At 60.0% G+C, this 57,671-nt stretch carries 47 protein-coding genes and 1 pseudogene (2 of these 48 cut by a window edge); 30 read left to right on the top strand and 18 right to left on the bottom strand.

Features of this window, described 5'->3' with window-relative positions; all coding sequences use genetic code 11:
• On the bottom strand, window positions 1-608 hold the beginning of the coding sequence (xseA, locus tag CE491_RS19550) for an exodeoxyribonuclease VII large subunit (protein ID WP_199885180.1). It extends 772 nt beyond the left edge of the window; the window shows 608 of its 1,380 coding nt (coding positions 1-608); its start codon is at window positions 606-608; its stop codon lies off the left edge, out of view.
• Between the two features lie 196 nt (window positions 609-804).
• Between xseA and CE491_RS19545 the strand changes: the two genes are divergently transcribed.
• The 4 genes from CE491_RS19545 (at window position 805) to guaA (ending at window position 5,482) form a co-directional block, all read left to right on the top strand.
• A complete protein-coding gene (locus tag CE491_RS19545) occupies window positions 805-1,590 on the top strand; it encodes a sulfite exporter TauE/SafE family protein (protein ID WP_110949975.1) in 786 nt (261 codons plus the stop codon).
• A 70-nt stretch (window positions 1,591-1,660) separates the two neighbouring features.
• Window positions 1,661-2,209 (top strand): sugar ABC transporter ATPase, encoded by a 549-nt coding sequence (locus CE491_RS19540; protein WP_110949974.1) that lies wholly within the window; start codon window positions 1,661-1,663, stop codon window positions 2,207-2,209.
• A 125-nt stretch (window positions 2,210-2,334) separates the two neighbouring features.
• Entirely contained in the window at window positions 2,335-3,804 is a 1,470-nt protein-coding gene (gene guaB / locus CE491_RS19535) for an IMP dehydrogenase (protein ID WP_110949973.1), read from the top strand.
• A 100-nt stretch (window positions 3,805-3,904) separates the two neighbouring features.
• Window positions 3,905-5,482, top strand: a complete 1,578-nt coding sequence (guaA, locus tag CE491_RS19530; protein ID WP_110949972.1) for a glutamine-hydrolyzing GMP synthase — start codon at window positions 3,905-3,907, stop codon at window positions 5,480-5,482.
• A 413-nt stretch (window positions 5,483-5,895) separates the two neighbouring features.
• Here the strand turns inward: guaA and CE491_RS19525 are convergent, their stop codons facing one another.
• Complete coding sequence (locus CE491_RS19525; RefSeq protein WP_110949971.1) at window positions 5,896-7,401, bottom strand: hypothetical protein; 1,506 nt, start codon at window positions 7,399-7,401, stop codon at window positions 5,896-5,898.
• A gap of 47 nt (window positions 7,402-7,448) precedes the next feature.
• On the opposite strand from CE491_RS19525, the gene CE491_RS19520 reads away from it, so the two are divergent.
• On the top strand, window positions 7,449-7,670 hold the full coding sequence (locus tag CE491_RS19520; protein WP_110949970.1) for a hypothetical protein: 222 nt from the start codon (window positions 7,449-7,451) through the stop codon (window positions 7,668-7,670).
• Between the two features lie 557 nt (window positions 7,671-8,227).
• Here CE491_RS19520 and CE491_RS19505 read toward each other — a convergent pair.
• Window positions 8,228-8,419 (bottom strand): annotated as a pseudogene (locus CE491_RS19505) (IS3 family transposase); the annotation flags it as partial.
• 236 nt (window positions 8,420-8,655) lie between these two features.
• Between CE491_RS19505 and CE491_RS30335 the strand changes: the two are divergent.
• Window positions 8,656-8,793, top strand: a complete 138-nt coding sequence (locus CE491_RS30335) for a hypothetical protein (RefSeq protein ID WP_199885178.1) — start codon at window positions 8,656-8,658, stop codon at window positions 8,791-8,793.
• A gap of 226 nt (window positions 8,794-9,019) precedes the next feature.
• Here CE491_RS30335 and CE491_RS19495 read toward each other — a convergent pair whose 3' ends face one another.
• Window positions 9,020-11,950: a membrane-targeted effector domain-containing toxin gene (locus CE491_RS19495; protein WP_199885177.1), complete on the bottom strand. Its 2,931-nt coding sequence runs from the start codon at window positions 11,948-11,950 to the stop codon at window positions 9,020-9,022.
• A 188-nt stretch (window positions 11,951-12,138) separates the two neighbouring features.
• Here CE491_RS19495 and CE491_RS19490 point away from each other — a divergent pair, with 188 nt between their 5' ends.
• Window positions 12,139-13,512 (top strand): multicopper oxidase family protein, encoded by a 1,374-nt coding sequence (locus tag CE491_RS19490; RefSeq protein WP_110949967.1) that lies wholly within the window; start codon window positions 12,139-12,141, stop codon window positions 13,510-13,512.
• Window positions 13,512-13,994 (top strand): tRNA adenosine(34) deaminase TadA, encoded by a 483-nt coding sequence (tadA, locus tag CE491_RS19485; protein ID WP_110949966.1) that lies wholly within the window; start codon window positions 13,512-13,514, stop codon window positions 13,992-13,994. The genes CE491_RS19490 and tadA overlap by 1 nt, the downstream gene beginning before the upstream one ends.
• A 106-nt stretch (window positions 13,995-14,100) precedes the next feature.
• Here the strand turns inward: tadA and mltF are convergent, their stop codons facing one another.
• Window positions 14,101-15,561: a membrane-bound lytic murein transglycosylase MltF gene (gene mltF, locus CE491_RS19480; protein ID WP_110949965.1), complete on the bottom strand. Its 1,461-nt coding sequence runs from the start codon at window positions 15,559-15,561 to the stop codon at window positions 14,101-14,103.
• 213 nt (window positions 15,562-15,774) lie between these two features.
• Between mltF and purL the strand changes: the two genes are divergently transcribed.
• Both purL and CE491_RS19470 read left to right on the top strand, forming a co-directional pair.
• Window positions 15,775-19,674: a phosphoribosylformylglycinamidine synthase gene (purL, locus tag CE491_RS19475; protein WP_110949964.1), complete on the top strand. Its 3,900-nt coding sequence runs from the start codon at window positions 15,775-15,777 to the stop codon at window positions 19,672-19,674.
• 5 nt (window positions 19,675-19,679) lie between these two features.
• Window positions 19,680-19,991, top strand: a complete 312-nt coding sequence (locus CE491_RS19470) for a Nif3-like dinuclear metal center hexameric protein (protein WP_110949963.1) — start codon at window positions 19,680-19,682, stop codon at window positions 19,989-19,991.
• Window positions 19,992-20,101: 110 nt separating this feature from the next.
• Here CE491_RS19470 and CE491_RS19465 read toward each other — a convergent pair whose 3' ends face one another.
• From CE491_RS19465 to CE491_RS19435, 7 genes are all read right to left on the bottom strand, one after another.
• A complete protein-coding gene (locus CE491_RS19465; RefSeq protein WP_407681353.1) occupies window positions 20,102-21,745 on the bottom strand; it encodes a PTS transporter subunit EIIC in 1,644 nt (547 codons plus the stop codon).
• A gap of 99 nt (window positions 21,746-21,844) precedes the next feature.
• Window positions 21,845-24,382, bottom strand: coding sequence for a phosphoenolpyruvate--protein phosphotransferase (gene ptsP / locus CE491_RS19460; protein ID WP_110949961.1), 2,538 nt, complete (start codon window positions 24,380-24,382; stop codon window positions 21,845-21,847).
• A gap of 39 nt (window positions 24,383-24,421) precedes the next feature.
• On the bottom strand, window positions 24,422-25,444 hold the full coding sequence (locus CE491_RS19455; RefSeq protein WP_110949960.1) for an SIS domain-containing protein: 1,023 nt from the start codon (window positions 25,442-25,444) through the stop codon (window positions 24,422-24,424).
• Window positions 25,425-26,531 carry an N-acetylglucosamine-6-phosphate deacetylase gene (gene nagA, locus CE491_RS19450; protein ID WP_110949959.1) on the bottom strand — a complete coding sequence of 369 codons (1,107 nt, stop codon included), beginning with the start codon at window positions 26,529-26,531 and terminating at the stop codon, window positions 25,425-25,427. Before nagA ends, CE491_RS19455 begins: the two co-directional genes overlap by 20 nt.
• An 89-nt stretch (window positions 26,532-26,620) precedes the next feature.
• Window positions 26,621-27,352 carry a GntR family transcriptional regulator gene (locus CE491_RS19445; RefSeq protein WP_110949958.1) on the bottom strand — a complete coding sequence of 244 codons (732 nt, stop codon included), beginning with the start codon at window positions 27,350-27,352 and terminating at the stop codon, window positions 26,621-26,623.
• Between the two features lie 390 nt (window positions 27,353-27,742).
• Window positions 27,743-28,306, bottom strand: coding sequence for a L,D-transpeptidase family protein (locus CE491_RS19440; RefSeq protein WP_110949957.1), 564 nt, complete (start codon window positions 28,304-28,306; stop codon window positions 27,743-27,745).
• A 28-nt stretch (window positions 28,307-28,334) separates the two neighbouring features.
• On the bottom strand, window positions 28,335-28,907 hold the full coding sequence (locus tag CE491_RS19435) for an NUDIX hydrolase (protein ID WP_110949956.1): 573 nt from the start codon (window positions 28,905-28,907) through the stop codon (window positions 28,335-28,337).
• Window positions 28,908-29,054: 147 nt separating this feature from the next.
• Between CE491_RS19435 and CE491_RS19430 the strand changes: the two genes are divergently transcribed.
• The 4 genes from CE491_RS19430 (at window position 29,055) to purT (ending at window position 32,111) form a co-directional block, all read left to right on the top strand.
• Window positions 29,055-29,663, top strand: a complete 609-nt coding sequence (locus CE491_RS19430) for a CoA pyrophosphatase (protein WP_110949955.1) — start codon at window positions 29,055-29,057, stop codon at window positions 29,661-29,663.
• A 73-nt stretch (window positions 29,664-29,736) separates the two neighbouring features.
• Window positions 29,737-30,261: a gamma carbonic anhydrase family protein gene (locus tag CE491_RS19425; protein WP_110949954.1), complete on the top strand. Its 525-nt coding sequence runs from the start codon at window positions 29,737-29,739 to the stop codon at window positions 30,259-30,261.
• On the top strand, window positions 30,261-30,500 hold the full coding sequence (locus CE491_RS19420) for a DUF1289 domain-containing protein (protein WP_110949953.1): 240 nt from the start codon (window positions 30,261-30,263) through the stop codon (window positions 30,498-30,500). Before CE491_RS19425 ends, CE491_RS19420 begins: the two co-directional genes overlap by 1 nt.
• A gap of 429 nt (window positions 30,501-30,929) precedes the next feature.
• The gene (purT, locus tag CE491_RS19415) at window positions 30,930-32,111 is read left to right on the top strand and encodes a formate-dependent phosphoribosylglycinamide formyltransferase (RefSeq protein ID WP_110949952.1); all 1,182 of its coding nucleotides are present in this window, start codon (window positions 30,930-30,932) and stop codon (window positions 32,109-32,111) included.
• 79 nt (window positions 32,112-32,190) lie between these two features.
• On the opposite strand, the gene CE491_RS19410 is transcribed toward purT, so the two are convergent.
• The 3 genes from CE491_RS19410 to CE491_RS19395 all read right to left on the bottom strand — a co-directional run bounded on the left by CE491_RS19410 (window position 32,191) and on the right by CE491_RS19395 (window position 36,021).
• Window positions 32,191-33,513, bottom strand: coding sequence for an MFS transporter (locus tag CE491_RS19410; protein WP_110949951.1), 1,323 nt, complete (start codon window positions 33,511-33,513; stop codon window positions 32,191-32,193).
• 444 nt (window positions 33,514-33,957) lie between these two features.
• Complete coding sequence (locus CE491_RS19400) at window positions 33,958-35,196, bottom strand: CNNM domain-containing protein (RefSeq protein ID WP_110949949.1); 1,239 nt, start codon at window positions 35,194-35,196, stop codon at window positions 33,958-33,960.
• 12 nt (window positions 35,197-35,208) lie between these two features.
• The gene (locus tag CE491_RS19395) at window positions 35,209-36,021 is read right to left on the bottom strand and encodes a cytochrome C assembly family protein (protein WP_110949948.1); all 813 of its coding nucleotides are present in this window, start codon (window positions 36,019-36,021) and stop codon (window positions 35,209-35,211) included.
• 250 nt (window positions 36,022-36,271) lie between these two features.
• On the opposite strand from CE491_RS19395, the gene ffh reads away from it, so the two are divergent.
• From ffh to CE491_RS19340, 11 genes are all read left to right on the top strand, one after another.
• The gene (gene ffh / locus CE491_RS19390; protein ID WP_110949947.1) at window positions 36,272-37,648 is read left to right on the top strand and encodes a signal recognition particle protein; all 1,377 of its coding nucleotides are present in this window, start codon (window positions 36,272-36,274) and stop codon (window positions 37,646-37,648) included.
• Window positions 37,649-37,894: 246 nt separating this feature from the next.
• On the top strand, window positions 37,895-38,146 hold the full coding sequence (gene rpsP / locus CE491_RS19385) for a 30S ribosomal protein S16 (protein ID WP_110949946.1): 252 nt from the start codon (window positions 37,895-37,897) through the stop codon (window positions 38,144-38,146).
• Window positions 38,147-38,151: 5 nt separating this feature from the next.
• The gene (gene rimM / locus CE491_RS19380; RefSeq protein ID WP_110949945.1) at window positions 38,152-38,688 is read left to right on the top strand and encodes a ribosome maturation factor RimM; all 537 of its coding nucleotides are present in this window, start codon (window positions 38,152-38,154) and stop codon (window positions 38,686-38,688) included.
• 3 nt (window positions 38,689-38,691) lie between these two features.
• Complete coding sequence (trmD, locus tag CE491_RS19375) at window positions 38,692-39,444, top strand: tRNA (guanosine(37)-N1)-methyltransferase TrmD (RefSeq protein ID WP_110949944.1); 753 nt, start codon at window positions 38,692-38,694, stop codon at window positions 39,442-39,444.
• A 43-nt stretch (window positions 39,445-39,487) separates the two neighbouring features.
• The gene (rplS, locus tag CE491_RS19370; protein ID WP_008018567.1) at window positions 39,488-39,838 is read left to right on the top strand and encodes a 50S ribosomal protein L19; all 351 of its coding nucleotides are present in this window, start codon (window positions 39,488-39,490) and stop codon (window positions 39,836-39,838) included.
• A gap of 297 nt (window positions 39,839-40,135) precedes the next feature.
• Window positions 40,136-41,032 (top strand): site-specific tyrosine recombinase XerD, encoded by an 897-nt coding sequence (gene xerD / locus CE491_RS19365; protein WP_110949943.1) that lies wholly within the window; start codon window positions 40,136-40,138, stop codon window positions 41,030-41,032.
• Window positions 41,033-41,200: 168 nt separating this feature from the next.
• Window positions 41,201-41,941, top strand: coding sequence for a bifunctional protein-disulfide isomerase/oxidoreductase DsbC (gene dsbC / locus CE491_RS19360; protein WP_110949942.1), 741 nt, complete (start codon window positions 41,201-41,203; stop codon window positions 41,939-41,941).
• Window positions 41,942-42,077: 136 nt separating this feature from the next.
• Entirely contained in the window at window positions 42,078-43,382 is a 1,305-nt protein-coding gene (locus tag CE491_RS19355) for a homoserine dehydrogenase (RefSeq protein WP_110949941.1), read from the top strand.
• A 149-nt stretch (window positions 43,383-43,531) separates the two neighbouring features.
• Window positions 43,532-44,941, top strand: a complete 1,410-nt coding sequence (gene thrC, locus CE491_RS19350) for a threonine synthase (protein WP_110949940.1) — start codon at window positions 43,532-43,534, stop codon at window positions 44,939-44,941.
• A gap of 136 nt (window positions 44,942-45,077) precedes the next feature.
• Window positions 45,078-48,686, top strand: a complete 3,609-nt coding sequence (locus tag CE491_RS19345) for an ATP-binding protein (RefSeq protein WP_234407633.1) — start codon at window positions 45,078-45,080, stop codon at window positions 48,684-48,686.
• Between the two features lie 85 nt (window positions 48,687-48,771).
• Window positions 48,772-50,025, top strand: a complete 1,254-nt coding sequence (locus CE491_RS19340; protein ID WP_110949938.1) for an EAL domain-containing response regulator — start codon at window positions 48,772-48,774, stop codon at window positions 50,023-50,025.
• Here the strand turns inward: CE491_RS19340 and CE491_RS19335 are convergent.
• Complete coding sequence (locus CE491_RS19335) at window positions 49,994-50,653, bottom strand: response regulator transcription factor (RefSeq protein WP_110949937.1); 660 nt, start codon at window positions 50,651-50,653, stop codon at window positions 49,994-49,996. The genes CE491_RS19340 and CE491_RS19335 overlap by 32 nt on opposite strands.
• A 100-nt stretch (window positions 50,654-50,753) precedes the next feature.
• On the opposite strand from CE491_RS19335, the gene CE491_RS19330 reads away from it, so the two are divergent.
• Together CE491_RS19330 and CE491_RS19325 are read left to right on the top strand one after the other, a co-directional pair.
• Window positions 50,754-50,942, top strand: coding sequence for a hypothetical protein (locus CE491_RS19330; protein WP_110949936.1), 189 nt, complete (start codon window positions 50,754-50,756; stop codon window positions 50,940-50,942).
• A 197-nt stretch (window positions 50,943-51,139) separates the two neighbouring features.
• Window positions 51,140-51,436 carry a DUF3509 domain-containing protein gene (locus tag CE491_RS19325; protein ID WP_110949935.1) on the top strand — a complete coding sequence of 99 codons (297 nt, stop codon included), beginning with the start codon at window positions 51,140-51,142 and terminating at the stop codon, window positions 51,434-51,436.
• A 162-nt stretch (window positions 51,437-51,598) separates the two neighbouring features.
• Here CE491_RS19325 and CE491_RS19320 read toward each other — a convergent pair whose 3' ends face one another.
• Window positions 51,599-52,492, bottom strand: a complete 894-nt coding sequence (locus CE491_RS19320) for a TIGR02285 family protein (protein WP_110949934.1) — start codon at window positions 52,490-52,492, stop codon at window positions 51,599-51,601.
• A 289-nt stretch (window positions 52,493-52,781) separates the two neighbouring features.
• Between CE491_RS19320 and CE491_RS19315 the strand changes: the two genes are divergently transcribed.
• The 3 genes from CE491_RS19315 to CE491_RS19305 all read left to right on the top strand — a co-directional run bounded on the left by CE491_RS19315 (window position 52,782) and on the right by CE491_RS19305 (window position 56,311).
• Window positions 52,782-53,324 carry a YaeQ family protein gene (locus tag CE491_RS19315; protein WP_110949933.1) on the top strand — a complete coding sequence of 181 codons (543 nt, stop codon included), beginning with the start codon at window positions 52,782-52,784 and terminating at the stop codon, window positions 53,322-53,324.
• A 62-nt stretch (window positions 53,325-53,386) separates the two neighbouring features.
• Window positions 53,387-55,102 (top strand): single-stranded-DNA-specific exonuclease RecJ, encoded by a 1,716-nt coding sequence (gene recJ / locus CE491_RS19310; RefSeq protein WP_110949932.1) that lies wholly within the window; start codon window positions 53,387-53,389, stop codon window positions 55,100-55,102.
• A 102-nt stretch (window positions 55,103-55,204) separates the two neighbouring features.
• The gene (locus CE491_RS19305) at window positions 55,205-56,311 is read left to right on the top strand and encodes an NADH:flavin oxidoreductase/NADH oxidase (protein ID WP_110949931.1); all 1,107 of its coding nucleotides are present in this window, start codon (window positions 55,205-55,207) and stop codon (window positions 56,309-56,311) included.
• 125 nt (window positions 56,312-56,436) lie between these two features.
• On the opposite strand, the gene CE491_RS19300 is transcribed toward CE491_RS19305, so the two are convergent.
• A protein-coding gene (locus CE491_RS19300) for a gamma-aminobutyraldehyde dehydrogenase (RefSeq protein ID WP_110949930.1) crosses the window boundary here: on the bottom strand, window positions 56,437-57,671 show its 3' portion. 190 nt of this gene lie beyond the right edge of the window; 1,235 of the gene's 1,425 nt are visible here — the last part of the coding sequence; its start codon lies beyond the right edge, outside the window; it ends in the stop codon at window positions 56,437-56,439.

The raw sequence follows: 57,671 nt of genomic DNA, 5'->3' as shown, positions 1-57,671 counted from the left end.
AAGCCGCGGGAGTCGGCCAGTTTCAGCGCGCGGACGATCTGATTGATCGCTTCGCGGCCCTGCACCGCAGTCGGGATCAGTGTCAGTTCGACCTGCGGCGCGCGGCGGCGGAACACGCTGATGATGTCGCGGATCACCGCGCCGGTGGGAGAACTGACGATGCCGATACGCTGTGGATGCAGCGGCAGTGGCACCTTGCGCTCGGCGCTGAACAGACCTTCGGCGTTGAGTTTGTCTTTCAGCGCGTCGAAGGCCAGACGCAGTGCGCCATCACCGGCGGGCTCAACGGTGTCGAGAATCAGCTGATAATCGCCACGCCCTTCGAACAGCGAGACCTTACCGCGCACCTTGACCGCCAGACCGTCCTTCAGCGCCTGGCGTACCCGCGCGGCGTTGCTGCGAAACAGTGCGCAACGCACCTGAGCGCCGGTGTCCTTGAGCGTGAAGTAAACGTGGCCGGATGCCGGGCGCGACAAGTTGGAAATCTCGCCCTCGACCCAGATGTTGGAGAACACATCCTCCAGCAGCACGCGGGCGCGGCCGTTGAGTTGGCTGACAGTGAGGACTTCCCGGTCAAGGCCGAGTCTTGCGAAGGGGTCTTTGATCATGGCGGGCATGATAAAGGCATTAGGGCACGGGTCACCACAGTTGATCGGCCGGATGCGCCAATTGGCATTGTAGGAGCGCGCTTGCCTGGGAGGGGGAAAATTCAGGCAAATGTCTGGTGACTGGCACAACGCAATCGCGGGCAAGCGTGCTCTTACAGTATTCTCCACCCCCCACTCAACGATTCATGGAAGAAAAATGCTCACCACCCTCGCCGAATTGTCGGGCGTTGTCGATTCGCTGGGGCTGACCCCAATGGACTGGCTGTTCATCGAAGGCGGGGTCATCGCGGCCTATCTGGTCTTCGCCATTGCCGGTTTCGGCACCGCTTTGGTCGCAGGCCCCATCCTGATCCACTTCATGCCCTTGTCACGGATCATTCCGCTACTGGTCATGCTGGATTTCCTGGCTGCATTCAGTCACTTGTTGCCTTCCCGGGAGTCGGTGGTGCGAGGCGAGCTGCTGCGCATGATTCCCTGCATGGCGGTCGGCTGTACGGTGGGTGTGCTGTTTCTGCTCAACCTCAAGTCCGATGTCCTTCTGTTAATGATGGGCCTGTTCCTGGTCGGCTATTCGCTCTACAGCCTGGCGGTGAAGGTGCGCCCGACGCAGCTGTCGGCACTCTGGTCGGTGCCGATGGGGACCATGGGCGGGCTATTCGGCGCCCTGTTCGGCAGCGGCGGCTTTTTATATGCGATCTACCTCAACGGTCGCCTGACCGACAAGACTCAGGCCCGCGCCACGCAGAACGCTCTCATCAGTTGCAGCACCATGGTGCGGCTGAGCCTGTTCGTGATCACCGGCGTCTATGCGCAGCTCTCGTTGCTGGTGTTGGCGGTCTGCTTGCTACCAGCGATGATCGTCGGCTCGTGGATTGGTCGGCGTCTGGTCATGCGTCTGTCCCGTGAAACGTTCGTGCGTCTAGTAACGTGGATGGTGCTGATCAGCGGCATCACGTTGATTGGTCGCTACTTGGCAGGCTGAACGCGATACTTGACCTCGTCGGCGGTGGTATTAAGCTGCCGCCCTCGATCACGCGTCAGACAGGCCCGACATGAACACGCAAAGCATCATCGTCCCGCAAATCTCCAGCTTTCCGGCCCATGAGGCGAAGGCGCGGGCGATCCTGCGCTGGCTGGTGAAGCTTGGCGTGGTCGAGCAAAACCTGACCACCTGCGGGCGCAGTTTCAATCGTATGGCCTACGCGATCGCTCCAGGTGCCCGACGCTTCGTCGAAAACCCTGATGCGTTGCCTTATGGCCAAGCGGTCAATGGCCTGGAAATCGTGCTCAAGCGCTGCATCTATACACCGCAGCAAGGCTTCAAGGAGGAGGCCGGGTGCCCCGAATGCCGCCGCGAGATCGGCGAAGCGCTGTTCGACAGTCTGGAAGAGTGGATGCCGGGTCATACCGACAACTTCATCTGCCCGGAATGTCGCCACGAAGACGACATCAATGGCTTCCTTTTTCTCGATCCATGCGGCTTTTCCAACCTGGGATTCATCTTCAACGACTGGCTGGATGCCGGCTTCAAGGCAAGCTTCGTGGAAGAGTTCGCCGAACGTCTGGATCGCCCGGTGTCCGTCGTCAAAGTCCGGCTATAAAAGCAGGACCTTGCCATAGAACGGTCGATCATTTCGATTAGCAAATAGGCTGATCTTTACATTGAGCAAGGGCGTCTGTCTGGGTATAATGGCGCGCTTCCATTTTCCCGCTCGGGAGCCCAGCGATGCTGCGTATCAGCCAAGAAGCCCTTACATTCGACGACATTCTCCTTGTGCCCGGTTATTCCGAGGTGCTTCCCAACGAAGTCAGTCTGAAAACCCGATTGACCCGTGGCATCGAACTGAACATCCCCCTCGTTTCCGCCGCTATGGACACCGTTACCGAAGCCCGTCTGGCCATCGCCATGGCTCAGGAAGGCGGCATCGGCATCATCCACAAGAACATGACCATCGAGCAGCAGGCTGCCGAAGTGCGCAAGGTCAAGAAGTTCGAAGCGGGTGTGGTCAAGGATCCGATCACCATCGAGGCTGACGCCACCGTTCGTGATCTGTTCGAACTTACACGTCAACACAACATTTCCGGCGTTCCGGTCCTGCACGACGGTGAACTCGTTGGCATCGTGACCTCTCGCGACGTTCGTTTCGAAAACCGTCTGGATGTACCTGTACGTGAAGTGATGACGCCCAAAGAGCGTCTGGTCACCGTTCGTGAAGGCGCCGACAAGTACGAAGTCCGCGATCTGTTGCACAAGCACCGACTGGAAAAAGTCCTGATCGTCGACGACAAGTTCGCGCTCAAGGGCATGATGACCGTCAAGGACATCGAGAAATCCAAGGCCTATCCGCTGGCCAGCAAGGACGATCAAGGTCGTTTGCGTGTTGGTGCTGCAGTCGGCACTGGCAAGGACACTGGCGAGCGCGTCAATGCTCTGGTCGCGGCGGGCGTTGACGTCATCGTCGTCGACACCGCGCACGGCCACTCCAAAGGTGTGATCGACCGCGTTCGCTGGGTCAAGCAGAACTTCCCTGACGTGCAGGTCATTGGCGGCAACATCGCCACCGGCGCTGCTGCACGCGCACTGGTCGAAGCTGGCGCTGACGGCGTCAAGGTCGGTATCGGCCCTGGCTCCATCTGCACCACCCGTATCGTCGCTGGCGTGGGCGTGCCGCAGATCAGCGCCATCGCCAACGTAGCTTCGGCACTGGAAGGCAGCGGCGTTCCGCTGATCGCCGACGGCGGCATTCGCTTCTCCGGTGACCTGTCCAAGGCCATCGTGGCGGGTGCCTATTGCGTGATGATGGGCTCGATGTTCGCCGGTACCGAAGAGGCGCCAGGCGAAATCGAACTGTTCCAGGGGCGCTCTTACAAGGCCTACCGTGGCATGGGTTCACTGGGTGCCATGTCCCAGGCGCAAGGCTCCTCGGACCGCTACTTCCAGGACTCGTCCGAAGGCGCCGAGAAACTGGTACCGGAAGGTATCGAAGGCCGCGTTGCCTACAAGGGCTCACTGGCTGCCATCATTCACCAGTTGATGGGTGGCCTGCGTTCCTCAATGGGCTACACCGGCAGCGCCCACATTCAGGAAATGCGTACCAAGCCTGAATTCGTGCGCATCACCGGCGCCGGCATGGCGGAATCCCACGTCCATGACGTGCAGATCACCAAGGAAGCGCCGAACTATCGCGTAGGTTGATCTGGAAAGCGCCTGATTGCCCAGGCGCTTCCCAAGAATTTTGTAGCGGGGCTGTTCCACACAGCCCCGTCTTGTTTCTGATTTTCGACGAGAATGACTCATGGCCCTCGACATTCACGCCCACCGCATCCTTATCCTGGACTTCGGTTCCCAGTACACCCAACTGATCGCCCGTCGCGTACGTGAGATCGGTGTGTATTGCGAGCTGCACCCGTTCGACATGGACGACGAAGCGATTCGCGAATTCGCTCCAAAAGGCGTCATCCTCGCCGGTGGCCCCGAGTCCGTGCACATCGCCGACAGCCCACGGTGTCCGCAGGCCGTATTCGACCTGGGCGTTCCGGTCTTCGGTATCTGCTACGGCATGCAAACCATGGCCGAGCAGTTGGGCGGCAAGGTCGAAGGTTCCGAGTTGCGTGAGTTCGGTTATGCCCGCGTCGATGTCGTCGGCAAGAGCCGCCTGCTCGATGGTATCGAAGACCATATCGATGCCGACGGCCTGTTCGGTCTGGACGTATGGATGAGCCACGGCGACAAGGTCACCAAATTGCCTGCCGAATTTCACGTCCTGGCCAGTACCCCTAGCTGCCCGATCGCCGGCATGGCCGACGACACCCGCGGCTATTACGGCGTGCAGTTCCACCCGGAAGTGACCCACACCAAACAGGGCGGTCGCATCCTGTCACGCTTCATCCTCGACATCTGTGGCTGTGAAGCGTTGTGGACGCCGTCGAAGATCGCTGAAGACGCCATCGCTCAGGTGCGTGCCCAGGTCGGTACCGACAACGTGCTGCTGGGCTTGTCCGGCGGTGTTGACTCTTCGGTGGTTGCTGCCCTGTTGCACAAAGCTATCGGCGATCAGTTGACCTGCGTCTTCGTCGACAATGGTCTGCTGCGTCTGCATGAAGGCGAGCAAGTAATGGCCATGTTCGCGGAGAACATGGGCGTCAAGGTGATCCGCGCCAATGCCGAGGCTCAGTTCCTCGACAACCTGGCCGGCGAAAGCGACCCGGAGAAGAAGCGCAAAATCATCGGCCGCACCTTCATCGACGTGTTCGATGCTGAGTCGAACAAGCTGCACAACATCAAATACCTGGCCCAGGGCACCATCTACCCTGACGTGATCGAGTCCGCTGGCGCCAAAAGCGGCAAGGCTCACGTGATCAAGTCGCACCACAACGTGGGCGGCCTGCCGGAAGAGATGAACCTGAAACTGGTCGAGCCATTGCGCGAACTGTTCAAGGACGAAGTCCGTCGTCTGGGCCTGGAACTGGGCCTGCCGTACGACATGGTCTACCGTCACCCGTTCCCAGGTCCGGGCCTGGGCGTTCGTATCCTCGGCGAAGTGAAGAAAGAGTACGCCGACCTGCTGCGTCGCGCCGACCACATCTTCATCGAAGAGCTGCGCAAAGCCGACTGGTACCACAAGGTCAGTCAGGCGTTCGTCGTGTTCCAGCCGGTCAAATCGGTTGGCGTGGTAGGTGATGGCCGTCGTTACGCCTGGGTCGTAGCACTGCGCGCCGTAGAAACCATCGACTTCATGACCGCGCGGTGGGCGCATCTGCCTTATGAACTGCTGGAAACCGTCAGCGGCCGCATCATCAACGAAATCGAAGGCATCTCCCGCGTGACTTATGACGTGTCGAGCAAGCCGCCTGCGACGATTGAGTGGGAGTAGGTTTTATTCTTAACCATTTGATTTTAAAGTAAATATTATAAAATATTTACGTGGGTTTCTACGTCATTAATGGCGTTGGTCGTGGTGCGCAGCGCAGGCATCTTCAGCCAGTTATACCGATACCATGTTCGATTGGTTGATGCCGACATGGTATCGAGGGTGCTTCGCAGTTCAGAGGATGTTACGGCTTTCGGGAGTTCAGATTTAGCGACAACACACGGCTCACGCTGTGCAAGCTATTTGCTCCCTGAAAGGGGAAATATTTGGTGCGAAATTCCTTCAGTGTTCTTCGAATAACCCTCCACGTAACCCGGGGCGATTCACGGAAACTTCTCGCGGCAGGTGCACGGTATCCTGATACACGCGCCGCGGAGTATGCGAGGCCAGCGGGTTCCTAGCCGGTCCCACAGTAGTCAGGCTCCCTCTGCGGTGTTTGCGGCAGTGTTCCCCCCTAAATTACGCATTGCAGTGGCGCTGCCACCAACTTGGGCTTCCAGGTCATCAGGTTGCGGCCTTGGCTGACGAATGCGCTGGCGAAGAGTGTTCACGCCGCTGAGGCCGTTCTGGATTTGCTCACTGAGATAGGTGCGAGTGGCGTTGACCCCATCCTTGACAGCCGCCTTTGGAGCGGCATGTTTGTTGTCGCTCAGCCATGCTTTGCCCTCATCTGACAGCTTGCTCGACAACGACGCAACAAAGGCCCATATACCGAAAGCGGTCGCCGTTCCGATGGTATTGACGGTTCCACCGACCGCCGACTTCACCGCCGCACCAGATACCAGGTTCGTGGCGTATTGCTGCGCGGCCCCGCGGGCTGCGAAGGTTGCCCCAAGTCCGATATATCCACCCCCAATGCTGTTGGCACTGGTGAGGGCCTTGCCGAAAGCGTCAAGACTATTGGACGTGGCGCCAAGCAACATATTGCCCAAGCGCTCACCACCGTGCCCGATGGCAGACAGTATGTTGCCGGTTTTCGCCGCCTTGTAGACACTGAGCCAATCTTCTTCCTCATCGAAATTGGCCTTGGGCTCGGCATCCTTCAGCCCAAACAGCAGCGCCTCGCCGCGTTCGTATCGTCCATTCTGAGCGCTGTGCTTGAGGTGCGCCGTAGCAAGACCAGCCACATAATTACCAAGGGGCACCGCAAACTTGTTGAAGGTCTCGACATGTTGCGAATTGTTGGTGGCAGTCAACACGAAGGACGTTACGTTTGTCGCCACCGCACGCATGAGATACGTTTGAATCTGGCGTGCGTCTTCCATGGCTTCCTGTAGCCTGCCAGGATGTTTCTCATTGAATGAATCAACCATGACGTCGTGTAATTTATCAACGGGCGCTTTCAGGAAGAATGAGTTGTCCTTCGCTTCCTGAAATATCCGCTGGAAGAACTCGTCAGGGAAATGAGCTTCCATACCTCCGACGCCTCCCTCCGCTGCAGCCTTGGTCACAGCGTTCTCTATCTCGCCGAACAGGTACTGCGTGGGCTTGCTGACGATTTCCGGCTTGGCGAATTGAGCCGCCACTACCCCGCTGAAGGGCAACCCACCCACGAGCGCAGTTCCGGTCGTGGCGTAACGATCCAAACGATGCGCGCTATCCATTGTCTTGCGAATGGCTGCTTCATCCTCACCCTCCCGCAACAGCCTGTCGGCACGACTGTCGGCAAGCGCCCTGATGCGGGCGTTATGCGTATGAACCGCCCGAACCTCGTCGGCTCCAGCTCCGTGGCTGGCCCGTTTCTCGTGATGCGCGAAGATCTCCCGCATATAGCCATGGACATTGGCGCGTTCTCTAAGATCTGTGATCTCCCTTACCTGTGTCGGCGCTTGAGATGGTTGTGAGCCCTGGGCTGCGCTGGACGCGTGAGCATCCCGGATCGGTTGCAGTTGTAAAGCAGGGGATCCGATTGAATTGACCATATCGTGCCTTCTTATCGTTGCCAGGTGGAGTGCTGCCTTGCACAGAAATGACCCAATTAATTGGGTGGTGCTTGATGTGTGGTCCTTCGGTCTACTTGGTTCCAACTCATTTTCAGGCCGAGATCCGAGACATTTTGAATGTCTACGGTGAAACCGCCAGGGGGCAAGCTGGTTCGCTGCTGGCCGACGTGGGGTGCAAGGCCAAGCTGACGGATGAGGAGTTTACTGCCTTTGACAGTTCGTTCGACCAGACGCCCTCCGGACAGTGACCTTTCAATGATCGTATCCAGATACGAATGTGATTTGAGAGCCGTTACGGCGTTCGCCTGAGGCGAGCGTGATTGAACGCATCGATGCACTACTGCTGCAGACGCCTTTTCTGTCATCAATGACTGATGCTGAGTTGGGCGCTGGCGCGACACTGATACCAATCGGCAAGCGGCGTACGATGCTATCGACAGCTCGGTGAATCTTGCCTCTCAGTGTGCTACCGTGAGAGCAGAAATTGATCAAGCCGTTTGGGGTACTAAAGTCATTAACCACAGGCTGAACACCTCTGGCGTATCCATAGTAGAGAGGCCTAAAGTTAAAGCCGTCAAGAAGCTGGACTTGGGTGACGACTCGGGTAGGCAGATCGTTTGTTCAGAAACCAAGCTCGTTCTTAGGACGCACAAGAAGACCTTTCAGAAATTGGCTGACATGTAATGGAATTGATCTTCTTTCCATTTGAACGTGTTATTGAGATAAATACTCAGATCTTGACTACCGAGCCCGGCATGAAGGGGGCTGAATCGCCCTGGGTTTCGTGGAGGCCGTTTCGTTTAAGTCAGGCTGCCATGGCCTGACCTGCTTGTTGCTGGTGGAAGTTTGCCTCAGCCTCTGCAGGCGGTATATACCCGATTGACCTCAGTAGGCGCTGATGGTTGTTCCAGTGCACCCAGTCCAGGGTCGCCATCTTAACCGCTTCTCGACTCTTCTAGGACTGACGGTAAATCAGCTCAGTCTTGTATAGCCTGTTGGCGCTGGCGCCGAATTGACCCAGTGGCCGATGCCACACTGACCCAACACCGATCGGTGAAAATTCCAGCACTGGTAATGTTCCCCAAGTTAGGAGCCTGGGTCAGTAAAGTTTCGGCAACTGGGTCAATCCTGCTCTGGCGATAACAAGCGATGGATCTTCGGCATCTTCGCTGCTTCCTGGCCGTAGCCGAAGGGGGGTGGTGAGCCGGTGCTGATAGAAATGACCGACGGGGGGTGACCCGCTGTGAAGCCCGGGACGTGGTGAAGGACAACATGCTCTATCTGGATCACGATATCAGCCACGCCTACCGCGTGCTGGAATCGAAAAAAGGGGAGGGCAAAGCCGGTGCCTTGGAAGGCGTACTTTCCTAAGCGATACAATCCCTCGGAGAGGAACTTCATCCTCATGGTATTTTTCATGGTTTTAAAATTAGAGGTGCCTTTAAAACCTGTAAATTACTGGCATGAAAGCGTCTATTGATAATTGAGTGGAATGATCATGAAACGCAGTTGAAGCCTCACCGAGACTTCAGCCATTCCCGTCCGAAGCCGGATGTCGCCTTTACAAGGCGCATTCGGCTTCGTCGTTTCGGGCGATCTACTTTAATCCTGTCAGTTTCAGGGCCGCCGACAGTTCGACGAGGTTGTCGAAGCGCCGGCCGCTTACCATCGGCCAGTCGGAGCGTTGAACATAGAGCTGGGCGCCATCCCTTCTGATGGGCGTGTAGGCGAGGAAGCCGTCGCGGTTGCGGTGGATGAGTTCGGGAGAGTCGCCTGTTTGCATAATGGTGAAGTCGCCCGGATGACGTAGCTGGGCGTCCAGCAAGCCCGGTGCTTCCACGAGGTGTGTTCTGCGTCCGATAACTGGCATCCGCAGCCTGAAGTCACTTTTGACTCGCCCGGCGGGTATGCCCACCGCGTTGTTCATGTCTTCTCCTGGGTCCGGATCGAAACCTGCTGCCTCGCCGGGATTGACGTCGATGATGCGTAGGCCGATGACACCCTCGAGTTCTGCCACACCGGCGACCTGATTGAAGGTGTTCGCGTGTGCATTGCCTACCAGCGCCACCCATTTGCCGCCGCCTAGCGCGGTCCGATCGGCGTTGATGACGGTAAAGGCGAAGTAGTTCATCATTTTTTCGCGCAGTGTGCCGTGGGGGTCGGGTATCCCGGCGACCCGGTAACTGGTCATGCAGTCGATAGCGCGTATGCGTAGGCGATACTTGTTGGCCGTTTTGACCAGATTGAGGAAGGTGTACCGCCCGGTCGTATCGGTATGGTGGCCCCAGTCCAGATACTGCAAGTACGCCTCGAGCTTGGGCGGCATGATCCCCGTCTTGGCGAAGGCGTCCAGATCGACCTGATGCAAATCGGTGAGTAGATGCTCCATATAGAGCGTCCTGACATTTTGCCTGGCCAGTTGCCCCATGTTGTCGATCAGAAATTGTTTGCTGGCTACGCAGTTGTGACTTTCACCGATCACCAGGCCGGGTGCGTTCTCGTAAAGTTGCTTGAGCGCCAATTTGGGCGGCGATTCGGAGGCTATCACGGGCATCGGCGGGCGCTCAGGGGTTTGCAGATGTGCATAAAAGGCATCTGCATCGCTGAGCAGGCGACGGCGCGTGGCGAAGAAAATCTCGAACGGATTGTCTGGATCGAGCGAAGCATAATCGCCGTCGAAAGGTTTGTTACTGGGGCTTTCGATCCGGGCGCGCAACGGTTCTCGCAGTTCCTGAGGCATGTCATAAGGACTTGGTGGCGCTGCGCTGACAGGCGCTACGGTATTGCCTCGTGCGGACAACTTGCGCACGGCACCGCCTCCACCGCGCAGGCCCTGGTTGATGGGTTCCCAGTTCCCGTCCGCGTTCAAGCGGACAGGCAGGTTGCGGTGGAACGAGAAGGGGTTCTGCGGATCGACAATGACCCAGCTATTGAGCTCATTGACATAGCGCACCTGATAGCCGATGCCGTCGATGAAGATAAGGGTCGTGCCGTGGCCAGTCTGGTACACATTGCGCATCCGGCCTGTGGTAGGCGGCTCGGGATAGTCCTCGCGTACTTCATTGGTTTCGAACGGCGCCAGCAGGTTGGCTGATTCATCGATGTACGTCAGCTCCGGCATCGTACGCTGCAGATCCGCGGATAAGGGAGCGGCGGGTGTTTCCAACGCAGGGTCAGAGAGGGCGACCGGCTCACTTTCCACTGCCATTTCGGCAATCTCCGGCGTCGTGTCCGGCATCAGAAACAGACCATCGAACAGCACATCGATGCCGCCGAGGATGGCGCCAACCACTCCGTTTTTGCGCTCTGCAGTGGTGTGGCCATGTATCGCCTGGTCGATGCTCAAACCGACGTCGGCCAATCCCGCGCCCACTGCTGCCAACGCGATCGGCCAGTCCAGCGCCGCCAGGGCACCGAAGGTCTGGCCAAATGCTCGCAGGTAGCCGAGCCACAGTTGCTTGCGCAGTTCGCTGTTGGAGTACAGGGCGAATTGCGCATCGGCCTCCATGCGCAGCCGGGCGGCGTCGCGCAGGTGGGTGAAGGGGTCACCGGCAATGGCGTGATCGTCCCGATTAACCACCGGATGAGCGTGCGGGCCCCAGTTGCTGAACATCAGGTCCAGTGCATGATTCAGCCCGATCTGCTGATCACCCTCCGAGTGGGTGCACAGAGCGAAATGTGACATGAACTGCGCTCGATTGTGGACCTCATTGCTATGGGTCATCAGCCACCATTGCAATTCGTCCGGGGTATCGAAAACGTGGAAGGCATCCACTTCACCGGGCACGTAGAGGAATTGCCGACCGCTGTCTTCGACGATTCGCAGGATGTCGCTGGCTTCATACCCGGCAATGTCCAGTTTCGCGACACGGACCCCGACTCCGAGCGGGGCTTCGGATTGCAGCATCGCCAGGGAGATCGGTTTACTCGAATCCAGACCCACAGCCGCCATGAGCGCCTTGAATTGCTCGGCGTTGAGGGTGCCGCTGCGACGATCCTCCACGGCCCTGGCGATGAAATTTGCCTTGGTCAGTGTCCTGAAATCGTCCGCGCGATCTCGCCAGAAGGCGTTCATCTTGGATGTGAATTCGCTCTTGAAGTCCAGCGCCCAGAACGCGTTCATCACTGTCTGCGGCAGCAGGCGAACTTCGTTGGTTTCGTCGAAGACCTCGGCGTCTGGGCCGGCGGTATAGAACCCGCTCATCGCTTGCAGGGAGTCGGCACTGTCCTGATCAGTTGCATTGAAGCGGTGCATCACCAGCTGCGGCAGGGTCAACGATGTAACCGGCTTGTCTATGTGCCGCCAGCCGTTGAAGGTTCGCGGACTGCTTTCGGTGACGTCGAAGCGATGCCAGTAAACGGCATCGGGTTCCAGACAGTCGAGCCGGTGCTGACGCAGGATTTCACGGGCGGCACCGCGCGCCAATTCGCGCAGGTCCGGACAGTTGGCCACCAGTTTCTTGGCGATGGCTTCAAGGGTTTTTCTGTCGGCAGTTGGATCGGGAATGTCCGCAGTAATGGAAGGCATGATTGTCGTCCTTGATAAATGAGTCCCGAGGTTCCCCATTCGCACCACTCAATTGGTACTAAATATGTACCGCACCCTGTGTTCGCTTATTTTTCCGCAAACGCAGGTGTATCGTATTCGCCCCTCGCAAATGCTCTCGTTCAGCACTTTGTTCTTCTTTTCCGGCTTTCACGAAGGTGCCTTGGCAGATGTCCTTTACCCGTCGACAAATTCTCGGAGGTCTGGCGGGTCTAGCCGTTGTTGGGCTGGGCGCGGGCGGCGCTTCGCGATACTGGCTGGGCAGGTCGGGGCCGGGGGAAGGGCACGACTACGAGCTGATTGCCGCGCCGCTGGATGTTGAACTGGTCGCTGGCCACCAGACGCCCGCCTGGGCCTTCGGTGGTTCGGCGCCGGGAACCGAATTGCGCGTACGCCAGGGTAAATGGCTGCGGGTGCGCTTCATCAATCATTTGCCGGTGGAGACCACCATCCATTGGCATGGCATTCGTCTGCCACTGGAGATGGACGGCGTGCCTTATGTATCGCAGTTGCCGGTCAAACCCGGCGAGTACTTCGACTATAGCTTCAGGGTGCCCGACGCTGGCAGCTACTGGTATCACCCTCATGTCAGCAGTAGCGAAGAGCTGGGGCGCGGGCTGGTCGGGCCGTTGATTGTCGAGGAGCGTGAGCCCACCGGTTTCCTGCATGAACGAGTGGTCAGTTTGAAGAGTTGGCATGTGGATGAGCAGGGCGCGTTCACAGAGTTCAGTGTGACTCGTGAGGCGGCTCGGGAGGGTACGGCTGGGCGGCTGTCCACGATCAATGGCGTACCGCAAGGGACAGTTGAATTGCCAGCCGGCCAGATCACCCGCGTGCGCATTCTCAACCTCGACAACACCGTGACCTACCGCCTGAATCTCCTGGGCGCGCAAGCGATGATCTATGCGTTGGATGGCAATCCGGTCAAACCGCGTCCATTGGGCAAGGATTACTGGCTGGGGCCAGGGATGCGGATTTGTCTGGCGATCAAGGCGCCCCCGGTTGGAGAAGAAATCTCGCTGCGCAATGGTCCTGTGCGACTGGGTACGTTTCGCTCGGTTGCCAATCACGACGCGTCCGGTGACTGGCCGCCGGAATTGCCCGCTAATCCGGTGGCCGAGCCGGATCTGGCCAATGCCGATAAGCTCAACTTCAATTTCGAGTGGGCCGGCGCGGTATCGGTCAATGTCGATAACGGCAAGCCGCCAAGCCTGTGGCAAATCAACGGCCAGGCTTGGGATGTCACCGATAAAACCTGCGCCGAAAGACCTATCGCCAGGCTCGAAAAGGGCAAGAGTTACATCTTCGAACTGAAGAACATGACGCAGTACCAGCACCCCATTCACTTGCACGGCATGAGCTTCAAGGTCATCGCTTCCAACCGCCAGAAAGTCATCCCGTATTTCACCGATACCTATCTGTTGGGCCGAAACGAGCGCGCACGCGTCGCGCTGGTAGCGGATAATCCCGGCGTGTGGATGTTCCACTGCCATGTGATCGATCACATGGAGACTGGTCTTATGGCAGCTATCGAGGTTTCGTAATGCGGCAGCCGCAAATCATTGATCGCAGCCGCGATCAGCATTTCATGCGTGAAGCCCTGGCGTTGGCCGCCGAAGGGGCGATGCTGGGCGAGGTGCCTGTGGGCGCTGTGGTGGTTCATGACGGTGTGATCATTGGCCGTGGCTACAACTGTCCCATCAGCGGTAGCGACCCCAGTGCCCATGCCGAAATGGTCGCCATTCGGGCGGCCGCCCAGGCGCTGAGCAACTATCGTCTGCCGGGCAGCACGCTGTACGTGACGCTGGAGCCGTGCAGCATGTGCGCGGGATTGATCGTGCACTCGCGTATCGGTCGGGTGGTATATGGTGCGACCGAGCCCAAGGCGGGAGTGGTGCAGAGTCAGGGCCAGTTTTTCACCCAGCCATTTCTCAATCATCGGGTGCTGTTCGAAGGCGGAGTGTTGGAAGAGGAGTGCGGGACGATGTTGAGTGAGTTTTTCAGGATGCGCAGGCTTAAAGGCTAGGAAAGACCTGTAGGAGCGCGCTTGCCCGCTAATGCTTTGTGTCAGATGTAGGATCGGGTTACAGACCCTCCGCAATCGCGGGCGAGCGCGCTCCTACAGAATGGTGCTACAGCGGCGCCTTGTCTTCCGGCGGCTTGGTCTTGTCCACACCCGGCACATGCAGCGCGCCCTCGGCTACCTGGCTGCCCTCAAGCTGCGGCTGGGTTACCCACGTAAGGATGTCGTAATAACGACGGATGTTGGCGACGAAGCTGACCGGCTCGCCACCCCGCGCATAGCCGTATCGCGTTTTGCTGTACCACTTCTTCTGCGACAGACGCGGCAGCATTTTCTTCACGTCCAGCCACTTGTTCGGGTTCAGGCCTTCGTTTTCCGCGAGCTTGCGGGCATCGTCGAGATGTCCGGTGCCGATGTTGTAGGAAGCCAGCGCAAGCCATGTGCGATCAGGCTCCTGGATCGTCTCATCGAGTTGATCCTTGACGTAGGCTAAGTACTTGGCGCCGCCCTGAATGCTCTGCTTGGCGTCCAGCCGGTTGGAAACCCCCATCGCCTGAGCCGTGCTCTGGGTGAGCATCATCAGACCGCGAACGCCGGTCTTGGAGGTCACACCCGGTTGCCACAACGACTCTTGGTAACCGATGGCGGCCAGCAGTCGCCAGTCCACCTGTTCTTCCTTGGCGGCGGACTGGAAGTGCTTTTCGTACTTTGGCAGCCGTTCCTGCAAATGCTGGGCGAAGGTGTACGCGCCGACATAGCCGAGAACGTCCACATGCCCGTAATAGCGGTCCTTGAGCCGCTGCAGCATGCCGTTCTTCTGCATTTTGTCGAGGAAGCTGTTGATCTCGTTGAGCAGGCTGTTGTCATCGCCAGGAGCCACGGCCCAACGCTGGTCACGACCATCGCCGAGGTCGAACGCCACGCGCACGTTGGGGAAATACACCTGATTCATCGCCAGCTCGTTGGAGTCCACCAGGGTCAGGTCGATCTGCCCCTCATCTACCATGCGCAGCAGGTCGACAACTTCGACCTGATCCGACTCTTCGTAATTGATGCCGGGGTATTTGACCTTCAACGCGGCTAACTGCTCGGCGTGGCTGCTGCCCTTGAGCACGAGAATGCGCTTGCCGACCAAATCGCCCGGATCGGTAGGCCGGGACTGGCCGTTGCGATAGATGACTTGCGGGGTGACTTCCAGATACGAATGGGAAAAACGCACCTGTTTGGCGCGGTTTTCGGTGCTGACCAGACCGGCTGCCGCCAGTACAGGGCCACCGGGTTTGTTCATTTGGTCGAACAGATCGTCGAGGTTGTCGGCCGTCTCGATCTTCAGTTCGACGCCCAGATCGTCGGCGAAACGCTTGACCAGCTCGTACTCGAAACCGGTTTCACCGTTGCGATCCTGGAAGTAGGTCGCCGGGCTGTTGCGGGTGACGACGCGCAGCACACCATCCTCCTTGACTCGTTCCAGTGTGTTGGGTTTTTCAACACAGGCGCTGAGCAGCAGGAAGATTCCGGTTGCGATGAGCCACTTGGCACAGCGTGGGCGGAAATCTGATGGGAAAAACATCGGTGCAGTATACGCAAAGCGCGCTAACCGCCATATCTCGACAGCGAGGGTCGCGTCTGATAGAGCAAGAGGTTTTATTACCTCTTACTGTAAGAAACTATCTCGCACCGACATTCGGGTGCGTCGCGGCCTTCGTTTCGGGTGCTCAAAGGGCGTGTTTAGGCTAGAATGCACGGCCTCAAAGCACACCCCCTTCCCGAGGCTGTCCCGACGATGTTGATCCTGCGTGGTGCTCCCGCCCTTTCCGCCTTCCGCCACAAGAAATTACTTGAGCAGCTGAACGATAAGGTTCCGGCTGTCAGTGGCCTGTACGCTGAATTCGCCCACTTCGCTGAGGTTACCGGCGTCCTGACCGAGGACGAGCAGCAAGTCCTTGCCCGACTGTTGAAATACGGCCCGAGCGTGCCGGTTCAGGAGCCTCGCGGTCGTCTGTTCCTGGTGTTGCCACGTTTCGGCACCATTTCGCCGTGGTCGAGCAAGGCCACCGATATCGCGCGTAACTGCAGCCTGACCAGGATCCAACGCATCGAGCGCGGTATTGCCTTTTATGTGGAAGGCCAGTTTAGCGACGCCGACGCGCAGCTCATTGCCGACAGCCTGCACGACCGCATGACTCAGCTGGTGCTGGGCGCGCTGGAAGAGGCCGCCGGTCTGTTCAGCCACGCCACGCCCAAGCCGCTTACTGCTGTCGACGTATTGGGTGGCGGTCGTGCCGCGCTGGAAAAAGCCAACGTCGAGCTTGGCCTGGCCCTGGCCGAAGACGAAATCGATTATCTGGTCGATGCGTTCATTGGCCTCAAGCGCAACCCGCACGACATCGAATTGATGATGTTCGCCCAGGCGAACTCCGAACACTGCCGTCACAAGATCTTCAACGCCAGTTGGGACATCGACGGCCAGAGCCAGGAAAAAAGCCTGTTCGGCATGATCAAGAACACCTATCAGATGCATAACGAGGGCGTTCTTTCTGCTTATAAGGACAACGCCTCGGTGATCGTCGGCAACGTCGCCGGCCGCTTCTTCCCGAACCCTGAAACCCGTCAGTACGGCGCGGTGCAGGAGCCGGTGCACATTCTGATGAAGGTCGAGACCCACAACCACCCGACGGCGATCGCTCCATTCCCGGGCGCATCCACCGGTTCCGGCGGCGAGATCCGCGACGAAGGCGCAACCGGCCGTGGCGCCAAGCCGAAAGCGGGCCTGACCGGCTTCACTGTTTCCAACCTGAACATTCCGGGTTTCGAACAGCCTTGGGAAAAGCCTTATGGCAAACCCGAGCGCATCGTTACCCCGTTGGACATCATGATCGAGGGCCCGCTGGGCGGCGCGGCGTTCAACAATGAATTCGGTCGTCCGGCCCTGACCGGCTATTTCCGTACGTTCGAGCAATCCATCAATACCCCTCACGGCGAAGAAGTCCGCGGATACCACAAGCCGATCATGCTGGCGGGCGGCATGGGCAATATCCGTGAAGAGCACGTGCAGAAGGGCGAAATTACCGTCGGCGCCAAGCTGATCGTGCTCGGTGGCCCGGCCATGCTGATCGGTCTGGGCGGTGGCGCGGCCTCGTCCATGGCCACTGGTACCAGCTCTGCCGATCTGGACTTCGCTTCGGTTCAGCGTGAAAACCCTGAAATGGAACGCCGTTGCCAGGAGGTCATCGACCGTTGCTGGCAGTTGGGTGACAAGAACCCGATCTCCTTCGTCCACGACGTCGGCGCGGGCGGGCTGTCCAACGCCTTCCCGGAACTGGTCAACGATGGCGGCCGCGGCGGTCGCTTCGAACTGCGCAACGTGCCGAACGACGAGCCAGGCATGGCGCCGCTGGAAATCTGGAGCAACGAGTCGCAGGAACGTTACGTCCTGGCCGTCAGCGCTCCTGATTTCGAGCGCTTCAAGGCCATCTGCGAACGTGAGCGCTGCCCGTTCGCGGTCGTCGGTGAAGCCACCGAAGAGCCGCAACTGACCGTCACCGACAGCCACTTCGGCAACAGTCCCGTGGACATGCCGCTCGAAGTGCTGCTGGGCAAGGCGCCGCGCATGCACCGTTCGGCCAGCCGCGAAGCGGAGCTTGGCGACGATTTTGACCCGAGCACGCTGGACCTGGAAGAAAGCGTACAGCGCGTGCTGCACCACCCGGCCGTTGCCAGCAAGAACTTCCTGATTACCATCGGCGACCGCAGCATTACCGGTCTGGTCAATCGCGATCAGATGGTTGGCCCGTGGCAAGTTCCGGTGGCTGACGTTGCCGTGACCGCCACCAGTTTCGACGTCTACACCGGTGAAGCGATGGCCATGGGCGAGCGCACGCCGCTGGCCCTGCTGGATGCACCGGCGTCCGGCCGCATGGCGATTGGCGAGACCCTGACCAACATCGCGGCCTCACGCATCGAGAAGATTTCCGACATCAAACTGTCGGCCAACTGGATGTCCGCTGCCGGTCACCCAGGTGAAGACGCGCGTCTGTACGACACCGTGAAAGCGGTGGGCATGGAGCTGTGCCCTGAGCTGGGCATCACCATTCCGGTGGGCAAGGACTCGATGTCCATGAAGACCCGCTGGAGCGATGAAGGCGCGGAAAAAACCGTCACTTCGCCGCTGTCGCTGATCGTCACCGGCTTCGCGCCGGTCACTGATATCCGCAGCACCCTGACCCCACAGCTGCGCATGGACAAGGGCATTACCGACCTGATCCTGATCGACCTCGGTCGTGGTCAGAACCGCATGGGTGCGTCGATCCTCGCGCAGACCCACGGCAAGCTTGGCAAAGCCGCGCCGGACGTCGATGACGCTGAAGACCTGAAGGCTTTTTTCGCCGTGATTCAGGGCCTCAACGCCGACGGCCATCTGCTGGCCTACCACGACCGTTCCGACGGCGGCCTGATGACCACCGTGCTGGAAATGGCCTTCGCCGGTCATTGCGGCCTGAACCTGGAACTGGACACCCTGACCGGCAAGCGTGAAAAAATCGCGGCCATCCTCTTCAACGAAGAGCTGGGTGCGGTGATTCAGGTGCGTCAGGACGCGACTCCGGTCGTCCTCGCACAGTTCAGCGCTGCGGGCCTGGGCGAAGACTGCGTGGCGGTGATCGGTCAGCCGCTCAACAACGGCGAAGTGACCATCAGCCTGAACGGCGAAGCGCTGTTCAAGGGCGACCGTCGTCTGCTGCAACGTCAATGGAGCGAAACGAGCTATCAGATCCAGCGTCTGCGCGACAACGCCGACTGCGCCGATCAGGAGTTCGACGCCCTGCTGGAAGAAGACAACCCGGGCCTGAGCGTCAAGCTGGGCTATGACGTCAACGAAGACATCGCCGCGCCTTATATCAAGAAAGGTGTGCGGCCCCAGGTCGCCGTTCTGCGCGAGCAGGGCGTGAACGGTCAGGTGGAAATGGCAGCAGCCTTCGACCGCGCCGGCTTCGCCTCGGTTGACGTCCACATGAGCGACATCCTCGCCGGTCGTGTGGACCTGAACGACTTCAAAGGCCTGGTCGCCTGCGGCGGCTTCTCCTACGGCGACGTGCTTGGCGCCGGTGAGGGCTGGGCCAAGTCCGCGCTGTTCAACAGCCGTGCCCGCGACGCATTCCAGGGCTTCTTCCAGCGTACCGACAGCTTCGCGCTCGGCGTTTGCAACGGTTGCCAGATGATGTCCAACCTCAGCGAACTGATTCCGGGCAGCGAATTCTGGCCGCACTTCGTGCGCAACCGCTCCGAGCAGTTCGAAGGGCGCGTGGCGATGGTCGAAATCCAGAAGTCGGCGTCGATCTTCCTGCAAGGCATGGCGGGCTCCCGTATGCCGATTGCCATCGCTCACGGCGAAGGTCATGCGGAATTCAAATCGCCTGAGGCGCTGCTGGAAAGCGATCTGTCCGGCACCGTGGCGATGCGCTTCGTCGACAACCACGGCAAGGTCACCGAGGCCTATCCGGCCAACCCGAACGGCTCGCCGCGTGGTATCACCGGCCTGACCACCCGCGACGGTCGCGTCACCATCATGATGCCGCACCCAGAGCGCGTATTCCGCGCTGTGGGCAACTCCTGGCGTCCGGATGAGTGGGCTGAAGATGGCGCTTGGATGCGGATGTTCCGCAATGCGCGGGTTTGGGTTAACTGATCGGGATGTACAAGCTCGCCTTCTTCGTTCCAGCCAGCCATGTGGAGCAGGTCAAGAGCGCATTGTTCGCCACCGGTGCGGGGCGAATTGGCGCTTATGACTGCTGCTCATGGCAGGTGCTCGGCCAAGGTCAGTTTCGCCCTTTGGACGGCAGTCAGCCGTTCATTGGGCAGGCGGGCGAGATCGAGTACGTCGAGGAATGGAAGGTCGAGTTGGTCGTCGCCGATGAGTTGATCAAGCAGGCGGTTGCTGCGCTGAAGATCAGCCACCCCTACGAAACACCGGCTTATGAAGTCTGGAAATTGGCGGATTTTTAAGCTTGCAATGTATCTTGTAGGAGCGCGCTTGCCCGCGATTGCGGTGTGTCAGTTACCCAATGCGTTACCGACAGATCGCAATCGCGGGAAGCGCGCATCCTAGAGGATGCTTAAGTCTTCCTCACCTCCATAAAACCCCGCAACGCCTCGCTCAACCCCTGAGCGCCATCCCCGACCAATACGTGCCATACCCCGTTGCCCAGGCTTCTAACCCCTTGCGATCCCAACGCTTCCAGCTGAACGGCCGCCAGCGATTGCCCATCCTTGAGCTGCACCCGCAGGCGTGTCATGGCCACGCACTCCACGTCCACCATGCCCTTGCCACCTAACGCCTTGAACCATTGCGCAGCTTGCGCGACATCCACAGGTTGGCGGGTTTCGGGCTCTGTCTGAACAGCGGCAACAGGCGATTTTGCCGCATGGGGCAGGGCATTGCGCAGCTCATCTGCGAGCCCGTCGGCCATTGGCCCGACCACCACCTGCAAACTCCCCGCATTACCCGGACGCACCACCGCCATCGCACCCAGCGCCTTCAGTTCAACGTCCAGTGCCTTGCTGCGATCGGCCAGTTGCAGACGCAGCCGGGTGGTACAAGCGTCTATCCCCAGCAGGTTTTCAGCGCCACCCAATGCCTGAATGTACGCGCCTGCTCGGTCACTTTGCGCAACGTGGGAGATGCTGACGGGGACCTGCTCACGTCCGGGCGTTCTGAGGTTGAAGCGCTTTATGCATTGGTCGAACACCACGTAATAAACCAGCGCGTAGGCCAGGCCCAGCGGGAACACCAGCCAGCCATTGGTGGACTTGCCCCAGCCCAGTGCCATGTCGATCGCGCCGCCGGAAAAGGTGAAGCCCAAATGAATGTTCAGCATGTTCGCCAGTGCCATGGAAAGCCCGGTCAACAGAGCGTGCAGCACATACAGCATCGGCGCGAGGAACATGAAGGCGAACTCGATGGGTTCGGTCACCCCCGTCAGCGCCGAGGTCAGCGCCATCGACAGCAGAATCCCGCCGATCAGCTTGCGTTGCTCCGGCAGCGCGTTGCGGTACATCGCAAGACACGCAGCGGGCAGGCCGAAGATCATCATCGGGAACATCCCGGTCATGAATTGGCCCGCATGAGGATCACCGGCGAAATAGCGCGCCAGATCGCCCGTGACCGCACGCCCGGTTTCCGGGTCGGTAAAGCTGCCGAAGACGAACCACACCAGGTTATTCAGGATGTGATGCAGCCCGGTGATGATCAGGATGCGGTTCATCACGCCAAAGAAGAACGCGCCGATGCTGCCGCTTTCCAGCATCAATTGGCCCAGCGTATTAATGCCTTGCTGAACCGGCGGCCAGATCAGGCCAAACAAAAGTCCCAGCACCACCGCCGACAACCCGGTCACGATCGGCACGAATCGTCGGCCGCCGAAGAACGCCAGATACTCCGGCAGGGCAATTTCCTTGAATCGGTTATACATCGCGCCGCCCAACAGCCCGGCGATGATGCCGGCGAGCATACCCATGTCGATGTGCGGGTCGAGCACCTTGAGCGTCGAGGTCATCACCAGATAACCAATCGCCCCCGCCAGCCCGGCGGTGCCATTGTTGTCGCGGGCAAAACCCACGGCGATACCGATGGCGAAGATCAGCGCCAGGTTACTGAAGATCGCGTTACCGGCCGAGTGGATGATGGCGACGTCCAGCAGATCGGTGTCGCCCAGACGCAGCAAGAGACCTGCAATCGGCAGAATCGCGATGGGCAGCATCAACGCCCGGCCCAGTCGCTGTAACCCTTCGATGAAGTGTTGGTACACGGCGTCTCTCCTTGGGGTTCTGGTTGTTTTCTTGTTCTTGAGGTCAGGGCCTCAGGCGTTCTGTACAGCAACAGCGCTGCGTGTCAGGGCTTGTGTCTGAAAGATGCTGCAGGCCGCGCGTACATCCTCGGCGCTGCTCAGCCCCAGCAGATGCTGAGCCAGGGCCTGACATTGGCGGGTGTCCAGTTCGCGCACCTGTGCCTTGATTTCAGCGACCTGGGGCGGACTCACCGACAATTCCCGTACACCCAGCCCGATCAAAGCGGCTGTCGCCAGAGGATCCGACGCCAGCGCGCCGCACACGCCCACCCAGCGGCCTTTGCTTTCGGCAGCGCTGCAAGTCATGGCGATCAGCCGCAACAGTGCGGGATGCAGAGCGTCAACGCGCGCGGCAAGTCCGGCATGGTCGCGATCCATCGCCAGGGTGTATTGCGACAGGTCGTTGGTGCCGATGGACAGAAAATCCGCGTGCTCGGCCAGTTGTCCGGCCAACAAGGCAGCGGAGGGTACTTCGACCATCACGCCCAGTTCAGGGCGTTCGCTGATGCCTGCTTCCTGAGCCAGCTCGTCGATCCGTGCCCGCACCGCCAGCAACTCGCCGACTTTTGTGATCATCGGCAACAGAATGCGGCATCGCGCCAGAGGCTTGACCCGCAGCAATGCGCGCAGTTGCTGGTCAAGCAGCTCGGGACGCGCCTGACCGAGACGGATCCCCCGCAGCCCCAGCACCGGGTTGGCTTCGACAGGTAATGGCAGGTACTCGAGTTGCTTGTCGCCACCGACGTCGATGGTGCGGATGATCACCGGTTTTTCCGGCATCGCGTCGAGCACCGCTTGATAGGCCGACAGCTGTTCGTCTTCGGTTGGCGCGGTGCTGCGGTCGACAAAGAGGAATTCGGTGCGCAGCAGGCCCACGCCGTCCGCGCCGTTGAGTTGTGCATTTTCGGCATCACCTCGGGAGGCGACGTTGGCGGCGATATCGACGCTCGCGCCGTCCTGGGTCTGTGCGGGAAGATGCGCGTGTTGCTGTTGACGTTGGCGTTGTTCGAAGCGTTGCGTGCGAAGGGTCTGAATTTCTTGCAGGCGTGCCGCGTCGGGCTTGAGTTCAAGACGAGCGTGGTCGGCGTCCAGCACCACTTCCTGGCCCGCTGCAACATCGAGCACACCGGCGCCCAGCGCCACCAGACAAGGCAAGCCCTTGCTGCGGGCAAGAATGGCGACGTGAGACGTAGCGCCACCTTCGGCCATGCAAATCCCGCCGATTGCGCATTGCGCCAGCATTAACAGGTCGGAGGGTGTCAGCTCGCGAGCGACGACGATCGCGCCGGCTGGAACTTCGACATTGCGGGCATCCCCAAGCAGTGTCAGCAGCAGGCGCTGACGCAGGTCGCGAAGATCGTTGGCGCGTTCGGCGAGTAACGCATTGCCGAGTGTCTCCAGCACCGTGCATTGAACCAGTACCGCCTCGCTCCAGGCGTGCGCCGCGCTGTGACCTTGAGCAATGGCATCATAGGCGGCGTCGAGCAGCGCGGGGTCTTCGAGCATTGCCAGGTGAGTGGCGAAGATCGCGCTCTGTTCGTGATGATCATGATCCAGAGAACTGCCGATGTCGGCACGTACCTGCACTAGCGCTTCGCTCAGAATCTGACGTTGCTCGTCAGGGCGATGTCCACCTGAATCTTCTTCCAGCTCAAGGGTGTCGAGCCGGAACAGCGGGCCGCTGACCAGACCGGGAGAAGCAATGACGCCGCTCAACACCCCGGCTTCAGACTGCGTTGAGGTACGGAGCGGCAGAGCGGCCACTGGCGGTTTTTCGTCCGGCGAGGGTGTCGACAACGCCTTGAGCAGTGCCTGCAACGCGACCTCGCTGTCGTGGCCCAGACACACCACTTCCACTTCGTCTTGCTCGGCAACGCCGAGTCCCATCAGCCCGGTGACGCTGTCGGTCGAGGCGCGGGCGCCGGCGAAATGCAGTTCGACATGGCAGGCGAACTGGCGAGCGGTCTGACGTACCAGCGCGGCGGGGCGGGCGTGCAGGCCGCCATGGTGGGCAACACGAATGCTGCCTCTGGCTTGTCTGGCGCGCACGTCGGTACTTGGGGCGTCTTCAGCGGTCTGGGTCAATGCTGTGACCGTCAGCAGAAGCTCGCCGACGTTGACTGAGCCATAGCCGCGGACAGGCGTCAGGCTGAACCGGTCGCCATTGAGCAGAACCAGCGGGCTGACCAGGCTGCGGCTGTTACGTGCGACCTTGTCCAGCTCGAAGCGCAGCAACGGCTGGCCTTCCTTTATCCTCTGACCGTCCTTTACCAACGCCTCAAAACCCTCGCCACCCAAGCCTACGGTGTCGATGCCCACATGCAGCAGCCATTCGCTGCCGTTGTCGGCTCGCAGGTTTACGGCGTGGCGAGTACGCGCGACATTGATGACCACCCCGGCGAACGGCGCGTGCAGCACATCGTCCAGCGGGTCGATGGCTAGACCGTCACCCAACGCGCCCTCGGCGAATACCAGGTCGGGAATCGTGGCCAGTTCCAATACCGCTCCGCTGAACGGGGCGCTGAACGTCATTTGATTATTCTTATGCATGACATTGTCCTTGCAGGCGTCGGTCGAAGCGGCGCGGAATCAACGGGTTTTAGTGACTTTGCTCAGGTGTCGCGGCTGATCCGGGTCCATTCCCCGTGCCTCGGCCAGGCCAGCGGCCATCACGTAGAAACTCTGGACGGCGAGGATCGGATCGAGCGCCGGATGATCGGCGCGGGTCAGTGTCAGATCACGTTGCGCAATGTCTTCCGGGGCCGCCAGCAATACCTTGGCACCGTGTTGACGCATGTCGGCGGCCAGCGTGAGTAAGCTGTCCTGTTCGGCGCCGCGAGTCGCGAAAATCAGCAATGGATATTGATCGTCGACCAGCGCCATCGGGCCGTGCCGCACTTCTGCGCTGCTGAAGGCTTCGGCCTGAATCGCCGAGGTTTCCTTGAACTTCAGCGCCGCTTCCTGAGCGATGGCAAAGCCGGTGCCACGACCAATCACCATCAGGCGCTGACAGTCGCGCAGCGCATCGATGGCCGCCGACCAGTCCTGGCGCGCGGCTTCGTGCAGGCGTTCTGGCAATGTCTGACCGGCCTGCAACAGCTGAACGTCCCGCTGCCAGTGCGCCACCAGACGCGCGCTGGCGCTCAATGTGGCAATGAAGCTTTTGGTGGCAGCGACGCTCAGTTCGGGTCCGGCGCTCAGCGGCAACGTGTATTCGCATGCCTGTTCGAGGGGCGAGTCTTCGGCGTTGACCATGGCGATGCTCAGCGCGCCGCACTCGCGCAGTTTGCGCAGGCTGTCCACCAGATCGGGGCTCTGGCCCGACTGCGAAAAGCCAATAGCGGCCTGGCCTTGAACTCGCATCGCAGAGCCGTGCAGGGTCACCACCGACATCGGTAGCGACGCCACCGGCACCCCCGTGAGCTGCATGGCCAGGTAGGCAAAGTAGCTGGCGGCGTGATCGGAACTGCCTCTGGCCACCGACACAATCACCTGCGGTTCAGACTTGCGCAGACGCTGTGCAACGTCGATCAACCGCGGTTCCAACACATCCAGCTGACGCCGAACCACATCGGCAGAGGCGAGCGCCTCATCAAGCATTTTTGAGTTCAAGGGTCTCTCCTTCGACCATGACAGCGGTGAGTTTCAGGTCGCGGTCCAGATATACCGCGTCGGCCCAATTGCCTTCTTGCAGACGACCGCGTTCGTCGATGCCGAGATAATCCGCGGGAAATTGCGACAGACGTTGTGAGGCTTCGGCCAGTGGCAGGCCGATCTTCACCAGATTGCGCAGCGCCTGATCCATGGTTAGCGTGCTGCCAGCCAGCGTGCCGTCAGCCAGACGCACGCCGCCCAGGCACTTGGTGACTGTGTGGCTGCCGAGCTTGTACTCACCATCGGGCATGCCGGTGGCGGCAGTGGAGTCCGTCACGCAGTACAGGCAGGGAATCGAGCGCAGGGCGACGCGAATCGCGCCGGGATGCACGTGCAACAGATCGGGAATCAACTCGGCGTATCGCGCATGGGCCAGCGCGGCACCGACGATGCCGGGCTCGCGGTGATGCAGCGAGCTCATGGCGTTGTACAGGTGGGTGAAGCTGGTAGCGCCGGCTTCCAGGGCTTTGACGCCTTCTTCGTAACTGCCTAGCGTGTGACCGATCTGCAGGCGCACGCCTCGGGATGACAAGGTTTTGATGAGCTCCACATGACCGGCAATTTCCGGGGCGATGGTGATCACCTTGACCGGCGCGAGCTGCAGGTAGTCTTCAACTTCGGCGAGCAACGCGGCGTGGGCATGGTTGGGCTGTGCGCCCAGTTTTCCGGGATTGATGTAGGGGCCTTCCAGATGCACGCCGAGCACGCGAGCGGTGTCTGACGCCCGGCGCTGACAATACCCGCCCAGTTGCTCAAGGATCTGCCGGATCTCGGCGGCAGGCGCTGTCATGGTGGTGGCCAGCAGCGAGGTCGTACCGAAACGTAGGTGCGTGCGGGCAATGGTGGCGAAACCGTCGGCGCCTTCCATGATGTCGCTGCCGCCGCCGCCGTGGACATGCAGGTCAATAAAGCCGGGCAGCAGATAGGGCAGGCGGTTGTCCTGCGGGTTGCAGGGGGTGCCCCGAATGCTCGTAACCCGGCCGTGGCGATGCTGCAACTGGCCGCGAATCCAGCCGTCGGGGGTGAGGATGTTGAAGTCGGACATGCGGGCTCCGTTGTGTTGGGCGCGCCTTATCTGCGCAGCTTTTTATCTACCAAGCGCCTTACCGGCGAAGCTTCTTATCCATGAAGTTTCTACCGACGCAGCTCTGCGACGAAATCGTAGTAATCGTCGCGGCAGTAGGTGTCGGTCAGCTCAATGGGCGTGTTGTCGGCCAGATAGCCGATACGGGTCATCAGCAACATGGCAGTACCGGTTTCGATGCCGACCAGCGCGGCCATTTCGGCGGATGCGTTAATCGCGCGGATGTGTTGCAGGGCGCGCACCACCGGGCGCCCGATCGAGTCGAGATGGGCGTAGAGCGAATCGCCGATGGCTTCCGGTTCGGGCAGCAAGGCGGTGGGCAGGGCGCTGAATTCAACCGCCATGACGATGCCGTCGGCCTTGCGCAAACGCTTGAGCCGCGTGATTTTTTCGGTGGGTGACAGGCTCAGCCGGATCAGTTCCTCGTGGGTTGGCAGGGCGATATCGCGCTCCAGCCACTGGGAGCTGGGGGTAAAGCCCTTCAATCGCAGCATTTCACTGAAGCTGGACAGGCGTGACAGCGGCTGCTCCAAGCGAGGAGTGATAAACGTGCCCGAACCCTGGCTGCGACGAATCAGGCCCTGCTCCAGCAGAATCTCCAGCGCTTTACGTGCGGTCACCCGAGAAATATTCAGGCTTTCGCTGAGACTGCGCTCGGATGGCAACGCCTGCTCGGCCTTCCACTGTCCGGCATGGATAGCCGCTTCCAGTTTGCGCGCCAGTTGCAGGTACAGCGGCGTCGGCTGGCTGTCGTCGGGACGCAGAGCGAGAATCGAATTCATGAGGGGGTCCGAAGTGTTGGTGGTTGTTTTTCGGAGAATTTGGCTGAAAGTAATACCACTTGCATACCACGTCAATGGGGCTGGTGTCAGATGGGCGAGCTTTTGGTCACACTATGGTGACGTTGCACGAGAGAGAGGCTTGGGTTTATCGATTGGAACGCAGGCTGCTTTCGATTCTGGCCGGGAGGCCGTAGGAGCAAGCTTGCTCGCGATCTGGCGCGAAGCGGCAGTAAACCAGGCGCATTGGCCGTGTCAGACACGTTGCCCAGGTAGGCGCTACTGCCGCTTCGCGCCAGATCGCGGGTAAGCCACGCTCCTACGCCCTCCGGGCAGAGGCAGTGTGCGGTGATTGGGGAAAGAAAGGATGACTGGTATCTAACTGGTTCAGGCCTAAGGCCGAATCTCGATCATCGTGCCGTCCTTGACCAGATCCCACACCTCACGAATGTCGCTGTTCTTCATGGCGATGCAGCCGTTGGTCCAGTCCAGCGTCTGGAAATACCACTCCGGGTAATCCACGTCGACCGGCGTGCCGTGGATCATGATCATGCTTCCGGGGTTCACGCCTTCGCGGCGGGCCCGTGCCGAATCGGAGATGTTGGGGTAGGAAATGTGCAGCGACAGGTTGTAGGCATCGCTGGTCTTGCGGTAGTCCAGCCAGTAGAAACCTTCTGGCGTGCGCTGGTCGCCTTCCTGCAGCTTCGGTCCCCTTGGCGCCTTGCCCAGCGAGATTCGATAGGTTTTCAAAGCTTCGCCCTTGCTCATCAACTGCAGCTGATGCGCGGATTTGAGGATCAGGATCTTGTCGATGATGCGGTTGCTGATGTCCTGGGTATCCACCACCTTACCGTCGACGAATTTCTGCTCACTGCCCTTGGGCACGATGGTCTGAGTGAACGCGGCCTGCGACAGCGGGACGAACGACAGACATAGGACGGCGAGCAACCAACGCATTTTCAACGGTATCCCTGAAGCCTGCGCATCAATCGCGCGTGGTCATCTGATCAAGTGGTTTGGAGAGGGGCACGACGGTAAGACAATCGGTATGCACCGGGAATTCTTGATGCCGCCGGTCTACAAAATAGTATTCAAGGGTGCGTCTGACGGTATTGAACGCCAGCTCCGACCATGGGATATCGACTTCGTCAAATAGCTTCACCTCAAGGCTTTCAACGCCCGCGGCGAAATCCGCGCTGGCCATGTTGGCGCGGTAGAAGATATGCACCTGGCTGATGTGCGGCACGTCGATCATCGCGTACAGGTGCAGGTCTTCCAGCACCGCGCAGGCTTCCTCGACGGTTTCCCGACGCGCGGCCTGGTCGACGCTCTCGCCGTTTTCCATAAAGCCCGCTGGCAGCGTCCAGTAACCCAGGCGCGGTTCGATGGCGCGGCGGCACAGCAGCACCTTGCCCTCCCAGACCGGCAGCACGCCCGCGACGATGTTGGGGTTCTGGTAATGAATGGTATGGCAGTGCTCGCACACATAGCGCAGGCGGCTGTCGCCCTCGGGAATGCGCTGGATGAGCTGTTCGCCGCAATGGCTGCAGAATTTCATGATCGAATCGGGTTCCTGAAGTCAGCGGCTATCTTGGCGTGTGGCGCGGGTGATCGGCAAGGGGCGTCTTTCGACTAGCGGGCAAGGGGTTGGGCGCATCGACACTTTGGTGCATCATGCCGGACAGGCAACAAATCGAGAACCCTCATGCTGGACGAGTTACTTCGCCGTATAAGCGGCCACACGCCGGGCACTCTGGAGACGGACCAACGCTTTCCCGAGGCCGCAGTGCTGGTGCCCATTACTCGCAGCGACAAGCCGGAGCTGGTACTGACCCTGCGCGCCAGTGGCCTTTCCACGCACGGTGGCGAAGTGGCATTTCCCGGCGGGCGAAGGGACCCGGATGACCCCGATCTGGTGTTCACCGCATTGCGTGAGGCAGAGGAAGAAATCGGTCTGCCGCCCGGCCTGGTCGAGATCATCGGACCGCTCAGCCCACAGATTTCCAAGCACGGCATCAAGGTCACACCTTACGTCGGCTTCATTCCCGATTTCGTCGAATACAAGCCTAACGATGGCGAGATCGCCGCCGTCTTCAGTGTTCCTTTGGAATTTTTCCGTCAGGACGTCCGCGAGCACACGCACCGCATCGATCACCAGGGGCGCAGTTGGTATGTGCCGAGCTATCGTTTTGGCGAGTACAAAATCTGGGGCCTGACCGCGATCATGATTGTCGAACTGATGAACGTCTTGTTCGACAGTAATATCAGCCTGCACCACCCGCCCAAGTTTTCCGTTGCGATATCGAAGTCCTGATCAACACTTTTTCATACATCAGTGAGCCCCGCGCTCGACCCGCGGCCGCAGAGCCGACCATGAGGAAAACAATATGAAATACCGCCTGGGCAATGCCCGCGTCGAAGCCCATCCGCAAAGCTGGATCGCCCCCACCGCTACATTGATCGGCAATGTCCGTTTGCAAGCCAATGCCAGCGTCTGGTTCGGCGCGGTGCTGCGCGGCGACAACGAACTGATCGACATCGGCGAGAACAGCAACGTGCAGGATGGCACGGTTATGCACACCGACATGGGCTCGCCGCTGACCATCGGCAAGAATGTGACCATCGGCCATAACGTCATGCTGCATGGCTGCACCGTAGGCGACAACACGCTGATCGGCATCAACTCGGTGATCCTCAACGGCGCAAAGATCGGCAAATACTGCATCATCGGCGCCAATGCATTGATCGCTGAAGGCAAGGTAATTCCCGATGGATCATTGGTTATGGGCTCACCGGGCAAGATCGTGCGTGAGCTGACCGACGCGCAGAAAAAAATGCTCGAAGCCAGCGCTGCTCACTACGTTCACAATGCGCAGCGTTACGCACGGGATCTGGCGCCTCAGGAAGATTGATGCCCACCGACCACACAGATGAAATCCTGCCTCACGCCACCCACGAAAAACCCGTGCGCTCGCCTTGCGTGAGCATCTGCGCGCTGGATGAAGCCGACATCTGCGTTGGCTGCCAGCGCACCGTCGCGGAGATCACCAGGTGGGTGCGCATGAGCAACGAAGAGCGGCGCGCCGTGTTGGCGCTCTGCGGCGAACGCGCGCGGGTCGGCGGGTTGATGTTTTCGGTGGGTGGGGATTAGCGCCATTCCCTGTAGGAGCGCCCCCGCAATGGCGTAGGGACAGGTACGTCGATGTTGGATGCCCCACCGCATTCGCTGCCGTCGTAACCTCCGACGTCTCCCACGCAGGCTGTGTAAAAACCTCGACGAAAGATTGAATTGCCCGTTCCTGCGTAAATTCTAAAAAAAGATCGGCCGGTGTGCGGACCTTGAATATACGTAGCGGCGCAATTTACAGTCATTTTTTAATCAGTCACTGAGCTGCTGAGGTTTTCACGCACCCCGCGCAGGTATTGCGGTGTTGGGAGGATGTGCGGCGGCGATCATCGGATCGCCCGTCCGCCGCTACACCCCATTTCCCGACCTTCGTGGTAAATTGCGCGCCTTTCTCCCCTGCGGTTGCTCGCACATGACGGGCTGCCCTCGATATCTGCTCCACGAGGACCTGAGATGACTCAAATCGGAACTCCACTGTCGCCGACCGCGACCCGCGTTTTGCTCTGCGGTTGCGGCGAGCTTGGCAAGGAGGTGGTGATCGAACTGCAACGCCTGGGCGTTGAAGTGATTGCCGTCGACCGTTACGCCAACGCTCCGGCCATGCAGGTCGCGCACCGCAGCCATGTGATCAACATGCTCGACGGCGCCGCACTGCGTGCCGTTATCGAGGCCGAGAAGCCGCATTACATCGTCCCGGAAATCGAAGCCATCGCCACTGCGACACTGGTTGAGCTGGAGTTCGAGGGTTTTACCGTGATCCCGACCGCGCGGGCCGCGCAGCTGACCATGAACCGCGAAGGCATTCGCCGTCTGGCCGCTGAAGAACTGGACCTGCCGACCTCTCCCTACCACTTCGCCGACACCTTCGAGGATTACAGGAAGGCCGTTGAAGACCTGGGCTTCCCGTGCGTGGTCAAGCCGGTCATGAGTTCGTCGGGCAAGGGCCAGAGCCTGCTCAAGACCGAAGGCGATATCCAGAAAGCGTGGGATTACGCGCAGGAAGGCGGGCGTGCCGGTAAAGGCCGTGTGATCATCGAAGGCTTCATTGATTTCGACTACGAAATCACCCTGCTGACCGTGCGTCACGTCGGCGGCACCACCTTCTGTGCGCCGGTCGGCCATCGTCAGGAGAAGGGCGACTATCAGGAATCCTGGCAGCCTCAGGCGATGAGCCCGGTTGCGCTGGCCGAATCCGAGCGTGTGGCCAAGGCTGTCACCGAAGCGCTGGGCGGCCGTGGTCTGTTTGGCGTCGAGCTGTTCATCAAAGGCGATCAGGTGTGGTTCAGCGAAGTGTCGCCGCGTCCGCATGATACGGGTCTGGTGACCCTGATCTCGCAGGACCTGTCGCAGTTCGCGCTGCACGCCCGCGCCATTCTGGGCCTGCCGATTCCATTGATCCGCCAGTTCGGCCCTTCGGCCTCGGCGGTGATTCTGGTGGAAGGCCGGTCGACCCAGACGGCGTTCGCCAATCTGGAGCAGGCCCTGAGCGAGCCCGATACCGCGCTGCGTCTGTTCGGCAAACCGGAAGTCAACGGCCAGCGTCGCATGGGCGTGGCCCTGGCGCGTGACGAGTCCATTGAAGCCGCGCGCCGCAAGGCCACCCGCGCCTCGATGGCGGTGAAGGTACAGTTGTAACACCTTCACGTGATACAAAAACGGCGCCCTCAGGGGCGCCGTTTTTGATTGTGTTCCGCGCTCGCTGTAGGAGCGCGCATTACTCGATCGTATCCAGATCCGCATTGCGCGTTTCTTTCAAGCACAGCACCGCGATCAGGCTCAGCAACGCGGCCGCTGACACATACCCGCCGACCCAGCTCAAGCCGCCCATTTCCACCAGTTGCTGGGCGAAGAATGGCGCCACCGAAGCTCCGACAATGCCGCCGATGTTGTAGGCCGCCGACGCGCCGGTATACCGCACGCGCGTAGGAAACAGCTCCGGCAACATCGCGCCCATCGGCGCGAACGTCACGCCCATGAGAAACAGCTCGATAGACAGAAACAGCGTCACCGCCCAGGTCGTGCCGTGGGTCAGCAGCGGCTGCATCAGAAAGCCCGACAGGATCGCCAGCACGCCACCGATGATCAGCACCGGCTTGCGCCCGAAACGATCGCTCGCCCAGGCCGACAGTGGAGTCGCCAGCGCCATGAACAGCACCGCGAAGCACAGCATGGCGAGGAAGGATTCGCGGCTGTAGCCCAGGGTTTTGACTCCGTAACTCAGGGAAAACACGGTCGATATGTAGAACAGCGCATAGCACACCACCATCGACGCCGCCCCCAGCAGCATCGGCGCCCAATACTGCGCGAACAGCTCGGCGATCGGCATTTTCAGACGTTCATGACGGGCGATAGCCTTGGCGAAAATCGGTGTTTCCTCAAGCTTCAGCCGCACGTAGAGGCCGATCACCACCAGCACAGCGCTGAGCAGGAACGGAATGCGCCAACCCCATGAACGAAATTGCTCGTCGCTCAAGGTCATGGCCAGCGTCAGAAACAGGCCGTTCGCCACGAGGAAACCGATCGATGGGCCAAGCTGCGGAAACATACCGAACCAGGCGCGTTTGCCCTTCGGCGCGTTCTCGGTAGCCAGCAGCGCCGCGCCGCCCCATTCACCACCCAGCCCAAGACCTTGCCCGAAACGCAGCACGCACAGCAGGATAGGTGCCCACGAGCCGATGGCTTCATAGCCCGGCAGCACGCCGATCAGCGTGGTGCAGATGCCCATCAGCAGCAGCGAGGCGACCAGCGTTGACTTGCGCCCAATACGATCACCGAAGTGACCGAACAGCGCCGAACCCAACGGTCGAGCAAGAAAGGCGATGCCGAACGTCAGAAACGCCGACAGCATTTGTGCGGTACTGGAGGTCTGGGGGAAGAAGACCGGCCCGATCACCAGCGCAGCGGCTGTGGCGTAGACGTAGAAGTCGTAAAACTCGATGGCGGTGCCGATAAAGCTCGCAGTGGCGACACGGGTTGCGGAGTTGGCGGGACGTGCCTCGCGCTCTTCGCTCGAGGGGAAAGTGGATGTAGTGCTCATGCGGGTATCCCTGGCAGTCATCTTGCCTGTCAGCGGCAGACGCAAACGTGCTGCGCGTGCTGGGGCAATCGTTAATTATTTTGGGTACAGCGCTGAACAGACTAGCCCGGATGCGGGCGAGGCGACTGGCAATGCTCGGGATGAGAGCGGATCGGATTGTGTAACAACTGCTGCGCTTGGCAATTCTGCGTTAAAAACAGGCGAAAAATGCTCTTTTAGCGAGCTAACTGCTTTTTCGCCTGTTTTTGCCTTGTCTTGCCTTCGCTCGCGCCGTTTTTACACACTCTGGATGCCAGGGGGACCGCGTGAAGACGTCAGGCTGAGTGACTGGCCGACTCACGCATTGTGCGGATAGCACGCGGGGGCGGCGGGGCTGGGTAAGCGACTCGATTATAGGAAGAGCGTCAGCGCAGAAACAAGTGTTTCAAACCGCGCGATGCTTCTTTAAATGACGTCCTTGGTCCGCGTGTTCTGCCACATGAGCACGCGGGTCACTCGATTGTCTTCGGTTTCCAGGGTTTCCAGGCGATACGGCCCGATCTTCAAGCACACCGAGCTGTCGGGAATGGTTTCCAGGGCCTCGGTAATCAAACCGTTGAGGGTCTTGGGGCCGTCGGCAGGCAGGTGCCAGCCCAGGCTCTTGTTGAGGTCGCGGATGGAGGCCGCGCCTTCGACCACCAGCCGTCCGTCCGGCTGCGGGTGAATATGCGGGTTGTCCAGGGATTGCTCGCTTTCGAATTCGCCGACGATCTCTTCGAGAATGTCTTCCAGGCTGACAATACCCTGCACCTCGCCATATTCATCGACCACCACACCCAGTCGTCGCTGTTGCTTGTGGAAGTTCAACAATTGCAGCTGCAGCGGGGTGCTTTCCGGGACGAAGTATGGCTCATAGCAGGCCGCTTTCAGCGCTTGCTTGGTCAGTTGTCCCCGTGGCAACAGGTGACTGATCATCCGCGTGTTGAGCACCCCTTCAACCTGGTTGATGTCGTTGTGATACACCGGTAGGCGGGTATGGCGCGAGATGATGAGCTTGTCGACGATTTCCTCGATGGTATCGTCCAGATTGATGCCGTCCACTTCACTGCGTGGCACAAGGATGTCGTTGACGGTCATGCTGTCCAGTGCATGAATCCCGGAAATGACTCGGGAGCGGCCGAAATGGCTTTCGTTGTCCTGATAGATCGTCGGACCCATATCATCGTCATCGGCAGCGGTATCCGGCCGACGCTTGGACAGGAACGGGCGCAACAGCAGCTTGGCGACGTTCTTATAGACCCAGGTCAAAGGCCGTAGCAGACGCATTGGGATGCGCAACACGTTGTTGCCCAGCAGCACAATGGCTTCAGGCCGACGGGACGCGAGTTTGCGCGGAATGAATTCAGTGACGGTCACCAATACGCTGGCCACGGCGATCCAGGCGATCAGCGGGCCATGGTAGTACCACTGACCGATTGCCAGCAGCGTTGCCAGAACCGTGATCAGGACCTTGAGCAGCGTATTGCCCAAAATCAGGCTGTTGAGGTTGAACGCCAGCACTGGCTTGGGCGGCTCGGTAGAGCGCGGGTTGACGTGCACCGCGCGCAGGTTGTGATGGGCCGCTTCCACCGCAGTGAACAGCGCGGACCCCAGCGTGAGCAGGGCGAGCAGCGCAAGCATCGTGCCGGTGGGCAGGTTATCCATGATCAGTGCCCGTCAGATGTGCAGGATGTATTCGCGTACGAGCTTGCTGCCGAAGTAGGCAAGCATCAACAGCAGGAAGCCGCCCAGGGTCCAGCGGATCGCCTTGTGTCCACGCCAGCCCAGGCGGGTGCGGCCCCATAACAGGACGCTGAACACGATCCAGGCGAGGATCGACAGCAGTGTCTTGTGCACCAGATGCTGCGCGAACAGGTTTTCGACGAACAGCCAGCCGGAAATCAGCGACATCGACAAAAGCGTCCAGCCGGCCCACAGGAAACCGAACAGCAGGCTTTCCATGGTTTGCAGCGGCGGGAAATTCTTGATCAGTCCTGAGGGGTGCTTGTTCTTCAACTGTCGGTTCTGCAATAGCAACAACAGGGCCTGAAAAACTGCGATGGTGAACATGCCGTATGCCAGGATCGACAGCAGAATGTGGCCGATCAGGCCCTGTTCGCCGAGGATGGGCTGGAGTGTACCGCTGGGTGCGAACTGCGCCATCAAGGTCGTCAACAGCCCTAGCGGGAACAGCAGGATCAGCAGGATTTCCACCGGGATGCGAATACACGCCAGCATGGTCACGATGATCACTGCGACGGCGATCAGGCTGGCGGCACTGAAGAAGTCCAGTCCCAGGCCGATCGGGCGTACCAGTTGGCCGAAAAGCGCACTGGCCTGGCAGGTGACAGCAAGAGTGCCGATAAGGCACAGCAGCCATTTATCGGCCTTCTTGCCCTGACGCAGGCGAGTGCCTTGATAGAGAGTCGCAGCGGCGTAAAGCAGGGCGGCGGCGAGGCTGAATAGCAAACTCGGTGACAATGGGAACATAGATCCTGTTGGGCGTGCCCGAAAGCCGCTGAGTTTGGCATAGAACCGACATTGCACGAAAGACCACAGAAGCAGACGTCATGGTGTCCGTGCGGCGGAGTCTTCGCTATAATCCGCGACCTGCTCAAGCCACAGGCTCGCCGAGCGCTGTTCTCTTCTATATATGTAGCGCTTTTTGCGCGTCGTATAGGGGCCTTATACAGCACAGCGCCGCACCAACCGGGGTTCGCACGAACTCAAAGGATCACGCATGTTTGAAAATCTGACAGATCGTCTCTCGCAGACGCTGCGCCAGGTCACCGGCAAAGCCAAGCTGACCGAGGACAACATCAAGGACACTCTGCGTGAAGTGCGTATGGCGCTGCTCGAAGCCGACGTCGCCTTGCCGGTGGTCAAGGAGTTCGTCAATCGCATCAAGGAGCGCGCCGTTGGCACCGAGGTGTCGCGCAGCCTGACGCCGGGCCAGGCGTTCGTGAAGATCGTCCAGGCCGAGCTAGAAGAGATGATGGGGGCGGCCAACGAAGAGCTGACCCTCAACGTCGCGCCGCCGGCGGTCATCCTGATGGCGGGTCTGCAGGGTGCGGGTAAGACCACCACCGCGGGCAAGCTGGCGAAATTCCTCAAGGAGCGCAAAAAGAAAAGCGTGATGGTGGTGTCTGCGGACGTTTACCGTCCTGCAGCGATCAAGCAGCTGGAAACCCTGGCCAACGACATCGGCGTGACGTTCTTCCCGTCCGATATCAGCCAGAAGCCAGTGGCTATCGCAGAAGCAGCTATCAGAGAAGCCAAGCTCAAGTTCATTGACGTCGTGATCCTCGACACCGCCGGCCGTCTGCATATCGACGCCGAAATGATGGGCGAGATCCAGGCGCTGCACGCGGCAGTCAAGCCGGCTGAAACCCTGTTCGTGGTTGACGCCATGACCGGTCAGGATGCCGCCAACACCGCCAAGGCCTTTGGCGACGCGCTGCCACTGACCGGCGTGATTCTGACCAAGGTCGACGGCGACGCCCGAGGCGGTGCTGCATTGTCGGTCCGTGCCATCACCGGCAAGCCGATCAAGTTCATCGGTATGGGCGAGAAGAGCGAGGCGCTGGAGCCGTTCCACCCTGACCGTATCGCTTCGCGCATCCTCGGCATGGGTGACGTGCTTAGCCTGATCGAACAGGCCGAGCAGACCCTCGACAAGGAAAAGGCCGACAAACTGGCCAAGAAGCTGAAGAAAGGCAAGGGCTTCGACCTCGAAGACTTCCGCGATCAGCTGCAACAGATGAAGAGCATGGGCGGTCTTGGCGGCCTCATGGACAAACTGCCGAGCATTGGTGGCGTCAACCTGTCGCAGATGGGTAACGCACAAAGCGCCGCTGAAAAGCAGTTCAAGCAAATGGAAGCCATCATCAACTCCATGACCCCGGCCGAGCGTCGTGACCCTGAGCTGATCAGCGGTTCGCGCAAACGCCGTATCGCCATGGGTTCCGGCACCCAGGTGCAGGACATCGGGCGTCTGATCAAGCAGCACAAGCAGATGCAGAAGATGATGAAGAAGTTCTCGACCAAAGGCGGCATGGCCAAAATGATGCGCGGAATGGGTGGAATGCTGCCCGGCGGTGGCATGCCCAAGATGTGATTTGCAGCGCGCGGGACCCGTTCCGCGCGTCCTTCTTTGGGAAAACCCTCCCACTGGCCTGCTTTGGCAGGCGCTTAATAGTCGTCGATGTTGACGGCTCCTCGGCAAATCTTGATGGCCTTGCGGCTCCTGCCGGAAAAAGTCATTTGCAAAACTCCGGATATTCCTTAGAATATGCGGCCTTTCGGGCACCCATGCCCGCTGTGCATCTTAGATTTGCAGCACCGACTACAGGAACTTTGTTCAATGCTAACAATCCGTCTTGCCCTTGGCGGCTCCAAAAAGCGCCCGTTCTACCACCTGACTGTGACCGACAGCCGTAACCCACGCGACGGTTCGCACAAGGAACAAATCGGTTTCTTCAACCCGGTTGCCCGTGGTCAGGAAATCCGTCTGTCCGTGAACCAAGAGCGCGTAGCCTACTGGCTGAGCGTTGGTGCACAACCTTCTGAGCGCGTTGCTCAGTTGTTGAAGGAATCTGCCAAGGCTGCGGCCTGAGCAATATGAACGCGACGCCAGTTGTTGCTGATGACTTGATCGTTATCGGCAAAATTTATTCTGTTCATGGCGTTCGCGGCGAAGTGAAGGTGTATTCCTTTACTGATCCGACTGAAAACCTGTTGCAGTACAAAACCTGGACGCTCAAGCGCGAAGGCAATGTGAAGCAGGTTGAGCTGGTCAGCGGGCGCGGGAACGACAAGTTCCTGGTCGCGAAGCTCAAGGGTCTCGATGATCGCGAAGAAGCTCGTCTTCTGGCTGGTTATGAGATCTGCGTGCCGCGCAACATGCTTCCTGATCTGACCGACGGCGAATACTACTGGTACCAGCTCGTGGGTTTGAAGGTCATCGATCACCTTGGGCAGTTGCTCGGGAAAATCGATCATCTTCTGGAAACCGGCTCGAACGATGTAATGGTGGTCAAACCCTGCGCAGGCAGTCTGGATGATCGCGAACGCTTGTTGCCCTATACGGAGCAATGTGTGTTGGCCGTCGATCTGGTTGCAGGCGAGATGAAGGTGGATTGGGACGCGGATTTCTAAGCAATGGCTAGCCTGCGCATAGAGGTCATCAGTCTGTTTCCCGAGATGTTTTCCGCCATCAGCGAATACGGCATCACCAGCCGTGCGGTGAAACAAGGGTTGTTGCAGCTCACTTGTTGGAATCCGCGGGACTACACCACGGATCGGCATCACACTGTGGACGATCGCCCGTTTGGCGGTGGCCCTGGCATGGTGATGAAGATCAAGCCTCTGGAAGATGCTCTGGTTCAGGCCAGGCAGGCGGCAGGGGATGCGGCGAAGGTGATTTACCTGTCGCCACAAGGCCGCAAGCTGGATCAGTCTGCGGTACGCGAACTGGCGCAGGAAGAAGCACTTATCCTGATTGCCGGTCGTTATGAAGGCATCGACGAGCGTTTTATTGATACTCATGTCGATGAAGAGTGGTCGATTGGTGACTATGTGTTGTCGGGCGGGGAATTGCCGGCCATGGTCCTGATAGATGCGGTTACGCGACTGCTGCCTGGAGCTTTAGGGCATGTGGATTCCGCGGAGGAAGATTCCTTCACGGACGGTCTGCTGGATTGCCCGCATTACACCCGACCGGAGGTGTATGCGGATCAGCGTGTTCCCGACGTGTTGCTAAGTGGCAATCACGCACACATCCGGCGTTGGCGTTTACAGCAGTCCCTTGGGCGGACCTATGAACGACGCGCCGATCTTCTGGAAAGCCGCTCGCTTTCTGGAGAAGAGAAGAAGCTGCTGGCGGAATATCTCCGCGAGCGGGACGATAGTTAACGTATCGATGGTAAATCCGACTGATTTACCTTAGGAGCACAGCATGACCAACAAAATCATTCTTGCACTCGAAGCAGAGCAGATGACCAAAGAGATCCCTCCCTTTGCCCCGGGCGACACCATTGTCGTTCAGGTGAAAGTGAAGGAAGGCGACCGTTCGCGTCTGCAGGCGTTCGAAGGCGTTGTAATCGCCAAGCGTAACCGTGGTGTGAACAGTGCTTTCACTGTTCGTAAAATTTCCAACGGTGTTGGCGTTGAGCGTACTTTCCAGACCTACAGCCCGCAAATCGACAGCATGGCTGTGAAGCGTCGCGGTGACGTTCGCAAAGCCAAACTGTACTACCTGCGTGACCTGTCTGGTAAAGCAGCTCGCATCAAGGAAAAACTGGTTTAATCCCAGTCTCCGATGCAAGAAAAAGCAGCCTGCGGGCTGCTTTTTTGTTGTCTGCAGAAAAGTTTCCGGAGCTGTCGCGACTATAGATTTATCCGCTACTCACGCGCCGATCACGCATTCCACCGTGGCAGTGAGCTTGCTCACGAACGACATAACACCCACCACAACTGGGTGCCAGGAAGTCAGTCTTCCTGAGCAAGCTCGCTCCCACAGATCAGGCATCTTCCTGATGATTTTGTATCGCTGCGAAGGATGTGAAAGACTGCCTCTCGTTTTCCCCCGCTCAAGCCTGATTCCATGCCTGCTTTAGACCACCCCATGATTGACCGTTTCCTCGATGCCCTGTGGCTGGAGAAGGGGCTGTCGGACAATACCCGGGATTCGTATCGCAGCGACTTGGCGTTGTTCAACGGCTGGTTGCAGGAGCGGGGGATCGAGCTGATGAGCGTCGAGCGCGGGGTGATTTTCGATCATCTTGCCTGGCGGGTAGACAACGGCTACAAGGCGCGTTCTTCTGCCCGATTCCTTTCCGGAGTACGTGGCTTTTATCGCTACTTGCTGCGCGAAAAGCTGATCACGGTCGATCCCACCTTGCAGGTCGACATGCCACAACTGGGCAAGCCGCTGCCCAAATCCCTATCAGAGGCCGACGTCGACGCGCTACTGGCTGCGCCGGATCTAAGCGATGCCATCGGCCAGCGCGACAGAGCCATGCTCGAGGTGCTGTATGCCTGCGGCCTGCGGGTGACAGAGCTGGTCAGTCTGACCCTCGAGCAGGTCAACCTGCGTCAGGGTGTGTTGCGGGTGATGGGCAAGGGCAGCAAGGAACGGTTGGTTCCCATGGGCGAGGAGGCCATCGTCTGGGTCGAACGCTACATGCGTGATGCGCGTCAGGAGCTGCTCAACGGTCGCCCCAGCGATGTGCTTTTCCCAAGTCTGCGCGGCGAACAGATGACCCGCCAGACCTTCTGGCACCGCATCAAGCTTCAGGCCAAGGTCGCCGGGATCGGCAAGTCGCTGTCGCCACACACCTTGCGCCACGCCTTTGCCACTCACCTGCTCAACCACGGCGCCGATCTTCGGGTCGTACAGATGCTGCTGGGGCACAGCGATTTGTCCACCACGCAGATCTATACCCACATCGCCCGAGCCCGACTACAGGATCTGCACGCGAAACATCATCCGCGCGGGTAATCCGGCGGCAGGAATTTACGACGAGTCTTACATCAGTCGGCGTCGGCCTCGCGAGCCTTATGTGATAGGCTTTGCCGGTTTCGCAGATTGGAGCGTCGAAAACCTCCCGGCACGCTCGTGTCCGACGGTTTCATTCACGCTCGTCTGCCCACCGCTCGAGGAGTTTTCATGCGCGTGACTCGTTTTATCGGTGCTGCCCTGGTAGCGCTGGCCAGCACTTTCACTCTGTTCGCCCACGCCGACGAGGCGTCCGACAAGGCCATCCGCAAGACCCTGGAGTCGCTGAACCTGGAAATTCCGGTCGAGAGCATTTCCAGCAGCCCGCTCAATGGTCTGTACGAAGTCAATCTGAAGGGCGGTCGCGTGCTGTACGCCAGCGCGGACGGCCAGTTCGTCATGCAGGGCAACCTCTATCAGATTCAAGGCGGCAAGCCAGTCAACCTGACCGAAAAGGTCGAGCGTCAGGCGATCTCGAAAACCATCAACGGCATCCCGACGGCAGAAATGGTGGTCTATCCGGCGGTTGGCGAAACCAAATCGCACATTACAGTCTTCACCGATACCACCTGCCCGTATTGCCACAAGCTGCACGGCGAAGTGCCTGAGCTGAACAAACGCGGCATCGAAGTGCGTTATGTGGCCTTCCCGCGTCAGGGCCTGGGCTCGCCAGGTGACGAACAGCTGCAGGCGGTGTGGTGTTCCAAGGATCGTCGCGACGCGATGGATCGCATGGTCGATGGCAAGAACATCAAGGCGCCAAAATGCGATAACCCGGTCACCAAGCAGTTCGAAATCGGCCAGGCGATCGGGGTCAACGGCACGCCAGCCATCGTTCTGGCGGACGGTCAGGTGATTCCGGGCTACCAGCCGGCGCCGCAAGTTGCCAAACTGGCACTCAGCGCCAAGTAATTTCTGCTCGTCGCGGCCATGTCTGCGACGGGCGTTGAAGCGCCGCCGCTGTCGGTGCTTCATCAATAGCGAGCCGCATCCACTGCGGCTGTTTTCACGGCCGGCCTCGCGTCGGCCGTTTTATGGGGAGTTCATAGTGAAACCGGTCAAAGTAGGCATCTGTGGGCTGGGTACTGTCGGTGGCGGTACCTTCAATGTGCTAAAGCGTAACGCCGAGGAAATTGCCCGCCGTGCCGGGCGTGGAATCGAAGTGGCGCAAATTGCCGTGCGTAGACCAAACCCCAATTGCCAGATTACCGGTACCCCGACCACCACCGACGTTTTCGAGGTGGCCAGCAACCCTGAAATCGACATCGTTATCGAACTGATCGGCGGCTACACCGTCGCCCGCGAACTGGTGCTCAACGCCATCGAAAACGGCAAGCACGTGGTCACCGCCAACAAGGCGCTGATCGCCGTCCACGGCAACGAAATCTTCGCAAAGGCCCGTGAGAAGGGCGTCATCGTGGCCTTCGAAGCTGCAGTCGCCGGCGGTATTCCGGTGATCAAGGCGATTCGCGAAGGCCTGGCTGCCAACCGCATCAACTGGGTCGCCGGCATCGTCAATGGCACTGGCAACTTTATCCTGACCGAAATGCGCGAAAAGGGCCGTACCTTCCCTGACGTGCTGGCCGAAGCGCAGGCGCTGGGCTATGCCGAAGCCGATCCGACCTTCGACGTCGAAGGCATCGATGCTGCGCACAAGCTGACCATTCTGGCGTCGATCGCGTTCGGTATTCCCCTGCAGTTCGACAAGGCCTACACAGAAGGCATTACCAAACTGACCACCGCCGACGTCAACTACGCCGAAGCGCTGGGCTATCGCATCAAGCACCTGGGCGTTGCGCGCAGTACATCGGCCGGTATCGAACTGCGTGTTCACCCGACCCTGATCCCGTCGGATCGTCTGATCGCCAACGTCAACGGCGTGATGAACGCGGTGATGGTCAACGGCGATGCGGCCGGTTCGACCCTGTTCTACGGTGCTGGTGCCGGCATGGAGCCGACCGCTTCTTCGGTCGTCGCTGACCTGGTCGATGTCGTTCGCGCCCTGACCACCGACCCGGAAAACCGCGTTCCGCACCTGGCATTCCAGCCGGACTCGCTGTCGGCTCACCCGATCCTGCCGATCCAGGAATGCGAGAGTGCCTACTACCTGCGCATTCAGGCCAAGGACCACCCGGGCGTGCTGGCCCAGGTGGCGAGCATCCTGTCCGAGCGCGGGATCAACATCGAGTCGATCATGCAGAAGGAAGTCGAAGAGCAGGACGGCCTGGTGCCGATGATCCTGCTGACCCACCGCGTGGTCGAGCAACGCATGAACGACGCCATCGAAGCACTGGAAACCTTGCAGGACGTGGCTGGGCCGGTGGTTCGCATTCGCGTCGAACACCTGAACTAAAAGCAGCGGTGAGCCTCAAGCGGCAAGCTGCAAGTAAAGCAAAACCACATCGCGGCGAGCTTCACGCTGCGGGCGGCAGGCAAAAGCTGGATCGCTTTGACTTGTCGCTTGTAGCTCGAAGCTCGCAGCTCGAACCGAAGGTTTGAAAAATGCGTTATATCAGTACTCGCGGCCAGGCGCCGGCCCTGAATTTCGAAGACGTGCTGCTCGCCGGCCTCGCCACCGATGGCGGCCTGTACGTTCCCGAGAACCTGCCACGTTTCACTCAGGAAGAGATCGCTTCCTGGGCTGGCCTGCCTTATCACGAGCTGGCGTTTCGCGTGATGCGCCCGTTCGTCACCGGCAGCATTCCGGACGCTGACTTCAGGAAAATTCTCGAAGAAACATACGGCGTGTTCGCCCACAGCGCCGTCGCGCCGCTGCGTCAGCTGAACGGCAACGAATGGGTTTTGGAGCTGTTCCACGGTCCGACCCTGGCGTTCAAGGACTTTGCCCTGCAACTGCTCGGTCGCCTGCTGGACTACGTGCTGGAGAAACGCGGCGAGCGCGTGGTGATCGTCGGCGCGACGTCCGGTGACACCGGCTCGGCGGCTATCGAAGGCTGCCGTCGTTGCGAAAACGTCGACATCTTCATCCTGCACCCGAACAATCGTGTATCGGATGTTCAGCGCCGTCAGATGACCACGATCTTCGGTGACAACATCCATAACATCGCCATCGAAGGCAACTTCGATGACTGCCAGGAAATGGTCAAGAACAGCTTCGCCGACCAGAGCTTCCTGAAAGGTACGCGCCTGGTGGCGGTGAACTCGATCAACTGGGCGCGGATCATGGCCCAGATCGTCTACTACTTCCATGCAGCATTGCAGTTGGGCGGTCCTGCGCGTTCGGTTGCGTTCTCGGTTCCGACTGGCAACTTCGGCGACATTTTCGCCGGTTACCTGGCGCGCAACATGGGCCTGCCGATCAGCCAACTGATCGTGGCGACCAACCGCAACGACATCCTGCACCGCTTCATGAGCGGCAACCAGTACGTCAAGGAAACCCTGCACGCCACGCTGTCGCCGTCCATGGACATCATGGTGTCGTCGAACTTCGAGCGTCTGCTGTTTGACATGCACGGTCGCAATGGCGCAGCAATCGCGGGTCTTATGGAAAGCTTCAAGCAGGGCGGCGGTTTCAGCGTCGAAGAAGACCGCTGGACCGAAACCCGCAAGTTGTTCGATTCCCTGGCGGTGAGCGACGAGCAGACCTGCGAAACCATCGCCGAAGTTTTCGCCAGCACCGGTGAAGTGCTTGACCCACACACCGCCATTGGCGTGAAAGCGGCCCGTGACTGCCGTCGCAGCCTGGACACCCCGATGGTGATTCTGGGAACCGCGCATCCGGTCAAATTCCCGGAAGCCGTGCAAAAGGCCGGTGTAGGAAAAGCGCTGGAACTGCCTGCACATTTGTCTGATTTGTTCGAGCGCGACGAGCGTTGCACCGTTCTGCCTAACGACCTGAAAGCCGTGCAGGCCTTCGTCAGCCAGCACGGTAATCGCGGCAAGCCCCTCTGACAGTATCGCCGTGTAACAACTTTAGGCCCGCCCTTCGGCGGGCCTTCTTGTTCCCGCGTGCCACACTTGCCCAATATTTCTGATTTTCGCGGACAAACAGGTGGCGGTAGACAACATGAACATGGACACGCAAGGAATGCCCGTCCAGACCAGAATCCTTCGATACATGCTGTGCGCAATGGTGCTGCTGGCGTGTGTCTGGAACCGAACAGGCCAGGGGGCGGAAAATCTGCCGTTCGTTCTGGGCGCGCCGTTTCTGAGCCAGGAGGCGTTGCAGCTCGACAGGGCTGATCGTCAGTGGCTGGACGAGCACAGACGGCTTCGGGTCGGCATTTCGATCTCCGATTACGAACCCATCGACATCACCAGCGATCGCAATCGCTATCAGGGCCTGAGTGCCGATTATCTGAGCCTGATCAGCGCCAAGCTCGGCATCCCCGTACGCGTCTCGGGATTTGCCAAGCGCGAGCAGGCGGTCGCGGCATTGCTTTCGGGCGAAGTCGATTTATTGAGCACTGCCAGTGGCTACGAACGGGGGATGTCGGGACTGGCGTACACCCGCGACTATCTCTCGGACCGCTCGGTCGTGGTGGGACGCGGTGACGATCAGAGTCTCTCGACATCCCTTTCCGGCAAGCGCATCGCCTTGCTCGATGGCTACGCCGATGCCGACGTCGTGCATCGCGCCTATCCAGCCAGCGAAGTCATATTGGCACCGACGCTGTTCAGCGCGATGGAGGCCCTGGCGCAGGGTGATGTCGACGCCTTCGTCGGCAATGAAGTGATCGCGCGCTCCTACAATGCACTTCGACCTTATCTGGGTCTGCAGATCAGGTTCGAGAGCCTGTTGCCCCCGGGTGGTTTCGCTTTTGCTACGCGCGAGGATGACGCGAGGTTGCTGGCGTTGCTGGACCGGGCGCTGGGCGATCTGGATGATTCGGTCAGCCGGGAAATTCAAGGGCGCTGGACGGTCGGCCTCGGCGCAGATGTCGAGGGCCAGCGGATCCGGCTCAGTGGGGACGAGCGGCAGTGGGTAAGCCGACACTCTCAGGTCACGGTCGCCTCTACTCTGCATCCGCCCTACATTTACCAGGATGCGAGCGGCCATTGGCGCGGACTGAATATCGACATCCTCAACCGCATTTCGCGCATGACCGGGCTCAAGTTCGTGCATCAGGTCATTCCTTCAACACAAGCGGCGCTGGACACCCTGGCTTCAGGGGCAGCCGATATGAACACCACCCTTGCTGAAACCCCTGAACGCAGGGCCTTCCTGAACTTCAGCTATGCCTACGGCGGCAACAATTGGGTCTACGTGATCCGCGCGGATAATCAGGCACCGGTGAGTCTGGCCGATATGTCTGGAAAGGTGCTCGCGATGCCGGCACGCCACGCGCTGCTGGAGTTCATTCGCACCCGCTATCCGAACGTGCAGATACGGCTCGTGCCGACCTACGCAGATGCTCGCCGATTGGTGGAAACGGGCCAGGCCGAAGCGACCATTCAGAACGAGGCGGGGGCCTGGCTGCATCCGCCAGGCGAACTGAAGGTCGGGCGCAGCGTGGAGGGCAAATGGTCGCCCGACCGTTTCGCCGTGATCAAGACCGAGCCCGAGCTCTTGAGCATTCTCAACAAGGCACTGGATGAGTTTCCGGTCGCAGAGATGCGGGCTATCCGCATGAAGTGGCTGGGCGGCATGATGACCCAACCGACGTTCTTGCAACGTATTCCCGACTGGGTCTATTGGCTGATGACGGTGGCGCTCCTGGTGGGGCTGGTATCGCTTGTCTGGAGCAGCCGCCTCAAGTTGCAGATCAATCACCGGCTGCGCGCCGAGGCGCAGCTCAGCGATCAGTTGGCGTTCAAGCGGGCATTGCTCGATGGCATTCCCAATCCTATCTACGTTCGCGATCTCCAGGGGCGGCTGGTCTCGTGCAACCGCAGCTACGAGGAAAGCTTCGGCATCAGTTATGAGCAGATGAACGGCCGGCGTCTGATCGACGTCGACCTCATTCCTCGGGACATTGCCGAGCGCATGCACGCCGATTACATCTCTCTGCTGCAGACGCAGGAGCCGGTTTTTGCTGACCGCAGCATGGTGCTTTCCGGTCGTCCTATCGAAGCCTGGCAGTGGACCGTGCCGTTCTATAGCGCGGACGGTCAACTGCAAGGGCTGCTTGGCGGCTGGGTCGATATCACTGAGCGCAAACGGCTGGAGCATGAACTGACTCAAGCCCAGCAACAGGCAGAACAGGCGAATCGGGCCAAGAGCACGTTTCTGGCCAACATGAGCCACGACATTCGTACGCCGATGGCGGCCATCGTCGGTTTGCTGGAGCTTGAACGAGAACGCACACGAATGCGTGGCGAAACGCCGTCCGAAGGGCTGGAGGTCGCCCACCGTTCGGCAAGGGAACTGGTGGAGCTGATCGGTGAGAGCCTCGATCTGGCGAAGATCGAGTCGGGACAGTTGCAACTGTCGACGGTGGTCACCACCTTGCAGCCGCTGCTTGACGGCGTCTATCAGCTATTCGAGGTACAGGCGCAGGAGCGCGGCCTGCAATTCACGCTGCAGACTGGACCGCGGGTCGCAGAGGCTTACTGGATAGATCCGATGCGTCTGCGGCAAATCCTGCACAACCTGATCAGCAATGCACTGAAGTTCACCGCCGAGGGCTCGGTGACGATTGATGTCAGCACTCGCCCCGGCGGCCAGACCCCGCCGGGGCTGCGCTTCGAGGTCGTCGACACCGGCATTGGCATGAACCCGGAGCAGCAGGCGCGTCTGTTTCAGCCATTCGCCCAGGCCGATGAGCAGACCGCAGGGCAGTTCGGTGGTAGCGGTTTGGGGCTCAGCATCTGTAAGCAACTGGTGGAGTTGATGGATGGGCAGATCACCCTTGTCAGCGCGCCGGGCAAGGGTACTCACGTCACTTTCGACTTGCCGGTGATCGCGGCAGAGACTTCGGTCACACCACAGCCACTGCCGGATCGACCGAGGATAGCCGAGACGGCGCTACGCATTCTGGTGGCCGATGATCTGTCGGCCAATCGCCTGGTGCTGACCGGGCAATTGGAACTGCTCGGGCATCAGGTCACAGTCGTCGACAGCGGGGCGGCGGCGCTGGAGGCTTGGCGCAATGGTTATTTCGATGCGCTGATCACCGACTGCAACATGCCGGGCATGGACGGTTATGAACTGACCCGCACGTTGCGCGCCATCGAGCGGCTAGAGCAATGCGTGGCGCGTCCGATCATCGGCTATACCGCCAACGCCATGCACGAGGAGCGTGCCCGCTGTGAAGAGGCGGGAATGGACGCCTTGCTGATCAAACCGGTGTCGTTGGCGCAATTGGCTGAAAAGCTCGAAGAGGTCGTGACCCCGGTGGGGCCTGACACACGACAGTTCGACGTTCAGGCCCTGCATCACATGACCCAGGCCAATGAAGCGCAAATCCAGAAAATGCTTGCCGAACTGTGGAAAAACCTGCGTCAGGAGCGGCAAGTCCTTGAGCCTGCCATCGTTGCGCGGGACTGGAAAACCTTGAGCGCCAGCCTCCACCGGCTCAAGGGCGTGGCCTGCCTGATCGATGCCGTGCCATTGGCCAAGGCCTGTGCGCAACTGGACAGCGATGTGCGCGCAACTCCAGATGGGGTCAACAGCGCATGGCAGGCGCTGGACACCTCGATGCAGGCGCTGAGCCTGGCGCTGGAAACCCATCTGGACGAGGTGCCCACGCTTTAAGACGTGTCCTATGGAATGCAGTTGGCCTGATCTTTAGAGTGCGGATCCCGAAGTCGAGTCAGGCTTCGACTGCAGAGGGTTCAGCGTGCGTTCGCTCAAGGTTCTGATACTCGAAGACGATCCGTTCCAGTTGATGGCGTTGCATCAGATGCTCAACGCCAATCAGGTGTTCGAGGTCCTGACGGCGATCAGCGTTGAAACGGCGCTGCGCGCGCTGGAGCGCCAAGGTCCGGTGGACATCGCCATTTGTGACCTGCAGATGGACGGCGATGATGGTCTTTCGCTGATTGGGCACCTCGCTGCGACCAGCCTGGCACAGGCGGTGATCATTCTCAGCAGCGCCGAAGCGTCGGTACTCGACGGCGCGGCGCAATTGGCCCGGCAGCAAGGGATCAACGTGCTGGGCGTTTTGCAGAAGCCGGCCTCGGTGACGGCCATTGGCGAACTGCTGAGCGAGTGGCTGGCGCTGGTCGAGATGCCTGGGAGTGCGAGTCGGAGCACGACCTCGGAACTGCCCGCGTTGCCGCCGCTGGATGCCACTCACGACTATGGCGCCGAGTGGATCGCTTACTTCCAGCCCAAAGTAGGGCTGGACGGCGAACTGAGCGGGGTTGAATTACTGGCCCGCTGGCAGCATCCCAGCCTCGGCTTGCTGGCACCGGGCCTATTCTTGCCGCGCCTGGAGCAGGCTGGGCTGATGCCGAACCTTACCTGGCACATGCTTGAATTGGCGCTTAGCCTGTCCTATCGGTTGTTGCTGGCCCGTGGTCGCGCATTGCCGGTGGCTGTGAACATTCCCCCCCAGATGCTCGATCAGGCCGATTTCGTACCACGCTTGCTGTTGCTGCTGGAGCGTTTCCCGGTTCGGCCGCATATGTTGACTCTGGAAGTGGTCGAGCAATCGGCGCGGCAGATGGCTGTGGTGCAGTTCGAGAACCTGCTGAGGCTGCGCATGGCCGGTTGCCGATTGTCCATTGATGACTTCGGAACAGGCGCGTCGAATATCCAGCGGCTTCTGGAGTTGCCATTCAGTGAGCTGAAAATACCGGCGGAATTCGTCCGTGGCATGGCCGACGACAGACGCAAATCGGCGGTGGTCGGCGGCGCGTTGTTCATGGCGCAGAAAATGGCCCTGAACGTGGTGATCGAAGGCGTCGAGACGCGTGAAGACTATGAAGCGGTGTCGATGCTGGGGAGCCCGGCGATTCAGGGCTATTTCATCGCCCGACCCATGAGCGAAGCCGATTTGCTCAACTGGCTGGACGAGCTGGAGCATCACCCGGAGCGAGTGTTGGGGTTCCGGGCGGTCAAGCCAGACCGTGCTCCTGCAGGTAGATGAACAGCGCCGCGTCGTTCGCCAACCCTAGTTTGCGCATGGCACTGACCTTCTGCGCGCTGACCGTCTGCTTGCTGCGATGAAGGTGCGCGGCGATGGTGCCCACCGCATTGCCCGCAGCGATCAGACGGATGACTTCCAGCTCGCGGGGTGACAGTTCTTCCAGCGCGACCAACGTGCCGGAGCCATGATCGGTCGCTTCCAGCAACATGCGCTGCACGGAATCGGCGATGAAGGGCTTGCCGCTACTTATGCGGTCGATGGCGGCGGGCAGTTCGTCCGCCATGCTGGCCTTGCTCAGCAGCCCGTCGACGTGCAGCGCGAGCATCGAGCGAAACAACCCGGCGTTGTTGAGCATGGTTACCACGATGATCGGCAGCGCCGGGTGCTCGCGGCGGATACGCTCGAGCAGGCGCAAACCATCGTTCTGATCCTGAACGGGCATCATGAAATCAGTGATCAGCAGGTCACACGGCCCATTCCTGAGGGCCTCCAGCAGTTCATCCGGCGCACTGGCCTGGGCAATCACCCTGGCGTGCGGGCGCTGCTCGATCACCACCTTCAGGCCGATCAGGAAGATCGGATGGTCATCGGCCAGGATCACGCGCAACGTTTTGTCGTCGGCTGCCATGCTGGCGCCTCCTCTGGATGAAATTCGGACGCGTTCTAAATGTTTCGCGATGGCACTGGCTCAGACTCACACGCCTTGTCCATGAAACGGAAAGTTACCGATGAACACCTTCAAGCAACACAGAGCGTGTCGGGCAGAACGTGTCGGTTCTGCAGTACCGGCCAGCGTTTCTGTGGCGCGGCTCACGCCTTGCCGCTATTCGGTGCGCCAAGCCATCCGCGACTATCGCCATATCCAGAACGACGATGGCAACCAGATTTCATCTGCCATGGTCCAAGTCTTCGGCTGACGCGAAAGCGCTCATCACGCTCAGGCTGATGCTTAGCAAGACTGAACGCTGCCTGTCACATTCGGCAGGCACGCTCCCAGGACGGGCTGCAGCAATACCTGGTTCACGGCGAAAACTGGCTGCAAAAAGAACTTTCCGCTGTGGGCGACGGTCATTGATAAGCACCTTTGCATTCAAACTGTTGAGTGGTGATCCGGATGGAAAATATCAGCTTATTGCTAAGTGAAGCACTGGCACCTTATCAGGCAAGCCTGGGAGCTGCCGGTGTTAATGGTGAGCGTCTGGTGACGTTGAGAAATGCAGCCGGTGCGATCGTGATCGAACGTGTCTATTCCGCTGCTCAGTTATGCGACAAGCGCCAGCTGACCGATGTGGTTGACGGGCTTCACCGCGATTTGATGGTTGCCGAAGGGCGAATCGAGCCTTGTGTCATCGCCGCCATGCGCAATGCCGCTCAGGCAGCAGCGTTTGCCGTTGGTCGCGGTTTTGTGTGAGTGTCGGGGAACCTTATTGGTTAAGTAGGCTCGTATCCATTACGGCAGGCGCAGGCATTGTGCTCCGGTGTTTATGCTGCCTGTCGTACGGGTCCAAGATGGACCACGGTTGACCCCGAGTAGTCTCCCCGCTGCTCGGGGTTTCTTTTTGCCTCGCATTTTTCACTTCTGCGGCTCATCGAAAAACGATCGGGCGTCGCGCAGATATTCCTGCCTGTTGACCATCCAGTCGGCATAAAACGAAATCAGTTTGGTCCTGCGCAGTACACGCATCTCGCGGTTGATGATGCTGATGGCTTCGCGGCCTTTATCGGTCTTCGAGCAGCCGATGTGGGCGAACTGGTACTTGGAGGTGTCCTTGACCGGGAAAAACTCCAGCTCCTCCACCGGGATGCCTTGCTGCTGGGCGTGATAGAGGGCCTCTGGCCAGTAACTGATGATCGCCTGGAAGCGATCCAGACGCTCCATCTGCAACATGCTGCCTACCGCCGCGTTGCCGTAATGCAGGATCAGGTTGTCGGGCTGGGTGGTGTTGTGCAGGATCTTGTCGATCACCGGGCCGTAACTGCGCTCGGCGACGATGCCGGTCTTGACCGTGTTACTGGCCATCAGCGCGGCCAGGTCCAGATGCCCGTCCTGACTGAGGAAGGGCGCGAAAATCCCGTGGTTGCTGCGTTCGATGGTCACGCCGTTGCCGGGCGTGGCGTAGGTGGGAATCGAAAACAGAATGGTTTTCTCGCGCTCTGGCGTCCACAGCAGGGTCGGGTCGCAGGCGAACAGATCCGGGTCCTGTAGCATCTGCGTCCCGCGCGCGCGGTTGACGTGCATGATCTGGTGGTCGTATTCCGGCATTCGCGCGATCAGTTCCGGCATTAGTCGGTCAATGGCGCCCTGGCCGGTTTGCGGGCCGGTGAAGATCGTCAGCGGTGGGAAGTCGCGCAGCAGCCAGGTAAGCGTTTCCCTCGCATATGCGGCCCCCGGCATTGTGCTCAAGGCCGAGGTGAGGAGCAGGACCAGTAGCCTGATGATGTGGAGTCGCGAGTAACGATTGACCATCCGTCGATGTAAATCCCGAAAAAACTGGCTGAGGCCGCCACAACCACGACCGTATGGGTCTGATTTCGCAGCGCGCCGCTGTGTGAACTTCATGCTAGAGGATCTCGAATTAAGGTATCGGCGTTGTGAATCATTTGTTTAACACTCGTCACCTTGCGATGAGTAAAGCACCGCGACGAAGACGCGCACGTTGAAATTGCCTCTGCGCCCGATCAATCATCGAGTTCGGTCGTTCAACTCGTGCGCATCGGTTAGACTTGGCGCCTTTCCCGTCTTTAGAAGCCCGTTCATGGCCCAGCCGTCCACGACCTACAAATTCGAACTGAACCTCACCGACCTTGATCGCGGGGTTTATGAAAACGTCAAACAGACCATCGCTCGCCATCCATCGGAAACCGAAGAGCGCATGACCGTGCGCCTGCTGGCCTACGCGTTCTGGTACAACGAGCAGCTTTCGTTTGGCCGCGGTCTGTCGGACGTCGACGAGCCGGCGCTGTGGGAAAAAAGCCTGGATGACCGCGTTCTGCACTGGATCGAAGTCGGCCAGCCGGATGCCGATCGCCTGACCTGGTGCTCCCGTCGCACCGAGCGCACTAGTCTGCTGGCCTACGGCAGCCTGCGCGTATGGGAGGGCAAGGTCATCCCGGCGGTGAAGAACCTGAAGAACGTCAACATCGCCGCCGTGCCCCAGGAAGTGCTGGAGACGTTGGCCAAGGATATGCCCCGCGTCATCAAGTGGGACGTGATGATCAGCGAAGGCACAATTTTCGTGACTGACGATCGTGGCCAGCACGAAGTGCAATTGCAGTGGCTCGCCGGTGAGCGCGGCTGATCGCCAACGCCTCGCCGCGCAAGACTGACTCAGCTCCAACCGAACACATCAGCGGAACCCGCATGCGCATCGAATCACGCCAGTTGCCCGACACCTTGCCCTTTCTGGGCGATTTGCCGCCCCTGTTGACCCGTTTGTACGCCGCTCGCGGGGTGCTGTCGCAGGACGAGCTGGACAAGGGCCTGGCACGCTTGATCCCGTATCAACAGCTCAAGGGCATCGATGCAGCGGTGGACTTGCTGGTCACTGCGCTGCAGCAGGGTCAACGCATTCTGATCGTCGGCGATTTCGATGCCGACGGCGCCACCGCCAGTACGGTCGGGGTGCTGGGCCTGCGTTTGCTCGGTGCCGCGCACGTTGATTATCTGGTGCCGAACCGCTTCGAGTATGGCTATGGCCTGACCCCGGAGATCGTCAAGGTCGCCCTCGAGCGTCAGCCTGACCTGCTGCTGACCGTCGACAACGGCATTTCCAGTGTCGAAGGCGTAGCCGCCGCCAAGGCCGCGGGTTTGCAGGTACTGGTCACCGATCACCACTTGCCGGGCCACGAACTGCCCGCCGCCGACGCCATCGTCAACCCCAACCAGCCGGGCTGTAACTTTCCGAGCAAGGCGCTGGCCGGTGTCGGCGTGATCTTCTACGTGCTGATGGCCCTGCGTGCGCGTTTGCGCGATATCGGCTGGTTCGAGGCCAACGGTCGCGCGCAGCCCAATCTCGGCGAATTGCTGGATCTGGTAGCGCTGGGCAGCGTTGCCGACGTGGTGCCGCTGGACGCCAACAACCGCATTCTGGTGCATCAGGGCCTGATGCGTATCCGTGCCGGCCGCGCTCGTCCCGGTCTGCGCGCGATTCTGGAAGTCGCTCGTCGTGAGCCGTCGCGCATTACCTCCACCGACCTTGGTTTTATCCTCGGTCCGCGCCTGAATGCTGCCGGGCGGCTGGATGACATGAGCCTGGGTATCGAATGCCTGCTGTGCGATGACGAGACGCTGGCGCGGGAAATGGCCGTGCAACTGGACGAGCTGAATCAGGACCGCAAATCCATCGAGCAAGGCATGCAGCGCGAGGCGTTGGCGCAACTGAAGGATCTGCCCGTCGAGTCGATGCCGTTCGGTCTGTGCCTGTATGAAGCCGAATGGCACCAGGGCGTGATCGGCATTCTCGCCTCGCGTCTGAAAGAGCGCTATCACCGGCCGACCATCGCCTTCGCCAGTGCGGGGGAGGGCGTGTTGAAGGGTTCGGCGCGTTCGGTGCCGGGTTTCCACATTCGCGATGCGCTGGATGCGGTGGCGGCCAGGCACCCCGAGCTGATCAGCAAGTTCGGCGGCCACGCGATGGCGGCCGGGCTGTCGCTGCCGGCGGAGAATTTTCCGGCGTTCGCGCAAGCGTTCGATGCCCAGGTGCGGCGCCAGCTCACCGAAGAAGACCTGACCGGCCGCCTGCTGTCCGATGGCACACTGGCCGTCGAAGAGTTTCACCTGGAACTGGCGCGGGCGCTGCGCAATGCCGGGCCTTGGGGGCAGCACTTTCCGGAGCCGCTGTTCCATGGGGTGTTTCAGTTGGTGGAGCAGCGCGTGGTCGGCGAGCGCCACTTGAAGATGGTGCTCAAGACCGAATGCGGCACGGTGAAGCTCGACGGCATCGCCTTTGGCGTCGATCGAGATGTGTGGCCCAACCCGACCGTTCGCTGGGTCGAGCTGGCCTACAAGCTTGACCTGAACGAGTTTCGCGGCAATGAAACCGTGCAGCTGATGGTGGCGCATATTTCGCCGCGCTGAGCGTCGAGGCACGTGACAGCAGGAACCGCCACCTCTGCTGGGTTGTCGACTAGGCTCTAGGTTCATCAAAACGGAACCTTCTACTCGACCTCAGAGGTGCCCATGAGCCTGCTGCTTGAACCCTACACCCTGCGCCAACTGACCCTGCGTAATCGCATAGTGGTTTCGCCGATGTGTCAGTACTCCTGTAAAGATGGATTAGCCAATGACTGGCACCTGGTCCATCTGGGCAGTCGAGCCGTGGGTGGCGCCGGGCTGATCTTCACCGAGGCCGCCGCCGTGACTCAGGACGGCCGCATCACCCCGGAAGACCTCGGCATCTGGAACGATGACCAGATCGAACCCCTGCAACGTATCACCCGCTTTATCACCGCCCAGGGCGCCGTGGCCGGTATCCAGCTGGCCCATGCCGGGCGAAAGGCGAGCACCTGGCGCCCGTGGCTGGGCAAGCAGGGCAGCATCCCGGCGGATCAGGGTGGCTGGACGCCGTGGGGGCCGTCAACGATTGCCTTCGATCCGAAACACACACTGCCAACGGCGTTAGACGAGGGGCAGATCAATGGCGTGATTCAGGCCTTTGTCGCCGCGGCCAAACGCGCGTTGACGGCGGGCTTCAAAGTGGTGGAAATCCACGCGGCCCACGGTTATCTGCTGCATCAGTTCCTCTCGCCATTGAGCAACCAACGGCAGGATCAATACGGTGGCTCGTTCGAGAACCGCATTCGCCTGACGCTGGAGGTCACCAAGGCGGTGCGCGAAGTCTGGCCGCAGGAATTGCCGCTGTTCGTGCGCGTGTCGGCAACCGACTGGGTGGAAGATGGCTGGAATCCCGATGAGACTGTCGAACTGGCCAGGCGCCTGAAAACCCTGGGTGTGGATCTGGTGGACGTGTCATCGGGTGGTACGGCAGCCAATGCGGAAATCCCGGTCGGGCCAGGCTACCAGACCGAATTCGCCGGGCGAGTACGCAGCGAGTCGGGCATCGCAACGGGGACAGTGGGCATGATCACCGAACCGTATCAGGCCGACACCATTCTGCGCACCGGTCAGGCCGATTTGATCCTGCTGGCGCGGGAGCTGTTGCGCGACCCGTACTGGCCACTGCATGCCGATGACGACCTGGGCGGACGCCAGGCCGTATGGCCTGCGCAATATCAACGCGCCACCCATCGCGATCAACCGATTCATGAGTCGGATTTGCGGGATTAATCGCTGCTCAATGTGGCCGTGTTCTTCATGACACGCCCCCATACAAAACAGCACGGCTTGCCAGCGGCGGCAGCGGAATCGCTGCTGCCGGCAAGCCGGGCTGCTACGGATATTTGCCCCCCTCCTCAGTGCTTGAACATCACATGCCGCACGGTGGTGTAGTCCTCCAGGCCGTACATCGACATGTCTTTGCCGTAGCCCGACAATTTTTGGCCACCGTGGGGCATCTCGCTGACGAGCATGAAGTGCGTGTTCACCCAGGTGCAGCCGTATTGCAGGCGTGCCGAGAGGCGGTGGGCGCGGCCGACGTCCTGGGTCCAGACCGACGAGGCCAGGCCGTAATCGGAGTCATTGGCCCAACCCAGTACCTGCGCTTCATCTTCAAACCGGGTCACCGACACCACGGGTCCGAACACTTCACGGCGCACGATTTCATCGTCCTGCTGGGCGTCGGCGATGACTGTGGGCTGGAAGAAGAAACCGTCGCCGTCGATGGCTTTGCCGCCAGTGATCAGGCGGGTATGGGACTGAGCGACGGCGCGCTCGACGAAGCCTGTCACACGATCGCGATGCTGAGCAGTGATCAGCGGGCCAAGTTCGGTTTCAGGGTCATCCTGCGACCCGACCTTGAGGGTGCTGACCGCCTCTCCGAGTTTCTGCACGAACTGCTCGTAAATGCCTTTCTGCGCATAGATGCGGCAGGCGGCGGTGCAGTCCTGACCTGCGTTGTAGAAGCCGAAGGTGCGAATGCCCTCGACGGCGGCGTCGATGTCGGCGTCGTCGAAGATGATCACCGGCGCCTTGCCGCCCAGCTCCATGTGCATGCGCTTGACGCTGTCGGCGGTGCTGGAAATGATGTGCGAGCCGGTGGCGATGGAACCTGTCAGCGAGACCATGCGCACTTTCGGATGGGTCACCAGCGGATTGCCGACGGTCTGGCCGCGGCCGAAGACCAGGTTCAGTACGCCAGCGGGGAAGATGTCGTTGGCCAGTTCCACCAGACGCAGCGCGGTCAGCGGAGTTTGCTCCGAGGGCTTGAGCACCACGGTGTTGCCTGCGGCCAGGGCCGGGGCGATCTTCCAGGCGACCATCATCAGCGGATAATTCCACGGGGCGATGGAGGCAATGACGCCGACCGGGTCGCGACGAATCATCGAGGTGTGGCCTGGCAGGTACTCACCCGCCGCCGAACCGCCCATGCAGCGACTCGCTCCGGCGAAGAAGCGGAACACATCGGCAATTGCCGGCAGCTCGTCGTTCAGCGCGGCGTGATAGGGCTTGCCGCAGTTGTCCGATTCCAGTTTGGCGAGTTCTTCGGCATTGGCGTCGATGGCATCGGCCAGTTTCAGCAGCAACAGCG

Origin of the sequence: Pseudomonas bohemica, from assembly GCF_002934685.1 — a bacterium.
Lineage (GTDB): Bacteria > Pseudomonadota > Gammaproteobacteria > Pseudomonadales > Pseudomonadaceae > Aquipseudomonas > Aquipseudomonas bohemica.
Note: the sequence above shows the minus strand (reverse complement) of the source record. Positions and strands in the feature narration are given on the sequence as shown.

What these genes read in the sequence shown, in the direction of transcription:
- CE491_RS19545 (WP_110949975.1), top strand. Translation starts at nt 805, where the DNA reads ATGCTCACCACCCTCGCCGAATTGTCGGGCGTTGTCGATTCGCTGGGG.
- CE491_RS19540 (WP_110949974.1), top strand. Translation starts at nt 1,661, where the DNA reads ATGAACACGCAAAGCATCATCGTCCCGCAAATCTCCAGCTTTCCGGCC.
- guaB (WP_110949973.1), top strand. Translation starts at nt 2,335, where the DNA reads ATGCTGCGTATCAGCCAAGAAGCCCTTACATTCGACGACATTCTCCTT.
- guaA (WP_110949972.1), top strand. Translation starts at nt 3,905, where the DNA reads ATGGCCCTCGACATTCACGCCCACCGCATCCTTATCCTGGACTTCGGT.
- CE491_RS19525 (WP_110949971.1), bottom strand. Translation starts at nt 7,401, where the DNA reads ATGGTCAATTCAATCGGATCCCCTGCTTTACAACTGCAACCGATCCGG.
- CE491_RS19520 (WP_110949970.1), top strand. Translation starts at nt 7,449, where the DNA reads ATGACCCAATTAATTGGGTGGTGCTTGATGTGTGGTCCTTCGGTCTAC.
- CE491_RS19495 (WP_199885177.1), bottom strand. Translation starts at nt 11,950, where the DNA reads ATGCCTTCCATTACTGCGGACATTCCCGATCCAACTGCCGACAGAAAA.
- CE491_RS19490 (WP_110949967.1), top strand. Translation starts at nt 12,139, where the DNA reads ATGTCCTTTACCCGTCGACAAATTCTCGGAGGTCTGGCGGGTCTAGCC.
- tadA (WP_110949966.1), top strand. Translation starts at nt 13,512, where the DNA reads ATGCGGCAGCCGCAAATCATTGATCGCAGCCGCGATCAGCATTTCATG.
- mltF (WP_110949965.1), bottom strand. Translation starts at nt 15,561, where the DNA reads ATGTTTTTCCCATCAGATTTCCGCCCACGCTGTGCCAAGTGGCTCATC.
- purL (WP_110949964.1), top strand. Translation starts at nt 15,775, where the DNA reads ATGTTGATCCTGCGTGGTGCTCCCGCCCTTTCCGCCTTCCGCCACAAG.
- CE491_RS19470 (WP_110949963.1), top strand. Translation starts at nt 19,680, where the DNA reads ATGTACAAGCTCGCCTTCTTCGTTCCAGCCAGCCATGTGGAGCAGGTC.
- CE491_RS19465 (WP_407681353.1), bottom strand. Translation starts at nt 21,745, where the DNA reads ATGCTGCCCATCGCGATTCTGCCGATTGCAGGTCTCTTGCTGCGTCTG.
- ptsP (WP_110949961.1), bottom strand. Translation starts at nt 24,382, where the DNA reads ATGCATAAGAATAATCAAATGACGTTCAGCGCCCCGTTCAGCGGAGCG.
- nagA (WP_110949959.1), bottom strand. Translation starts at nt 26,531, where the DNA reads ATGTCCGACTTCAACATCCTCACCCCCGACGGCTGGATTCGCGGCCAG.
- CE491_RS19445 (WP_110949958.1), bottom strand. Translation starts at nt 27,352, where the DNA reads ATGAATTCGATTCTCGCTCTGCGTCCCGACGACAGCCAGCCGACGCCG.
- CE491_RS19440 (WP_110949957.1), bottom strand. Translation starts at nt 28,306, where the DNA reads ATGCGTTGGTTGCTCGCCGTCCTATGTCTGTCGTTCGTCCCGCTGTCG.
- CE491_RS19435 (WP_110949956.1), bottom strand. Translation starts at nt 28,907, where the DNA reads ATGAAATTCTGCAGCCATTGCGGCGAACAGCTCATCCAGCGCATTCCC.
- CE491_RS19430 (WP_110949955.1), top strand. Translation starts at nt 29,055, where the DNA reads ATGCTGGACGAGTTACTTCGCCGTATAAGCGGCCACACGCCGGGCACT.
- CE491_RS19425 (WP_110949954.1), top strand. Translation starts at nt 29,737, where the DNA reads ATGAAATACCGCCTGGGCAATGCCCGCGTCGAAGCCCATCCGCAAAGC.
- CE491_RS19420 (WP_110949953.1), top strand. Translation starts at nt 30,261, where the DNA reads ATGCCCACCGACCACACAGATGAAATCCTGCCTCACGCCACCCACGAA.
- purT (WP_110949952.1), top strand. Translation starts at nt 30,930, where the DNA reads ATGACTCAAATCGGAACTCCACTGTCGCCGACCGCGACCCGCGTTTTG.
- CE491_RS19410 (WP_110949951.1), bottom strand. Translation starts at nt 33,513, where the DNA reads ATGAGCACTACATCCACTTTCCCCTCGAGCGAAGAGCGCGAGGCACGT.
- CE491_RS19400 (WP_110949949.1), bottom strand. Translation starts at nt 35,196, where the DNA reads ATGGATAACCTGCCCACCGGCACGATGCTTGCGCTGCTCGCCCTGCTC.
- CE491_RS19395 (WP_110949948.1), bottom strand. Translation starts at nt 36,021, where the DNA reads ATGTTCCCATTGTCACCGAGTTTGCTATTCAGCCTCGCCGCCGCCCTG.
- ffh (WP_110949947.1), top strand. Translation starts at nt 36,272, where the DNA reads ATGTTTGAAAATCTGACAGATCGTCTCTCGCAGACGCTGCGCCAGGTC.
- rpsP (WP_110949946.1), top strand. Translation starts at nt 37,895, where the DNA reads ATGCTAACAATCCGTCTTGCCCTTGGCGGCTCCAAAAAGCGCCCGTTC.
- rimM (WP_110949945.1), top strand. Translation starts at nt 38,152, where the DNA reads ATGAACGCGACGCCAGTTGTTGCTGATGACTTGATCGTTATCGGCAAA.
- trmD (WP_110949944.1), top strand. Translation starts at nt 38,692, where the DNA reads ATGGCTAGCCTGCGCATAGAGGTCATCAGTCTGTTTCCCGAGATGTTT.
- rplS (WP_008018567.1), top strand. Translation starts at nt 39,488, where the DNA reads ATGACCAACAAAATCATTCTTGCACTCGAAGCAGAGCAGATGACCAAA.
- xerD (WP_110949943.1), top strand. Translation starts at nt 40,136, where the DNA reads ATGCCTGCTTTAGACCACCCCATGATTGACCGTTTCCTCGATGCCCTG.
- dsbC (WP_110949942.1), top strand. Translation starts at nt 41,201, where the DNA reads ATGCGCGTGACTCGTTTTATCGGTGCTGCCCTGGTAGCGCTGGCCAGC.
- thrC (WP_110949940.1), top strand. Translation starts at nt 43,532, where the DNA reads ATGCGTTATATCAGTACTCGCGGCCAGGCGCCGGCCCTGAATTTCGAA.
- CE491_RS19345 (WP_234407633.1), top strand. Translation starts at nt 45,078, where the DNA reads ATGCCCGTCCAGACCAGAATCCTTCGATACATGCTGTGCGCAATGGTG.
- CE491_RS19335 (WP_110949937.1), bottom strand. Translation starts at nt 50,653, where the DNA reads ATGGCAGCCGACGACAAAACGTTGCGCGTGATCCTGGCCGATGACCAT.
- CE491_RS19330 (WP_110949936.1), top strand. Translation starts at nt 50,754, where the DNA reads ATGAACACCTTCAAGCAACACAGAGCGTGTCGGGCAGAACGTGTCGGT.
- CE491_RS19325 (WP_110949935.1), top strand. Translation starts at nt 51,140, where the DNA reads ATGGAAAATATCAGCTTATTGCTAAGTGAAGCACTGGCACCTTATCAG.
- CE491_RS19320 (WP_110949934.1), bottom strand. Translation starts at nt 52,492, where the DNA reads ATGGTCAATCGTTACTCGCGACTCCACATCATCAGGCTACTGGTCCTG.
- CE491_RS19315 (WP_110949933.1), top strand. Translation starts at nt 52,782, where the DNA reads ATGGCCCAGCCGTCCACGACCTACAAATTCGAACTGAACCTCACCGAC.
- recJ (WP_110949932.1), top strand. Translation starts at nt 53,387, where the DNA reads ATGCGCATCGAATCACGCCAGTTGCCCGACACCTTGCCCTTTCTGGGC.
- CE491_RS19305 (WP_110949931.1), top strand. Translation starts at nt 55,205, where the DNA reads ATGAGCCTGCTGCTTGAACCCTACACCCTGCGCCAACTGACCCTGCGT.